At 69.3% G+C, this 40,984-nt stretch carries 40 protein-coding genes and 1 other RNA gene; 28 read left to right on the top strand and 13 right to left on the bottom strand.

The genetic code is table 11. The features are described from left to right. Nucleotides 1–197 precede the first annotated feature (197 nt). The gene (locus tag VGR06_RS35980) at nucleotides 198–674 is read right to left on the bottom strand and encodes a GbsR/MarR family transcriptional regulator (RefSeq protein WP_327563676.1); all 477 of its coding nucleotides are present in this window, start codon (nucleotides 672–674) and stop codon (nucleotides 198–200) included. A gap of 92 nt (nucleotides 675–766) precedes the next feature. Between VGR06_RS35980 and VGR06_RS35975 the strand changes: the two genes are divergently transcribed. Both VGR06_RS35975 and VGR06_RS35970 read left to right on the top strand, forming a co-directional pair. Continuing rightward, nucleotides 767–1,690 (top strand): ABC transporter ATP-binding protein, encoded by a 924-nt coding sequence (locus VGR06_RS35975; RefSeq protein WP_327563675.1) that lies wholly within the window; start codon nucleotides 767–769, stop codon nucleotides 1,688–1,690. Continuing rightward, nucleotides 1,687–3,282, top strand: a complete 1,596-nt coding sequence (locus tag VGR06_RS35970; RefSeq protein ID WP_327563674.1) for an ABC transporter permease — start codon at nucleotides 1,687–1,689, stop codon at nucleotides 3,280–3,282. Before VGR06_RS35975 ends, VGR06_RS35970 begins: the two co-directional genes overlap by 4 nt. 63 nt (nucleotides 3,283–3,345) lie before the next feature. On the opposite strand, the gene VGR06_RS35965 is transcribed toward VGR06_RS35970, so the two are convergent. Together VGR06_RS35965 and VGR06_RS35960 are read right to left on the bottom strand one after the other, a co-directional pair. Then, nucleotides 3,346–3,912: a hypothetical protein gene (locus VGR06_RS35965; protein WP_327563673.1), complete on the bottom strand. Its 567-nt coding sequence runs from the start codon at nucleotides 3,910–3,912 to the stop codon at nucleotides 3,346–3,348. Nucleotides 3,913–4,056: 144 nt separating this feature from the next. Then, on the bottom strand, nucleotides 4,057–4,539 hold the full coding sequence (locus VGR06_RS35960) for a hypothetical protein (RefSeq protein ID WP_327563672.1): 483 nt from the start codon (nucleotides 4,537–4,539) through the stop codon (nucleotides 4,057–4,059). Between the two features lie 43 nt (nucleotides 4,540–4,582). On the opposite strand from VGR06_RS35960, the gene VGR06_RS35955 reads away from it, so the two are divergent. The 8 genes from VGR06_RS35955 to VGR06_RS35920 all read left to right on the top strand — a co-directional run bounded on the left by VGR06_RS35955 (nucleotide 4,583) and on the right by VGR06_RS35920 (nucleotide 14,223). After that, nucleotides 4,583–5,797: an MFS transporter gene (locus VGR06_RS35955; RefSeq protein WP_327563671.1), complete on the top strand. Its 1,215-nt coding sequence runs from the start codon at nucleotides 4,583–4,585 to the stop codon at nucleotides 5,795–5,797. 138 nt (nucleotides 5,798–5,935) lie between these two features. After that, the gene (locus tag VGR06_RS35950; protein ID WP_327563670.1) at nucleotides 5,936–6,097 is read left to right on the top strand and encodes a hypothetical protein; all 162 of its coding nucleotides are present in this window, start codon (nucleotides 5,936–5,938) and stop codon (nucleotides 6,095–6,097) included. Nucleotides 6,098–6,175: 78 nt separating this feature from the next. Then, nucleotides 6,176–7,375 carry an SMP-30/gluconolactonase/LRE family protein gene (locus tag VGR06_RS35945; protein ID WP_327563669.1) on the top strand — a complete coding sequence of 400 codons (1,200 nt, stop codon included), beginning with the start codon at nucleotides 6,176–6,178 and terminating at the stop codon, nucleotides 7,373–7,375. A 95-nt stretch (nucleotides 7,376–7,470) separates the two neighbouring features. Continuing rightward, nucleotides 7,471–10,431 (top strand): tetratricopeptide repeat protein, encoded by a 2,961-nt coding sequence (locus tag VGR06_RS35940; protein ID WP_327563668.1) that lies wholly within the window; start codon nucleotides 7,471–7,473, stop codon nucleotides 10,429–10,431. A 43-nt stretch (nucleotides 10,432–10,474) separates the two neighbouring features. Beyond that, a complete protein-coding gene (locus VGR06_RS35935; RefSeq protein WP_327563667.1) occupies nucleotides 10,475–10,960 on the top strand; it encodes a methylated-DNA--[protein]-cysteine S-methyltransferase in 486 nt (161 codons plus the stop codon). Beyond that, the gene (locus tag VGR06_RS35930; protein ID WP_327563666.1) at nucleotides 10,957–11,661 is read left to right on the top strand and encodes a 2OG-Fe(II) oxygenase; all 705 of its coding nucleotides are present in this window, start codon (nucleotides 10,957–10,959) and stop codon (nucleotides 11,659–11,661) included. Before VGR06_RS35935 ends, VGR06_RS35930 begins: the two co-directional genes overlap by 4 nt. 323 nt (nucleotides 11,662–11,984) lie before the next feature. Beyond that, nucleotides 11,985–12,671, top strand: coding sequence for a Crp/Fnr family transcriptional regulator (locus VGR06_RS35925; RefSeq protein ID WP_327563665.1), 687 nt, complete (start codon nucleotides 11,985–11,987; stop codon nucleotides 12,669–12,671). Nucleotides 12,672–13,239: 568 nt separating this feature from the next. Further along, nucleotides 13,240–14,223, top strand: a complete 984-nt coding sequence (locus VGR06_RS35920) for a hypothetical protein (RefSeq protein ID WP_327563664.1) — start codon at nucleotides 13,240–13,242, stop codon at nucleotides 14,221–14,223. Here the strand turns inward: VGR06_RS35920 and VGR06_RS35915 are convergent. Next, nucleotides 14,220–14,843, bottom strand: a complete 624-nt coding sequence (locus tag VGR06_RS35915; protein WP_327563663.1) for a hypothetical protein — start codon at nucleotides 14,841–14,843, stop codon at nucleotides 14,220–14,222. The genes VGR06_RS35920 and VGR06_RS35915 overlap by 4 nt on opposite strands. 554 nt (nucleotides 14,844–15,397) lie before the next feature. Here VGR06_RS35915 and VGR06_RS35910 point away from each other — a divergent pair. Continuing rightward, nucleotides 15,398–16,369 carry an XRE family transcriptional regulator gene (locus VGR06_RS35910; protein WP_327563662.1) on the top strand — a complete coding sequence of 324 codons (972 nt, stop codon included), beginning with the start codon at nucleotides 15,398–15,400 and terminating at the stop codon, nucleotides 16,367–16,369. A gap of 392 nt (nucleotides 16,370–16,761) precedes the next feature. On the opposite strand, the gene VGR06_RS44155 is transcribed toward VGR06_RS35910, so the two are convergent. From VGR06_RS44155 to VGR06_RS35900, 3 genes are all read right to left on the bottom strand, one after another. Beyond that, complete coding sequence (locus tag VGR06_RS44155) at nucleotides 16,762–17,352, bottom strand: hypothetical protein (RefSeq protein WP_414637398.1); 591 nt, start codon at nucleotides 17,350–17,352, stop codon at nucleotides 16,762–16,764. Between the two features lie 126 nt (nucleotides 17,353–17,478). Then, nucleotides 17,479–17,982 (bottom strand): GNAT family N-acetyltransferase, encoded by a 504-nt coding sequence (locus VGR06_RS44150; protein WP_414637397.1) that lies wholly within the window; start codon nucleotides 17,980–17,982, stop codon nucleotides 17,479–17,481. Nucleotides 17,983–17,992: 10 nt separating this feature from the next. After that, on the bottom strand, nucleotides 17,993–19,255 hold the full coding sequence (locus VGR06_RS35900) for an RNA polymerase sigma factor (protein ID WP_327563679.1): 1,263 nt from the start codon (nucleotides 19,253–19,255) through the stop codon (nucleotides 17,993–17,995). Between the two features lie 311 nt (nucleotides 19,256–19,566). Between VGR06_RS35900 and VGR06_RS35895 the strand changes: the two genes are divergently transcribed. Further along, a complete protein-coding gene (locus tag VGR06_RS35895) occupies nucleotides 19,567–20,052 on the top strand; it encodes a hypothetical protein (RefSeq protein WP_327563660.1) in 486 nt (161 codons plus the stop codon). Here VGR06_RS35895 and VGR06_RS35890 read toward each other — a convergent pair. From VGR06_RS35890 to VGR06_RS35880, 3 genes are all read right to left on the bottom strand, one after another. Further along, complete coding sequence (locus VGR06_RS35890) at nucleotides 20,015–20,347, bottom strand: hypothetical protein (protein WP_327563659.1); 333 nt, start codon at nucleotides 20,345–20,347, stop codon at nucleotides 20,015–20,017. The two genes, VGR06_RS35895 and VGR06_RS35890, sit on opposite strands and share 38 nt — an antisense overlap. Nucleotides 20,348–20,604: 257 nt before the next feature. Next, nucleotides 20,605–21,675 (bottom strand): hypothetical protein, encoded by a 1,071-nt coding sequence (locus tag VGR06_RS35885; protein ID WP_327563658.1) that lies wholly within the window; start codon nucleotides 21,673–21,675, stop codon nucleotides 20,605–20,607. A 44-nt stretch (nucleotides 21,676–21,719) separates the two neighbouring features. After that, nucleotides 21,720–22,004 (bottom strand): response regulator transcription factor, encoded by a 285-nt coding sequence (locus tag VGR06_RS35880; RefSeq protein WP_327563657.1) that lies wholly within the window; start codon nucleotides 22,002–22,004, stop codon nucleotides 21,720–21,722. A 259-nt stretch (nucleotides 22,005–22,263) separates the two neighbouring features. Between VGR06_RS35880 and VGR06_RS35875 the strand changes: the two genes are divergently transcribed. The 4 genes from VGR06_RS35875 to VGR06_RS35860 all read left to right on the top strand — a co-directional run bounded on the left by VGR06_RS35875 (nucleotide 22,264) and on the right by VGR06_RS35860 (nucleotide 24,782). Then, entirely contained in the window at nucleotides 22,264–23,052 is a 789-nt protein-coding gene (locus VGR06_RS35875) for a class I SAM-dependent methyltransferase (RefSeq protein WP_327563656.1), read from the top strand. A gap of 10 nt (nucleotides 23,053–23,062) precedes the next feature. Then, nucleotides 23,063–23,488 (top strand): hypothetical protein, encoded by a 426-nt coding sequence (locus VGR06_RS35870; protein ID WP_327563655.1) that lies wholly within the window; start codon nucleotides 23,063–23,065, stop codon nucleotides 23,486–23,488. Continuing rightward, nucleotides 23,460–23,999: an RNA polymerase sigma factor gene (locus VGR06_RS35865; RefSeq protein WP_327563654.1), complete on the top strand. Its 540-nt coding sequence runs from the start codon at nucleotides 23,460–23,462 to the stop codon at nucleotides 23,997–23,999. Before VGR06_RS35870 ends, VGR06_RS35865 begins: the two co-directional genes overlap by 29 nt. Nucleotides 24,000–24,074: 75 nt before the next feature. Continuing rightward, nucleotides 24,075–24,782, top strand: a complete 708-nt coding sequence (locus tag VGR06_RS35860) for a haloacid dehalogenase type II (RefSeq protein ID WP_327563653.1) — start codon at nucleotides 24,075–24,077, stop codon at nucleotides 24,780–24,782. 11 nt (nucleotides 24,783–24,793) lie between these two features. Here the strand turns inward: VGR06_RS35860 and VGR06_RS35855 are convergent, their stop codons facing one another. Beyond that, nucleotides 24,794–25,294 (bottom strand): hypothetical protein, encoded by a 501-nt coding sequence (locus VGR06_RS35855; protein WP_327563652.1) that lies wholly within the window; start codon nucleotides 25,292–25,294, stop codon nucleotides 24,794–24,796. Between the two features lie 176 nt (nucleotides 25,295–25,470). Between VGR06_RS35855 and ffs the strand changes: the two genes are divergently transcribed. Together ffs and VGR06_RS35845 are read left to right on the top strand one after the other, a co-directional pair. Next, nucleotides 25,471–25,565: signal recognition particle sRNA small type (gene ffs, locus VGR06_RS35850), an RNA gene on the top strand. 90 nt (nucleotides 25,566–25,655) lie between these two features. After that, nucleotides 25,656–27,590 carry a DNA polymerase III subunit gamma and tau gene (locus VGR06_RS35845; RefSeq protein ID WP_327563651.1) on the top strand — a complete coding sequence of 645 codons (1,935 nt, stop codon included), beginning with the start codon at nucleotides 25,656–25,658 and terminating at the stop codon, nucleotides 27,588–27,590. A 277-nt stretch (nucleotides 27,591–27,867) separates the two neighbouring features. Here the strand turns inward: VGR06_RS35845 and VGR06_RS35840 are convergent, their stop codons facing one another. Continuing rightward, complete coding sequence (locus VGR06_RS35840; RefSeq protein ID WP_327563678.1) at nucleotides 27,868–28,695, bottom strand: N-acetylmuramoyl-L-alanine amidase; 828 nt, start codon at nucleotides 28,693–28,695, stop codon at nucleotides 27,868–27,870. 156 nt (nucleotides 28,696–28,851) lie between these two features. Here VGR06_RS35840 and VGR06_RS35835 point away from each other — a divergent pair, with 156 nt between their 5' ends. The 10 genes from VGR06_RS35835 (at nucleotide 28,852) to VGR06_RS35790 (ending at nucleotide 39,866) form a co-directional block, all read left to right on the top strand. After that, nucleotides 28,852–29,178 carry a YbaB/EbfC family nucleoid-associated protein gene (locus tag VGR06_RS35835; protein WP_327563677.1) on the top strand — a complete coding sequence of 109 codons (327 nt, stop codon included), beginning with the start codon at nucleotides 28,852–28,854 and terminating at the stop codon, nucleotides 29,176–29,178. A gap of 11 nt (nucleotides 29,179–29,189) precedes the next feature. After that, nucleotides 29,190–29,786: a recombination mediator RecR gene (recR, locus tag VGR06_RS35830; RefSeq protein ID WP_327563650.1), complete on the top strand. Its 597-nt coding sequence runs from the start codon at nucleotides 29,190–29,192 to the stop codon at nucleotides 29,784–29,786. A 150-nt stretch (nucleotides 29,787–29,936) separates the two neighbouring features. Next, nucleotides 29,937–30,488: a uridine kinase gene (locus VGR06_RS35825; RefSeq protein WP_327563649.1), complete on the top strand. Its 552-nt coding sequence runs from the start codon at nucleotides 29,937–29,939 to the stop codon at nucleotides 30,486–30,488. Between the two features lie 208 nt (nucleotides 30,489–30,696). Beyond that, on the top strand, nucleotides 30,697–31,689 hold the full coding sequence (locus VGR06_RS35820; protein ID WP_327563648.1) for an ABC transporter permease: 993 nt from the start codon (nucleotides 30,697–30,699) through the stop codon (nucleotides 31,687–31,689). 61 nt (nucleotides 31,690–31,750) lie between these two features. Then, the gene (locus VGR06_RS35815) at nucleotides 31,751–33,526 is read left to right on the top strand and encodes an ABC transporter substrate-binding protein (protein ID WP_327563647.1); all 1,776 of its coding nucleotides are present in this window, start codon (nucleotides 31,751–31,753) and stop codon (nucleotides 33,524–33,526) included. Between the two features lie 118 nt (nucleotides 33,527–33,644). Beyond that, nucleotides 33,645–34,658, top strand: coding sequence for an ABC transporter permease (locus VGR06_RS35810; RefSeq protein ID WP_327563646.1), 1,014 nt, complete (start codon nucleotides 33,645–33,647; stop codon nucleotides 34,656–34,658). Between the two features lie 216 nt (nucleotides 34,659–34,874). Continuing rightward, on the top strand, nucleotides 34,875–35,972 hold the full coding sequence (locus VGR06_RS35805) for an ABC transporter ATP-binding protein (protein ID WP_327563645.1): 1,098 nt from the start codon (nucleotides 34,875–34,877) through the stop codon (nucleotides 35,970–35,972). 121 nt (nucleotides 35,973–36,093) lie between these two features. Next, entirely contained in the window at nucleotides 36,094–37,149 is a 1,056-nt protein-coding gene (locus VGR06_RS35800) for a dipeptide ABC transporter ATP-binding protein (RefSeq protein ID WP_327563644.1), read from the top strand. A gap of 249 nt (nucleotides 37,150–37,398) precedes the next feature. Beyond that, nucleotides 37,399–38,040, top strand: a complete 642-nt coding sequence (locus VGR06_RS35795) for an SDR family oxidoreductase (RefSeq protein ID WP_327563643.1) — start codon at nucleotides 37,399–37,401, stop codon at nucleotides 38,038–38,040. 80 nt (nucleotides 38,041–38,120) lie between these two features. After that, entirely contained in the window at nucleotides 38,121–39,866 is a 1,746-nt protein-coding gene (locus VGR06_RS35790; RefSeq protein WP_327563642.1) for a hypothetical protein, read from the top strand. A gap of 170 nt (nucleotides 39,867–40,036) precedes the next feature. Here VGR06_RS35790 and VGR06_RS35785 read toward each other — a convergent pair. Continuing rightward, nucleotides 40,037–40,984: alpha-isopropylmalate synthase regulatory domain-containing protein (locus VGR06_RS35785; RefSeq protein ID WP_327563641.1), on the bottom strand; the 948-nt coding region annotated here is incomplete at its 5' end.

Below are 40,984 nucleotides of genomic sequence, written 5' to 3'. Positions count from 1 at the left end.
GCGAGGCTCGCCACAGACGCGTAACACGCCTACGCCAAGCCGGGACACGACTACCTGAAGCCGGGACACGGCTTCATGAACGCGGGACACGCCCGGGGTCCGGGGTTGGCTCGGCGTGTCCCGGCTTTGCGTAGCTGTGTCCCGCCCTCGCGTAGTCATGTTCGGTGTTCGCGGAGGCGTGATACGCGTTGGCGGAGTTAGCGGTGGCCTTCCTGCTCGCGCCAGCGTTCCATCATGCCGGTCATCTCCTTGAGCAGGAACTCCACGAAACGGCGGGTCTGGGCGAGCCGTTCGCCGGACCGGGTGTGCTCGCCGACGGCTTTGACACCGTCGCTGAGGACGTCGATCCAGCCCCGCATCAGCTTGTCGCGGTTGCCGTAGACCTCGTACCAGAGGTCGTCGGCCACCTCGTAGTGGTCGCGGCGCTCACCGGGGTCGCGGGCGCGCAGGATCAGGCCCACCTGGTCGAGGTAGCGCACCGCGCCGGAGATCGCGGCCGGGCTGACGTTGAGGCCCTCGGCCAGCTCCGCGGCGGTGGCCTTGCCGGCGTCGATGGCCAGGATGTGGGTGAAGACCCGGCCGGCCATCCGCGGCATCCCCGCGTCGGACAGCACGATCCCCATCCGCTCGACGAACCTGGCCACCGCCTGCTCGTCCCGGCCTGCTCTGCTCACCCGCCCATCCTCTCCACCGATGGTGTGGTGTGTGCTGGTTCATAAGCTTTTCTAACTTCACAACTTCGTGAAGCAAGTGTAGCTTCTGAACCATGACAACTGCAATCTCGGTGTCTGGCCTCGTCAAGGCGTTCGGCCAGACCCGCGCGCTGGACGGTCTCGACCTGACGGTGCAAACGGGGGAGGTCCACGGGTTCCTCGGCCCGAACGGGGCCGGGAAGTCGACCACCATCCGTGTTCTCCTGGGGCTCCTTCGCGCCGACGCCGGGACGGCCACGCTGCTCGGCGGCGACCCGTGGCGCGACGCCGTCACACTGCACCGCCGGCTTGCCTACGTGCCCGGCGACGTGTCCCTCTGGCCCAACCTCTCCGGCGGCGAGGTGATCGACCTGCTCGGCCGGCTGCGCGGCGGCCTCGACGAGAAGCGCCGTGCCGACCTGCTCGAGCGCTTCGACCTGGACCCGAAGAAGAAGGGCCGCAGCTACTCCAAGGGCAACCGGCAGAAGGTGGCCCTGGTCGCCGCGCTCGCCTCCGACGTCGAGCTGCTCATCCTCGACGAGCCGACGTCCGGCCTCGACCCGCTGATGGAGTCGGTGTTCCAGGACTGCATCAACGAGGAGCGCCAGCGCGGCCGTACCGTGCTGCTGTCCAGCCACATCCTGGCCGAGGTGGAGGCGCTGTGTGACCGGGTGAGCATCATCCGGCTCGGCCGCACCGTGGAGACCGGCACGCTCGCCGAGCTGCGCCACCTCACCCGCACCGCGATCACCGCGGAGCTGGCGGGGACCCCGAACGGCCTCACCGCGCTGGCCGGCGTGCACGACCTCAAGGTGGACGGCACCCGGGTCAGCTTCGACGTGGACACGAAGGACCTCGACCAGGTGCTGCGCCAGCTCACCCAGGTCGGCGTCCGCTCGCTCACCAGCCAGCCGCCGACGCTGGAGGAGCTCTTCCTCCGGCACTACGCCGACGACCTGGCGGGGGAGACCGCCCGGCACGCGGCGGTGGCGCGATGACCGCGTTCACCGGAACCAGGGCGCTGGTCCGCCTGGCCCTGCGCCGGGACCGGATCATCCTGCCGGTCTGGATCGTGCTGCTGGCGGCGCTGCCGGCCAGCGGAGCCGGCGCCTACGAGGAGTTCTACCCGACGGCCGCCGACCGGGCCGCGCTCGCCGCCGGTACCGCGAGCAACCCGTCGGTGAGCCTGATGTACGGCCGGGCCTTCGACGTGACCACCCTCGGCGGTTTCATCGCCTGGCGCTATGGCGTGATCATCGCGCTGTTCACCGCGCTGCTGGCCATCTTCATGGTCACCCGGCACACCCGGGCGGAGGAGGACACCGGCCGGCTCGAGCTGATCGGTTCGACGGTGGCCGGCCGCTACGCCGCGCTGACCGCGGCCGCGATCGTGTCCGCCGGCACCGGTCTGGCCATCGGGCTGCTGATCACGCTGACCCTGATCGGCAACAAGGCGCCGGCCGGCGGCGCGGTCGCCCTCGGGCTCGGCATCGCCGCGGCCGCGCTGGTGTTCACCGGGGTCGCCGTGGTCACCGCGCAGCTCACCGAGTACTCGCGCACGGCCAACGGCCTGGCCAGCGCCGTGCTCGGGGCCGCGTTCCTGCTCCGCGCCGTCGGCGACTCCACCACCGGGGCGACGTGGCTGTCCTGGCTGTCGCCGCTCGGCTGGACCTCGCAGGTGCGGGCGTTCGCCGGCGAGCGGTGGTGGGTGCCCGGCATGGCGCTCGCCGTGGCGGTGATCCTCGGCGTGGTCGGCTACCGGCTGGTGCCGCTCCGCGATGTCGGCGCGGGCCTGCTGCCGCCCCGGCCGGGTCCGGCCCGGGCCGCCGCGAGCCTGCGCAGCCCGCTGGGTTTGGCCGCCCGGCTGCAGCGTGGCTCGCTCGTCGCCTGGGTGGCCGGCGCTGCGGTGATCGGCGGCGTGTTCGGCTCGATCGCCAGCGGCGTCGGCGATCTGGTCGGGGACAACGAGCAGGTGCGCAAGACGCTCGAAGGGATCGGTGGGGCCAGCGGGCTGGTCAACGCGTTCCTGGCGACCATGGCCGGGCTCTACGGCCTGATGGCGGCGGCCTACGGGGTGCAGGCCACGCTGCGGATGCGCACCGAGGAAATCGCGTTCCGGGCGGAGCCGGTGCTGGCCACCGGGGTGAGCCGGTGGCGCTACACCTTCAGCCACCTGACGTTCGCCCTGCTCGGCGGGGCGCTGATCCTGGCCGCCGCGGGCGTGGCCACCGGCCTGTCCCACGGGCTGCGCTCCGGCGACATCGGCCAGTTCTGGCCGGTGCTCGGCGGCGCGCTCGCCCAGCTGCCGGCGGCGTGGGTGGTGGCCGGCATCGCCACCGTCCTCTTCGGACTCGTCCCGCGGGTCACCACGGCCGCTTGGGCGGCGCTCACCGTGTTCCTGCTGCTGAGCTGGTTCGGCGCGCTGCTCAAGCTCCCGCAGGCGGTGCTGGACGTCTCGCCGTTCACCCACGTCCCGAGGCTTCCCGGCACGGCGTTCACGGCCACCCCGATCCTGTGGCTGACCGCCATCGCGGTGGTCGCGCTGGCCGCCGGACTGGTCGGGTTCCGCCGCCGCGACGTCGTGGCCTGACCGGAGTGCGATGAAGGGGGCCTTCCTCACCGGGGGTGTGAGGAAGGCCCCCTTCATCGCTTTCTAACCGGGCTCGACGGGGGAGATGGCGCTGATCTTCCAGCCGGCCGCGGTCTGGATCACGCCGAGCTTCTCGCGGACCTGTTTCGTGGTGGTGCCCTTTGAGTCGGTCACGGTGACCTCGACGAGGGCGAGCACCTCGGCGGAGGAGGCGTCCGGGGAGATCTTGGAGACGGCGGCGACCAGGACCTTGGCCGTGCTGGCGGACTTCGCCTTCTCCGCCGTGGACGCCGCGTCCGGCCGCCGGGCCTTGAGCTGATCGAGCAGGGGCCCGGCGGCCACCGCTTCCCAGCGATCCAGGCCGGGCTGGACGTTCTTGTAGTCCAACGTGTTCAGCGTGACGGCCGCTTCCTCGGCGGCGCGCAGCGAGTCGTCCCGGCTGGTGCCGAACGGGACGCCGGACTGTGCGCCGCCGGTCGAGCTGCCGGCCGTGGTCGGCCGGGCCGGCGGGCTGCCGCCGCGGCTCCCGGACACGATGAGCAGCGCGACGATCACCCCGGCCACGATCACCCCGGCCAGCGCGCCGGCGATGAGCCAGACCTGCTCCCGGCGCCCGTCCCCGTCACTCACAGCTCCCCCTCGCAAGCTCGGTCGAGCCGCTCGCGGTCGCCCTGTGACATTGATTCGCTCGCAAGCTCGCTCACAGCTCCCCCTCGCAGGCTCGGTCGAGCCGCTCGCGGTCGCCCTGTGACATTGATTCGCTCGCAAGCTCGCTCATGAGCCGAAGCTGTTCATGTTGTCGAGCTTCCACAGCTCGCCGACCAGCCGCAGGTCCACCACGGCGGTCAGGCCCACCTTGGCCGTCCTGTTCGTGTCGCCGCGGGTCACCGTCTGGTCGTAGAAGATCACCAGTTTCGCGGTGTCGGCCCGTAACTCCCGGACCCCGGTGCCGACCACCTTCGTAGTGGCCGACTGCTTCTGCTTCGTGGCAACGGGTCGCAGCGTGTTGATCAGCTCTGTGTGCTGCCCCACGTACGCGTCCGTGCCCTTTTCCTTGGCCAGTTGGATACTTTCGTCTAGCTTGCGGTAGTCGTAGGAGAGCACCGCCGCCAGCGCTGCGCTCCCCTGGTCGACCGCGGTCTGGGTCTTCGCCGGGTCGACGAAGGCCAGGTTGTCGGTCTGCCGTGCCGCGCTCGCCGTTCCTCCGGCGAACAGTGCCAGCACGGCCAGCACACCTGCCCAGGTCCGTGGCCACATGCGGGTCTGTATACACGGGGAAGGCCGGGAAGGGCAGGGTCCCTTGTCCATTGCTGACCGGGTGCGGCGCCGCACTCCGGAGGAGCGGTTGCCGCGTGCTGTCTGGGTGATCGTGGTGGCGAACTTCGCCATCGCGCTCGGCTACGCGCTGGTGGCGCCCGCGCTGACCACGTTTGCGCGTGGCTTCGGGGTGAGCGTCACGGCGGCGTCCGTGGTGGTCAGCGCGTTCGCGGTGGCGCGCCTGACGTTCGCGCCGGCCAGCGGGCGGTTGGTGACGGCTCTCGGCGAGCGCCGGGTGTACCTGACCGGCGTCACGATCGTCGCGGTCACCACCGGCGCGTGCGCGTTCGCCGCGTTCTACTGGCAGTTGCTGGTGTTGCGTACGCTCGCCGGCATCGGGTCGACGATGTTCACGGTGTCCGCGTTCGGGCTGCTCATCCGGCTCACCCCGGCGGCGCTGCGGGGCCGCTCGACCGGGTTGTGGAGCACCAGCTTCCTGCTCGGCAACCTGTCCGGGCCGCTCATCGGCGGTGGGCTGATCACCATCTCGCTGCGCGCGCCGTTCCTGGTGTACGCCGCGTTCCTGCTGTTGGCGGTCGGGATCGTGTGGGCGTTCCTGCGGCACGCACCGCTGTCCGACGGGCCCGACGGCGACAGCGTCCCGGCCTCGCTCCGGAGCGCGCTGCGGCACCCGACCTACCTCGCGGCGCTGGCGTCGGGGTTCGCCAACGGCTGGACGGCGTTCGGGGTCCGGATCGCGCTCACCCCGCTGCTCGTCACCGAGGTGCTGCACCGCGAGGACGCGTTCGCCGGGACGGCGTTCGCCGTGTTCGCCGCCGGGAACGTGGTGATGCTGCTGGTGTCCGGCCGGCTCGCGGACACCCTTGGGCGCAAGCCGCCGGTGCTGGCCGGGCTGGTGCTGGCCGCGTTCGGCACGATCTGGGTCGGGTTCACCACCTCGGTGCCGGCATTCCTGATGGCCACCGTTGTCGCCGGGCTCGGCACCGGGTTGCTGACCCCGCCGCAGCAGGCCGTGGTGGCCGACATCATCGGACGCCATGCCCGCGCCGGGTCCGTGCTCGCCGCGTTCCAGATGGCACTGGACGTGGGGGCCGTGCTCGGCCCGGTGCTCGGCGGTGTGCTGGCGGACCGGATCTCGTACACCGCGGCGTTCGGCCTGACCGGTGCGCTGTACCTCGCGGCCGCCGTGGTGTGGCTGCCGGCCAAGGAAACCCTTCCGCGTATTGCGGACAGATAGTGGACAATTGTGGCGTGAATGCAACTTTCAGGGGTACTGGTTCGGCTGGATGGGTGTTCATCCGCGTACCCTGAAAGCGTTACGGTGCAAGGGGCGAGAGATCATTGGACCGAGCCGGGCGAGTGCACAATGAGTGCGTTGTGGATCATTCTCGCGGGGGCCGCTTTGTTGCTGCTCGTTTGGCGTCTGCGCAAGGCGAGCGGCACGCTCGATCGCATCCTGCGGGAGGAGCGGGAGCGTACCGAGCAGGAGATCACCACGGAGAGTGACGTCTCCAGCGTGGAGCGTGGGCGACGCTGAACCGTTACCCAACCCGGCGCGTATCCGGTATGCGAGTTTCCTGACAAGTCAGATCGCGCGCATACGAGGAGAAACCGGATGAAACTCCTTGCCACGCTGTCGCTTGCGGTCGTCACCGGCACGGTGCTCGTCGCCGGTGATGCTGCCGGCTCCGCCGAGCCCGAGACCAGCACGGATGTCTCGTCGGTGGGCCGTGGCGCAACATTCACCACGACGTTTCCGGCTCCGCTCGGCATCGAGGGGTTGACCGGTGACCAGCACGGCAACCTGTACACGGCCGGCCGCGGCGGTGATCCGTTCTGCCCGGTCTGGCGTGTCGCGGCCGGTGGCGGCGCACCGGTCGTGATCGGCAACATCCCGGCTCCGTGCAGCCCCGCGGGCCTGGCGTTCGACACGTCCGGCCGGCTGTTCGTGGCCAACGGCGGCGAGGTGCACGTGCTCGCGCCGTCCGCGGACAGCCCGCCGACGTCCACGGTGTTCGCCTCGGGCGTGCCGGGTGCGAACGGCCTGGCATTCGACCGCACCGGCGCGCTGTGGGTGTCCGACGGCGGCACCGGCCAGGGCCGCGTCTGGCGGGTCGGTTCGGACGGCGTACCGGCGGAGATGTTCCGGGTCCAGCCCATGGTCAACGACGTGAACGTGGTCGGTGGCGTGGGCGGCGTCGGCCGGGACGTGCGCGGCCTGCCGCCCGGCACGATCACGATCACGCCCAACGGACGCACGGCTGCGGACACGGCCGGCTCCCAGCACCTGGTGGCCAACGGCCTGGCGTTCACGCCCGACGGCACGCTGCTGGTGGCGGACACGGCCCGCGGCGCGATCTGGCGGGTGCGGTTGAACCGGGACGGCTCGGTGCGCAGCGCCACCGGGTGCGACACGACATTCCCGGCCAACACGTTGTGTCTGAGCAACATCCTGGTCCAGCACCCCTACCTGGACGGCGCCGACGGCATCGCGCTCGACCGCGCCGGCAACATCTGGGTGGCCCCCAACGAGCGCAACGCCGTCGTGGTGGTCACGTCGCGTGGTGACGCGGTCGAGGTGTTCCGCAACCCGCCGGACGCGACCACCCGGCTGCGCAACGTCGGCCCGCTCGAGTTCCCCACCAGCCCGTTCCTGGTCGGCCGCCACCTGTGCCTGACCCAGTCCGACGGCAACCGCCGCGACAACGCGCCCAACACGGCCGGCGAGTCCGCGCCCACGGCCCCGGTCCGCGCCAAGATCAACTGCCTGGACCAGCCGCTCCCAGTCGCCGGTCTGCCGCTGCCCGTGCGCTGATTCGCAGCCACCCCACGCCCGGATCGCCATATGCTGATTGGCACAGAGCAACCCTGTCCGGGCGTGGGGTCGTTATGGCGAATTCACGATCGGCGGTGCACCGAACAATCCTTGCTGTCGATGTCGAGGGGTTCGGGGACCGCAGTAGAACGAGTCTGCACCAGGTCGCGGTACGCAACGGCTTGTACCGGGCATTGAGAAAGGCGTTCCGCGAGGCCGATATTTCGTGGGCCGACTGCCATCGTGAAGACCGTGGTGACGGGGTGTTCATCCTCGCTCGTCCGGAGGTGCCCAAGGCCCGGTTCGTGGACCCGCTGCCGCAGGCCATGGTTGACGCACTGCGCGAGCACAACCGTGATCGCTGCGCCGAAGAGCGGATCCGCCTACGGATGGCTTTGCATGCAGGCGAAATCTATGTGGACGACCACGGCGTCACCGCCACGGCGATCAACCACACGTTCCGGCTTCTAGACGCACTGCCCCTGAAGGCCGCTCTTGCCGACTCCCCCGGAGTGCTGGCCCTGGTGGTCTCGTCCTGGTTCTATGACGAGGTCGTTCGGCACAGCTCGGGCGCCAGTGCCGACAGCTATCGTTCGGTCACGGTCAAGGTCAAAGAAACCGTCACCACATGCTGGATTCGCCTGCCCGACCACACTGCGGACACGACCCACCGAAACGAGATTGGCCACGGCATGACCCGGACCCTTCCACGGGACACCGCGGCGTTCATCGGTCGGGTCCAAGAGTTGGCCAAACTGCTCGCGGCCGTGACGAAGGCAACCGATGCGGGCCGCATCGTGGCCGTTCACGCCATAGACGGAATGGCCGGAATCGGGAAGACCGCGTTCGCGGTGCACGCTGCGCATCTCCTGGCCGACCGTTTCCCGGACGGTCAACTTTTCGCCCGGCTGCACGCCCACACACCGGGGCAACGTCCGGTCGCGCCTGCTGAAGCGCTCGCGTCCCTGCTAACCGCCCTCGGAGTCGCCGCCCGGAATGTGCCGCCGGACCTCGACGCCCGCGCGGCGATGTGGCGTGATCGCCTGACAGGTAAGAAGATCCTGCTGATTCTGGACGACGCGCAAGGTCGGCAGCAAGTGGAGCCCTTGCTGCCGGCCACGCCCGGATGCCTGGTGATCGTCACGAGCCGGCGCCGGCTCACCGCCCTTGACAACGCGATGCCGCTTGCGTTGGGCACCCTTCCACCACACGAGGCGGTCGCCCTGTTCATTCGGCTGAGTGCCCGTGACGACATCGAGAAGCACAGCGACTCGGACGCAGAACTGGTCCGGATGTGCGGCTACTTGCCGCTGGGGATCTCACTGCTGGCCGCCCGTCTGCGTCACCACCCTTCGTGGAGCGTCGCCGACCTGGTCCACGACCTGAGCACGGCACGTGACCGGCTCGGCAAGCTGCGCGCCGAGGACATCGCAGTGGCGGCGGCATTCGACCTGTCTTACCGGGACTTGCCCGCCGACCGGCAGCGCGTGTTCCGGTACCTGGGACTGCATCCCGGCACCGAACTGGACGCCTACAGCGTGGCGGCGCTGACGGACATCTCGGTTTCCGCTGTCCGCGCACATCTCGACGAGCTCTACAATGACCACCTTCTCGACGAACCCGCACGTGGCCGCTTCCGCATGCATGACCTGGTTCGTGAGTATTCCCGTCGGCTCACCGAGAACGACGCGGCCACGGACCGCGAGCAAGCCCTCGAACGCCTGCTCAACCACTACCTGGACACCATTGCTGTCGCGGACGGCCACATTACCGCCGGGGCGTCTCACTACGCCGAGGCTGCGCGCTCTTCGGACACTGGAACATCACATCCATCCACCCGGCACGAGGCCTGGGCATGGATGCGCACCGAGTACCCGAACATCTTCGCCTGCGTGATGTATGCGCTCCACCATGAGAAGCACGAGCACGTTATTCAGCTGGCCGCCGGCATGTCGACCTTCCAGTACGCGGTCGGTCCTTGGGAGCAGGCCATTCAGGTTAATCGGGCCGCCGCGGCTGCGGCCCTCCACATTGGTGACCAGCGACGCAGAGGTGACGCGCTCAACCGGCTTGGGATCATCCAGCGACGCCTCGGCGATTTTTCGTCAGCAACCAAGTCGCACGCCCTTGCGCTGGGAATTTATCGCGAGCTCGGCCATCAACGCGGCGAGTTGGCCGCACTCAACCGGCTCGGCATACTACTCCGGCTTAAGGATGACTATCCGGGGGCGGCTGCCGCACACACTCGTGCGCTGGCGATCGCCCGCGAGATCCCTGAGCCCCTCGATGAGGCTTACACCCTGAATGAGCTGGGCATAGTGAGGTTCGTAGCTGGCGGGTACCCGGAGGCAATTGAGGTGCACACGCGGGCCTTGAGCATTTATCGGGAACTGAATGATCAGCTCGGTCAAGCCTTCGCCCTCAACGAGCTGGGCGTGGCGCGCCGGGCAACCGGTGACTACATGGCCGCGTTTGAGGCGCATGCGTTGGCGTTGAGCACCTATCACGATCTTGGTCTAACCGTGTCCCTGGCTTTTACACTCAACAGTTTGGGTTCAGTGTATCGGGCTGTCGGAAACTTCGGAAAATCGATCGAGGTGCACCGGGAGGCCTTGGACATAGCCTGCACTCTTGGTGACCGTCTGGATCAAGCCAACGCGCTCAGTGGGCTGGGCGCCGCGCAGCGGCTGACGGGGCGCTACTCGGAGGCTGACAGGGCGCTTGCCCAAGCTCTGCGCATATACCGTGACATCGGGCACCGCTTGGGGGAGGCGGAGGCGTTGACTGAGGGCGGGGCGTTGCTGCGTGCGACGGCCGGACCAAACGAAGCGCTGGACCGGTACGCGCAGGCGCTACGGATCGCGCGCGACGTGCACAGTCCCATTGAGGAGGCCCGGGCGCTTGAGGGCATGGGTCGTTGTGCGGCCGACAGGCTAGACGTCGGCGCTGCCCTGGACACGCTCCGCAATGCGCTGGTGATCTACCAGCACGTTGGCGCCGTGGAAGCGGGCGCGACCGCGGAACTCATCGAGGCGCTGAGCCAGCGCAATGTCTGATTTCCGCCAGCAGAGTGGCTGGAACCCGCGAAGACTGGACGGCATGACAAAGAGCAACGGCAACATCCATGCCACGATGGACAGTCCGGCCGGGCGGCTGCTTCTGGTCGGACGGGAGTCGGCCACCGGCGTCGAGCTCGACTCGGTGTCGTTCACCACGGAACATGATCCCCGCGGATCGGCCGCGTTCGGACACGTGCAGCGGCAGCTTGCCGCGTACTTCGTCGGCGAGCTGACCCGGTTCGACGTGCCGCATACGGAGCGCGGCACGGAGTTCCAGCGGCGCGTGTGGGCCGCGGTGGACGCGATTCCTTACGGCACAACGATTTCCTACGGGGAGTTGGCCCGGCGGGTCGGCGCGCCGCGCGAGCGGGTGCGGGCCGTGGCGGCGGCGGTGGGTGCGAACCCGCTGCTGGTGGTGCGGCCGTGCCACCGGGTGATCGGCGCGGACGGCTCGCTGACCGGCTACGCGGGTGGCGTGCCGCGCAAGGAGTTCCTGCTGGCGCTCGAAGGTGTTCTGGTCTCGTGACTGCCAGGCACGTGCACGAGCTGAACTGGCCGGCGCTGGCGGCCGAGCTGGATGACGTCGGCTGCGCGCTCACGCCCCGCCTGCTCACGCCGACGCAGTGCCGCGCGATCTCCGCACTGTACGAAGACGCCGGCCGGTTCCGGGCCACGATCGACATGGCCCGGTACCGGTTCGGCGCCGGGCAGTACCGCTACTTCCAGCCACCGCTGCCGGACGTGGTGGCGGAACTGCGCGCCGCGTTCTACCCGCACCTGCTGCCGGTCGCACGCGACTGGGCGCAGCGGCTGGGCACGCCGTCGCCGTGGCCGGACACACTGGACGGGTGGCTGGACCGGTGCCACGCGGCCGGCCAGCGCAAGTCCACGCCGATCCTGCTGCGGTACCGGGCGGGTGACTGGAACGCGCTGCACCGTGACCTGTACGGCGACCTGGTGTTCCCGCTGCAGGTCGTGATCGGGCTGGACGAGCCCGGGGTTGATCACGCCGGCGGGGAGTTCCTGCTGGTGGAGCAGCGCCCGCGCGCGCAGTCCCGGGGCACCGTCACGACGCTGCCGCAGGGTCACGGGCTGATCTTCACGACGCGCGACCGGCCGGTCCGCTCCGCGCGCGGCTGGTCGGCGGCACCGGTCCGGCACGGCGTCAGCACGGTGCGATCGGGCATTCGGCACACGCTGGGGCTGGTGTTCCACGACGCCGCATAGCTGTGCGCGTCGATACCGATCTGTCCGGAAGCAGGTCGTAACCGCACGTATATCGGTCGTGCCTGGTCGCCACGCTTCCGTACTGCTTAGTAATCTGTCGAGATTCTGTCCAGTAGTTGACCTTGTGTCGCCGTAATAATGCGGAGAGGCTCGCGCTTAGCAAAAGTATCGGGGTCAACACCACAGCCTGCCGGACTCGGGCACCGTTGGATCATCCCGAGTGCGGGGAGGTGCTGGGGATGTCGCCGGGGAGTCCGTCTGTGGTCGGCAAACGGACTCCTCTGCGCATGTGCTGGCGCCGGACCTGAGACGTTGGGGTCGAGGTGGCGAACGACCGCGAGGCCGTTGCCGGATCTCTGCTTGCCCATCTGGAGCCGGCCGACCGCGCCGTGCTGCTCTCCCTCGGCGTCCGCCGCTCCTTCCCGGCCGGTGAAACGCTGCTGCGCCAAGGAGATCCGACCGATCACGTGCTGCTGATCGTGTCCGGATGGGTCCGGGTGCATGCCAGCACGCCCAACGGGCACGAGGTGCTGATCGCACTGCGCGGACCCGGGGACGTGGTCGGCGACCAGGCCGCGCTGCACGGCTGGGTGCGCACGGCGAGCGTGCGAACGCTGGAGACGGTGACCGCGATGCAGCTGCGCAGCGAGCAACTGGCGGGTTGTCTGCGGAGCCGCCCGAGCATTGCGATGGGGATGCTGCGCCAGATGTCCGAGCGGCTGCGGGAGGCCGAAGCGGCGCGCATGGATTTCGTCGCGCTGGACGTGACGAAACGGGTCGCCACATATCTGGTGCGGCTGGCGGGTCAGCACGGAATACCGGACCGGGCCGGTGTCACGCTACGAATGCCGTTAACCCAGCAGGACATCGCCAACCATCTCGGGGCCTCCCGGCGAACGGTCGCGCGAGCGCTGGCCGTGCTGCGTGAGCGACAGATCGTTACCACGTTCCGGCGCAGGATCGTTATCCTTCAACCCGATGTCCTCAGCCTTTTTGCGCGATCCGAATAACGTCGCGGCAGCCGCCGAGCCGGCCGGGCGGTGTTCTCGCACCGGCCGGCAAGGGAGGCGTCAACACCCGCTCTCCGCGGCCGGGGCCACCCGTACCGCGGGTCCGAGGGCGTTGACCGATGCCGTCCCGGGATCGGGTAGTGGCGCACCGGCTGCCGGGAGCCGAAGCGCCAGTCCCAACGCAATTCCGAGGACGAACAACCAGAACGCCAGCCGGAGGGCTGCCGAGAGCGTGCAGAGCACCTTCATCGATTTCTCTCCCTCGGATCTCGCGGGCATCGCGCGTATTCGAGAATTGCTGGAAATGACCGGATTCGCGATGCCACGTGGCGCCCTTGCTGCGTGCCGTTTGGCATACTCGACAGCGGCTGAGACCCACCATGGAGGCGAGCACGATGCGGTGGCTTGATGGACACTCCGTAGCAGTGGACAACTACGGGACAAGTTGACAAAGACTGGACAAAAGTAAGAACCATCGACTGGACGGGCGGCAGTCGAACAGGCATCTGTCGTACCTCGTTACACTCGGCGCGTGCTCGGTCAAACGGTCTCAACTCGGAGGACCCCAATGGAGGGACTATTTGGCAAACTTGTCAGCGAATTGAGGACTCTCCGTAAAGGCCGTGGGCTGTTCGTCGGCCAGATCAGTGATCGCGTGGGACCTGCCCTACGCGAAGTCTGCGGGGTCGTCGAAGGCGACGGACCAGCAGAGATTCGCCGCAAGGTGGCCGAGCGTCTGGAGGGTCTGGCGAGTGGTCTTCCGGAGGACCTTCGCGTTGCGCTGATGGCCGCGTTCGGTATTGACCGGGACGCCCGGCTTCCGTTCTACCAGGACCGTGTCCGGTGGGCGGCGGACCGGATTCACCGGGATGATCGCACCGCCCGCCGACGGATCGATGAGGGAATAGACCGGATAGCCGAGCTGGCGGCCAGCTCGAGCGGCGGTACGGACTCGTTGGTATCAGAGGCTTCCGTGGCCGGCTGGCACACCGACGAGCTGAAGATCACGCTCGTGCTCGACCAGGTCGTGCCGGAAGCGCTTGAGTTTCGCCGGGTGGTGGCTGAACGCGACCATGTTTCCGAACTGGACCTCGCGATGACGCTCACCGCCAGTCCGGAACGCGAGCAGCCGACGAGCATCGACGAGCTCGGCGTGGATGTGTTCTACGGCGGCACGCTCATCAAAAAGACGCTCGAGTCGACGGATCGATTCGGCCTCGTGCTCGCTCTTCCGGAGGAACTGCGGCGCGACGACCGGCACGACTTCGCACTCCGTTACCGCGCGACCAACGGGGCGATCCAACCCCACTTCGTCTGCGTCCCGAAACACCGCACGGATCTGTTCGAACTTCGCATCCGCTTCGACCTCGACCGCTTACCCTCGCACATCTGGCGATTGTCCGAAGCATTCCAGCGCGACGTCGACGACCCCACCCCCACCGGCGAAACGCTCTGGTCCAACGCCGCCGGCGAGGTCTACACCACGTTCCGCCAGCTGACCCCCGGCCGCGCCTACGGCATCCGCTGGACCACCGACACCGACGATAACTAGGCCGGCCGCTCGTCGTCGAAGGCGAACTCCTCGCCGGGTACGCACACCCAGCCGGGCTGGGGGTTGCCGCCGACCTCCAGATGCACCAGCGGCGCAAAGGCGCGCCCGTCGATGCCGTCATATCCGTGCCAGATCACCGACCGGTAGATGTACTCCGACACCACGAGCACCAGCGGCGCCAAGGTTTGCTTCAACCGCGCCTTCAGCTCGGGTGCGTCCAGCAGCCGGCAGGTCACATCCACGGCCTCACCGAACGGCCCGCGCTGGTCGTAGTGCACCTCCCCGGCATTCACCGCCGCCCGCAACCGGAAACAAGAATCCGGTTCGCGTACGTTGTATCTGGCGAGCAACTCATTCAGCACCGGAATGAACGTGTTCAGCAGCAACGTCTTCGGCACCTGATCGACCGGCCTGATCAGCACCAGGACACCGTCTCCCCGGTCGATCAACGGATGCCGGTGCTCCTCGAGGATCCCGCTCGCCACGAACGCATCCTCAAGCAGGTCGTACATCACCTGCCTGAGCTGACCCCGTGCCGGGTTGGTCCGCGTCGTGGAACCCTCGATGTCCACCGCCACCATGGACCGATGCAGTGGCGGGAAGACTGACAGGGTACCCATGGCAGCCCTGCCCAGCCCTCAACGGTCGCCCACCGCCCCAGCGCAGCACCCCCACCTGCACCGGGACATGACCGCGGACTCTGCACGTGCACGAATGACAGGTTCCATGGCGGCTACCTCACTTCACGCGTGACGACTCCAGGGGGTGCTCGTGGCCGGCGCGGTCCCGGGGTCGCAGGCCAGGCCGCGCGCTCGAAGCTCTTGGTAAACTTCAGAAAGTTCAGTTAAGCTCTGCTGAGATTTGCACTAAGTTCAGGGTAAGTCTCAAGTCCCGGTACAGCAAGCCACGTAACTCGCTTGGACGTTGCCAGATTGTGGTCAGATCGTGGCCCTTGGTGGGCGCGCGGACGTGAGTGTAACCCTCCAGCGTGTTCGTACGACGGAACGTCGGGGGGAGATGTACACTCCCTGGTTCAGCGGCCAACCTGAAGTTAACTGAAGGAGATGACGCTGTGACGGCGTCAGACGATCCGCACGTCACCCTCGCCCGCCGGCTCCGGGACCTCCGAGACGAGTCCTGGCCGGGCAAGCGGATCACCCAGAGCGATCTGGCGGTGGCACTGAGCGTCAGCGTGCCCCTGATCTCCTCGTGGGAGAGCCAGACCAACCCGAAGGTTCCGCCGGAGAACCGGCTTCGTGCCTACGCGACGTTCTTCTGCACGGAGCGGTCCGTGGCGCGGTCCCCGTTCAAGCTCATCTCGCTGACCCACCTGACCGAGCCGGAGAAGGCCCGGCGGCAGGAACTCGTGGATGAGTTGACAGCGCTGCGCCGCCAGGCGCTCGGCGATACCGCCTCGACCGACTCGGCTCCCAACGGGCTCTGGCGCTTCCCGCCCGAGCACACCATCACGATCGTGTGTTCTGAGCTGCCCGATCGGCTCAAGCAGCTGATGCCGTACACGGCTCCCGACAGTCCTGATCATTGTGAGGTGTATCGTTACGCCGACCTGGACGCCCTCCTCGAGTTGTACGGGCATATCCGGGCGGTCAACCCGACCAGCCAGGTCAACATCCGGACCTCGTCGGAGCTGGAACCCGACGACTACACGACGCATCTGGTGATGCTGGGTGGCGTCGACTGGAACACGGTGACCGCGGACCTGTTGACCCGGGTCGAGCTCCCCGTGCGGCAGAAGACTCGCGTGCTGGAGTCCGACATCAGCGGTTTTGAAGTCGTCTCACAAAGTGAGAACCGGACGTACGAGCCCGTACTGCGAAAAGAAGAAACACGCGAGGTCGTCGTCGAGGACGTCGCGCATTTCTACCGCGGACCGAGCCCGTTCAACGTCAAACGCACGGTGACGATCTGCAATGGGATGTACGGGCGCGGCGTTCTTGGGGCCGTCCGAGCTTTGACCGATGTCAGGTTTCGCGACCGCAACGAGGCTTACGTTCGCCAGCGGTTCTCTGAGCGGGGTCCTTTCAGTATTCTCTTCCGGGTCCTTGTCCTCAACGGCAAGGTGATGACACCGGACTGGACTCAGCAGCGCATCCGCCTGCATGAGTGGCCATCGGAGGCGGATTGAAAACTAAGTCGACCGGGGGGAACCCGCCAGATGTTGCCGGATCCCCTCGCCACCACGGCTCGCACCGCCAGCTACTGGATGAGCCGGCTGCGGTTCCCGAGGACGGGTCTCGCCTCGATGCGATCGTGGTACCCACGGCCCGCAGGCCTGGGAACATGCTCCATGCGATCGGCCTTGCGGCCGAGTTGAAGTGCCCGATCCTCGCTCTCTGTAGCAAGTGGTCGTCCGCCAGTCGAGTGCGGGAAATGGCCACCAGGCTAGGCGTTGAGGTCATCGCCATCGGCATCGATCAGTTCCCGGGCAGGCTCCAGCCCCGATTGGCGACCGATGAACTGCTCGTGGGCACCCCGTTCGAGCGGCGAACGGATCTCAGCCAGAAAAGGAACTTCGGTTTACTGTTCGCGCACCTGCGCGGCTGGCACCGGGTTGTCTTTCTCGACGACGATATCAAGGTTCCCGAGCCCATTCATCTCGCCCAGGCCGCGCAACTGCTCGGTTCGTACTCTGGTGTTGGGCTTTCCGTTGAGGGAATGCCGGACAACTCCGTTGTCTGCCACGCTTACCGGGAGTCGGGTTGTAAGCAGGACACGTTCATCGGTGGTGGCGCCCTCGCGGTCCGAACCAACGCCGTGGAGTCCTTCTTTCCCAATATCTACAACGACGACTGGTTCTACCTTCTGGACGACGCTGGTCTCCGACCGGTGGCGAAGTGGGGCCGAGCGATCCAACGTCCGTATGATCCGTTCAGGGAGGTGCGGGCCAGGTCGGAGGAACTGGGCGACTGTCTCGCCGAGGGCATCTTCGCACTCCTCGACGAGGACCATAAGGTTCTGGATGCCGACGAAAGCTATTGGGCGGGGTTCCTTGAGGACCGGCGCCAACTCATCGAGGAGACCATCGGTCGAGTCCGGGGGCTCGACCGGAATCCGGTTGAGAAACGATACATGATCAATGCGCTGACGGCGGCGCGAGGTCGGAGCCACACAATCACCCCCGTGCTGTGTGTGACCTATCTGAAGGCCTGGCAGGACGACCGGATCCGGTGGGCCGAGCACGTCAGCCAGGCGCACTGTTCCGACCTGAATGCACTGTTCGAACCCAGCCCCCGGTCAGCTTCCCGGCGCGGTCAGTGGTTTGACAAGGACGTGGCAGAGCTCCGCCCGACGCTCGCCGTCGCCGAAGTCGAGGGAGTAACAGAAGATCGGTTCGCGGCTCCAGTTGAGGTAGCCGAGCCGGTCGTAGAGTTTGGCCGCCTTGTCGTTGTCCACGGCGACAGCCAGGGCGATGTGCCTGTGCTTCCGAGCGCGGGCGAGGTTCTCGGCTTCGTCGATCAGCATGGTGCCGACGCCGTGGTTGCGGTGGCCGAGGACGACCTCGAGGTGGGTGAGCAGCGGGACGTCGGGTAGGTACTCCCGGATCTCCGGTTCTTCCGCTTTGTCGAGCCAGAGGTAGACGTCGCCGATCGGGGCGCCGTCGGCCCATGCGGTGAGCAGCACGCCGAGAGCGTTGTCCTGCCGGGTCAGGCGGTCGGCGAAGAATGGCTTCTGTCCCAACGTTCTTGCCAGTGTTGCCAGGTCTTCCCACTGTGCCTGTCGGATCTCCACCTCACTCATGCGCCTCACGCTACGTCAGGCCGTCGCCACAGGCTGCTGCTCTGTTGAGGAGAAGTGTTCGTTCGCGTTCGTTTCTGGTGAGAGCGGCGGCGCGTTCGAACTCGGTGCGGGCCTCGGCGAAGCGGCCGAGCTTGGCGAGCAGGTCGCCGCGGACGCTCGGCAGCAGGTGGTACGTCTTCAGGGTGGGCTCGTCGAGGAGGGCGTCGACGAGGGTCAGGCCGGCGGCCGGGCCGTGGGCCATGCCGAGGGCGACGGCCCGGTTGAGGTCGATGACCGGGGACGGGGTGAGCGTGGCGAGCGCGGTGTACAGGTCGGCGATGCGGGTCCAGTCGGTGTCCTCGGCACGGAGCGCGCGGGCGTGGCAGGCGGCGATGGCGGCCTGCAGGGTGTAGGGGCCGGAGGTGTCGGTGAGGGACTCGGCGCGGTCGAGGGCGGCGAGGCCGCGGTTGATCAGCAGCCGGTCCCAGCGGGTGCGGTCCTGGTCGAGGAGCAGGACCGGCTCGCCGCCGGGGCCGGTGCGGGCGGCCGAGCGGGAGGCCTGGATCTCCATCAGCGCGAGCAGGCCGTGCACCTCGGGTTCCATCGGCACCAGCCCGGCGAGGACGCGGCCGAGCCGGATCGCGTCCTCGCAGAGCGCCGGCCGCAGCCAGTCGTCGCCGGCGGTGGCCGAGTAGCCCTCGTTGAAGACCAGGTAGACGACCTCGAGCACGGATGACAGCCGGGCCTCGCGCTCGGCCTCCTCCGGCACCTCGAACGGGACGCCGGCCTTGGCGATGGTCTTCTTGGCGCGGACGATGCGCTGCGCCACGGTCGGCTCGGGGACCAGGAACGCCCGGGCGATCTCGTCGGTGGTCAGGCCGCCGAGCAGGCGCAGGGTGAGCGCCACCCGCGCCTCGGTGGACAGGATCGGGTGGCAGGCCACGAAGATCAGCCGGAGCAGGTCGTCGCCGATGGTGTCGTCGAGCGCGGCGTCGAGGTCCGGCTCGACCTCGGTCGACAGGTCGTGGCCCAGCTCGGTGAGCTTGCGGTCGTAGGTCTCCCGGCGGCGGAACTGGTCGATCGCGCGGCGTTTGGCGGTGGCCATCAGCCAGGCGCCCGGATTGCGCGGGATGCCCGTGTCCGGCCACTGTTCCAACGCGGCGACCAGCGCGTCCTGGGCGAGCTCCTCGGCCAGGCCGATGTCGCGGACCATCCGGACCAGGCCGGCGATGACCCGGGCCGACTCGATCCGCCAGACCGCGTCGATCGTGCGATGGGTGTCCGATGCCGTCACGGCATCCAACCAAGCACCTCGGTGTGTGATCGTGCAATGAGGTAGCTCACCCGATCGAGCGAGGGTGAATATCGGCGGCTCCATTCGGCCCAGCGTGACGACGCATCGCAATTCCGGCGGACCGGTGGTTCACCCGGCTGACCTCCGTTTACCCGCTGCCGCGTTGTCTCCACAGCAATTTCGAGCACCATCCGTGGCGTCCACGATTCGGGGAGACGATCAGTTGGGGGACAGCGCCCTAACGTGGTTCGACGTCGTGTCCGCTCCCCGGAAGGGTGATCACAATGGGTCCGCTTTCCCGAAGGTCGGCCATGCTGGCGGTACCGGTGACCGGTGCGTCCCTGGTCGCGACGGCCGCCGCCGTGCCCGCGGCGGCCGAGCCGAACCTCATGACGTTCACCGGGCGCCGCACCAAGTCCACGCTGCCGAATATTCCGCCGGTGGTCCCCGCGCTCGGCACCACGTTCATCTCTTATCTTGACCTTTTCGACAAGGATGGCAAGAATATCGGAGATGGCTCGGTGAATGGCGCAATCGTGGATATCATCGCCGGAATTCCGCCGAAACTCGTGTGTCAGGCCTCGGTAATCTTCCGGCTCAAAGACGGAGAGATCCACGCCACCAACATGCATATCCGGCTCATTCCGAACCCTGGCGTCAAACACCTCATCGCCATTACCGGCGGCACCGGCGAGTTCCGGACAGCACGCGGGAGCGGGACGTTTGAACATATCAACGACACCGACACCGTGATGGTGCTCAACGTGATGGTCGACCCGCCACCGGCCACACCATGATGCCGAGCAGCGCGCCGAGGGCCACCCCGCCGAAGCCGAACAGCAGGCCGATCAGCACCACGAACCCGGCGATCGCGGCCAGCATGAGGAACGCGGCGTGCAGGGTGGTCGCCCAGTCGCCGAGCGTGCGTTCGGCCAGGCATAACCACCCGTCGCGGGTGTGCGGCAGGCTGCGGGACCGGGTGACCGGCCGCCCGGTCCGGGCGCGCGGCGGGCCACCGGCGCGGTCCGCACCGGCGATGACCTCGAGGTGCACGACGCGGCGCTCGGGCTGGTCTGGGACCTGGCTTGCCAACGTTTCTAGCTCTTTCCGTCAGTGGAAGATCATCGTTTGCGGGCGAGGTGGTCATCATTGCGGATGGATCTTCGTGATTCGCCCGTAACACGTCCTTCCCGCGGTGAACGGAGCGTATCCATCGACGAGCGGCACCATGCCTTCGAGCCGATTAACTCGGTGGGGTGACCCGCACCCGGACATACGTGAAGTTGATTCAAACCGCTTGGCATTACGCCAATAGAGTGACGCAGGGAGAATGGTCTGGACCTTTGTGGTTATTCCCAGGAGTCCAGCCAGGCGGGCGGGTCGTCCAGTGCGACGTTCAGCGAGGACGCCACGGACCTGGCCCGGTGCACCGCGTTGACCCGGCGGAACTTCAGCTCCGCGGCCGGATCCTCGGCGGCCATTATCTGCCGGATGACACCGGCCAGCGCGAGCTCGTCGTGCTCGCGTACCTCGTCCACCGGCGAGTCCTCCGGTGGGGTGTCGAACCGAAGCAGGTCCCGGCCCGAGCCGGTGCACACCGGGCAGTCACAGTGCGTCACACCGGCGCCGTCCCATGGGGCGAGGTTGCCGAGGACGTTGGCCCGTTGCCAGTGCAGCAGCCGCGGCACGAACACCAGGGGGCTCCGCCGGCGCCGGTTGAACGCGTCCCGCTGGCGCGCCGCGAACGGGACCCCGACATGGCGGGTCGACGTGCTGAACCCGATGGCCGCCACCGCCGCACCCTCGAACACCGCCGGTAACCCGGTCAGGTCGGTACGCAGCAACTCCAACGTGCGACCCGCGTCGCTCGCCCAGCGCAGCACCCGGCGCAGTGCCTCGATCTTCCGCTGCGAGTCGACCGGATTGAACGGCGCCGCCAGCAGCACCGAGACGTCCCGATCCGCCGCGCGCAGCTCCTCCTCCAGCGAGTCGATGTGCCGCCGCCCCAACCAGCCGGTGTCCAACGCCAGCACCACGGTCACGTCGACCGGATAGTCCTGGCTCAACTCGGCCTTCAGCTCGTCGATCCGCCCGGCCCGGATCCGCGTGCCCGCCGTCCGGATCACCGGCAGCCCCAGCTCGGCCTGCGCCATGATCCAGTCGAACGGTGCGCAGTCCATCCCCGGCAACGTCAACTGGTTCGACACCTTCGCCGGCCGGCTGCGGTACACCGCCGGATCCAGGTCCACCCCGTCGAGGTCGCCCGCCCGCTCCAGATACCGCGCGATCTTCAACCCACCCAGCCCCTGCAGCGTCACCCCACCAAACCGCTCCCGGCACCGCCGCACGTCAGCAACCCGGCACTGCCCCAGATAAGCCCGCGTCCGCCCCACGGAAACGCCGGCATCACCCGCCACCATGCCGGCTCCTTCCGCCGCGACCATCACCCGTCCATCATCCCCTTTCAACGCGATTGTTTGACGGCGTAGGCGGCGGCTTCGGCGCGGGTGGTGAGGCCCAGCTTGGCGAGGATGTTGGAGACGTGGTGCTCGGCGGTGCGGCGGCTGACGTAGCGGCGGGCGGCGATGTCGGGGTTGGAGAGGCCTTCGCCGAGCAGGGTGAGGACTTCCTGCTCGCGGGTGGTGAGGGTGCCGGTGCCGCGGGGGCCGTGTGGCCGCGGACGCCGAGTTGGCGCAGGAGGCTGATGGCGGCGTCGGCGTCGCGGGTGGCCGAGAGGCGTTGAAAGCACTCGAGGGCGGCGCGGGTTTCGACGACGGCCAGGGCGGGGTGCGGGGCGGTGAGGGTGCGCGCGAGGTCCAGGCGGGTCCGGGCTTCTTCGAGTGGGAGGGCGAGGGCGGCGAACGCGCTGAGGGCGGACTCGAGGTGCCCGGGGGCGTCGGGTTCGGCGCGAGCGGCGGCGAGGAGGCCGCGCGCGCGGGCGGTGAACGCGGCGTGCAGGAGGTTGGGGCGGCGAGGCGGGTCACGGCGGACGCGGCGGCGGGAAGGTCGTGGCGGGCCAACTCGGCGTGGACGAGAAGCATCAGGACGGAGGCGGCGAGCTCGCCCGGATCACCACCGGCGACCGGGTCCTCGACCTGGCCAGCGGCGTCGGCGACCCGGCCATCGCCGCGGCCCACCGCGTCGGCCCGACCGGCCGGGTGATCGCCACCGACCTCGCGCCCGACATGGTGGCCTTCGCCGCGCAGCGCGCCGCGGCCGCCGGGCTCGCCAACGTCGAGACCCACGAGATGGACGCCGCGGCCATCGACCTGCCCGAAGCCGGCGTGGACGCCGTGCTCTGCCGGCTGGGCCTCATGTTCGTGCCCGACCTGGACCGGGTCCTGGCCGGCGTGCGCACGGTGCTGGTGCCGGGCGGCCGGTTCGCCACCGCGATCCCGTGGCGGCCCACCGACCAGGCCATGCCACGCCTGGTCGGGGCCATCCTGGCCGCGCTCGACCTGCCCCCGCTGCCGCCGGTCGCGCCGGGCGTCGCCGGGATCTTCAGCCTGGCCGACGCGTCCTACGTGTGCGCCGCGCTGGAGCGGGCCGGCCTCACCGAGATCCTCGTCCAGCCGTTCACCCTGGCCTACGACTACCACTCGCCCGACGAGTGGCTGGACTTCCTGCTCGCCCTCAACGTCCCGCTGCGGCAGCACCTCGCCGGTGTCTCCGACGCCGCGCTCCGGGACGCGCGCCACGTCGCGATCGCCGCGACCACGCCGTGGCTGCGGGACGACGGCCACATCCGGTTCACCGGCCACGGCTACTACGCCACCGCCGTCCGTCCGGTCGGCTGAGGAGGCTTCCATGAGACGGTTCCTCGCCATCACCGCCGCCGGCACGGTGCTCGCGGTGCTGATCGGCCCGCACGGCCCGCTCGGCGGCTTCTGGTCGCCCGCACCCGAGGCTCCGCACGTCCACGGCGGCCTGCGCGCCGCGTTCCTGGCCGAGAGCATGCTGGAGAACCTCGCGTTCGGCGCCGGCCTCGCGGTCCTGGTCCTGGGCCGGTCGTGGTTCGCCGCCCGCACGGACCGGGTCACCGTGGCGTGGCTGTCCGCGGTGTGGCTGCTCGCGTCCTGGATGCCGCATGCCGCGCTGCACCAGCACATCGGCCTGCGGCCGGCGGCACTCCTGCCCATTGAATGGATCTTCCACGGCGGCGCCATCGTCGCTACCGCGGCGCTGCTCTGGGCATACTTGGCGGGTGCCGGACCCGCAGCACAGCGATCTTGACCGGCCGCCGTTCGCGGAGGTCTACCGCGAGCACGCGGCTCGGGTGTACCGGTACTGCCTGTCGCAGGTCGGGAACGCCGGCGACGCGGAGGATCTGGCCACGGACGTGTTCGCCTCGGCGTTCGCCGCATACGGGCGGGAACGGTCCGGCCCGGTGCTGCCGTGGTTGCTCACGACCGCCCGCAACGCGATCGTGGATCACTACCGGCGGCGGTCCCGGCGTTCGGCGCTGGCGGCCCGCTTCCTCGGTGCGGAGTCGGAGGCGGACCCCGCGGCGGACGTGGAGGGCGAGGTGGTGGTGCGGGACGAGCTGCGCCGGGTGCTCCGCGCCATGCGGGGGATGCCGGAGCGCGATCGCACCCTCCTCGGTCTGCGGATCGCGGCCGACCTGCCGTATGCCGAGATCGGCACGGTGCTGGGCGTGTCCGAGCACGCGGCGACGGTGAGGACTCGCCGCAGATCCGGGGCGTCTCCCGTTCGGGGCTGTCCCCGGGCACCCGGCGCATTGTGATCACCGTGGTCATCGCGCTGTTCGTGATCGTCGCGTTCGTGCTGGCGATCCTGGCCAACAGGTAGGGAGAGCGCTGTGGACGTGAAGGTGCTGGCCTTCGACATCTTCGGTACCACGGTGGACTGGTGGAGCGGGGTGTCCGGCCAGGTGGACCGGATCGCCGCCGCGCGCGGGGTCGAGCTGGGCGGCGGCACGTTCGCCGACGACTGGCGGCGGCGCTACCCGCCGTCGATGAATCTGGTGCGGCGCGGTGAGCTGCCCTGGCAGAACCTGGACGCGCTGCACCGGCGCTCGCTGGACGAGATGCTGCACGAGCGCGGCGTCGGCCCGGCGTTCGACGAGGCGGCCAGGGTCGAGCTGGTGCGGACCTGGCACCGGCTCCCGGCCTGGCCGGACTCGGTCGCCGGGCTCACCCGGCTGGCCGGCCGCTACGTGCTGGCCGCGGTGTCCAACGGCGGGTTCGCGCTGCTCACCAACCTGATCAAGGCCGCGAAGCTGCCGTTCGACTGTGTCATCTCCGCCGAGCTCGCCCGGCACTACAAGCCGGACCCGGAGGTCTACCTGACCGTGGCCGAGCTGCTCGACGCCGCGCCGGGCGAGGTGCTGATGGTCGCCGCGCACGTCTGGGATCTGGCCGGAGCCCGTGACGCGGGGCTGCGTACCGCGTTCGTCGAGCGGCCGCTGGAGAAGGGCCCGCACGGCCGGGCGGACCGGGCCGGCGACTTCGACGCCGATCTCACGGCGTCCGATTTCGCCGAGTTGGCAACGAAACTGGGGCTATGAGCCGCGGGCCCTCAGAACACCGGGAGCCAGCGGGGCTCGTCGGTGGGGGAGCGCCGGAAGCACATCACCGGTTCGGATTCCTTGGTGATGGAGAACGTGCCGGGTTTCGCGCAGCGCTCGCCGATCACCGCGAACTCGAAGTCGGGCTGCCGGGGCGGTTTCTGCGTCCGCGTCGGCCGCGGCGACCGGCTCGTGGTCGTCGGCGCCGGCTGGCCGGCGATCTCCTGGGTGTCGCTCTGCAGTTCCGGCGGCTGGAGCTGGGTGGGCGTCGTCGTGGCCGCCGGCGCGTCGTCCCCCGGGCCGGGCACGATCTTGGGAACCGTGGGTGAGCGGTTCGCGGCCGGCGCCTCGACGCCCGCGCTGATCAGCAGGACGACCACGGTGAGCAGGCCGGCGGCGGCGATGCCGGTGGCGACCTTCAGTCCGATCAGGATCCGGTCGGGGCGTTCCGGCTTCCGGTGCCGGGACGACCGTGGCTGGCCTTGCAACTCCGGGAAGGCAGCGCGCTGCATGTCTGATCTCCGTACGGTTGCAGCACAGGGTGATGAAACCAGCCCTCAAAGTATCCGACCCTGTCAAACTCGCCGGAAACCGGGTGGCCCAACGGAAATACTGGCCACGTGGGCTGCGTTACGACGGCGACGACCTACGCGCGGCGTACAGCCTGGCCCGGGCTCGCTACACTGACCAAGGACCTCGTGCGGCGTCCATCTCGTGAACCTCCCCAGGGCCGGAAGGCAGCAAGGATAAGCAAGCTCTGACGGGTGCACGAGGTCCCTTTTTGCCCGACCAGGTGCCGAAGCTCGCCAGGGTCGTCGAGGACTGGTTGGCGTGGGTGCGGTTGGTGTCGTGAGGGACGGGTAGGGTCGCGGCGTGGCGCTCGCCCTTTATCGCAAGTACCGGCCGGCGACGTTCGCCGAGGTTGTTGGACAGGAACACGTTACGGAGCCGTTGCGGACCGCGTTGGCGGCCAGGCGGGTCAACCATGCGTACCTGTTCTCCGGGCCGCGCGGCTGCGGGAAGACGTCCAGCGCGCGGATTCTGGCCCGCTCGTTGAACTGTGCGCAGGGGCCGACCCCGGATCCCTGCGGGGTGTGCGACTCCTGCATCGCGCTCGCTCCGGAGGGGCCGGGCAGCGTGGACGTCGTGGAGCTGGACGCGGCCAGCCACGGCGGTGTCGACGACGCCCGCGAGCTGCGGGACCGGGCCTTCTACGCGCCGGCCGCCTCGCACTACCGCGTGTTCATCATCGACGAGGCGCACATGGTCACCACGCAGGGTTTCAACGCCCTGCTCAAGATCGTCGAGGAACCGCCGGAGCACCTGGTCTTCATCTTCGCCACCACCGAGCCGGACAAGGTGCTGCCCACCATCCGCTCGCGCACCCACCATTACCCGTTCCGGCTGATTCCGCCCGGCGCCATGCGGGAGCTGCTGGAGCGCAACTGCGCCGACGAGGGCGCCACCGTCGAGCCCGCCGTGTTCCCGCTGGTGATCAGGGCCGGTGGCGGATCCGCCCGGGACACCCAGTCGGTGCTGGACCAGCTGCTGGCCGGGGCCGGGCCGGAGGGCGTCACCTACGAGCGGGCCGTCGCGCTGCTCGGCGTCACCGATGTCGCGCTGATCGACGACCTGGTGGACGGGCTGGCCGCGGGCGATGCCGCCGCGGTGTTCGGGACCGTCGACCGGCTGGTCGAGGCCGGCCACGACCCGCGCCGGTTCGCCGCCGACCTGCTCGACCGGCTGCGTGACCTGGTGCTGCTGCGGGCCGTCCCGGACGCCGCCACCCGTGGGCTGGTCAACGCGCCGGCCGACGAGCTGGAGCGGATGTCCGCGCAGGCGCAACGCCTCGGGCCGGCCGCGCTCACCCGGTTCGCCGAGATCGTCCACAATGGACTCGTCGAGATGCGTGGCGCCACCGCGCCCCGGCTGCTGCTCGAGCTGCTGTGCGCCCGGATGCTGCTGCCCTCAGCGGTTTCCGCCGACGCCGCGGTGGATTCCGCTGTGCTGCAACGGCTTGAACGCATCGAGCGGCGGGTCACGGTCACCCAGGACGGCGCCGGGCCGGCTCCCGCGGCGCCGCAGCAGGTACCCGCGCCCGCGCCGAAACCCAACGTGGAACAGGAGCCCGCCCCCGCGGCCGCCCGGCAACCGGCAGCGTCCACCAGGGACACCGCGCCGGCCGCCCAGCCCGCCAGGCCGCCGGCCGCGTCCGGTAGGGACATGGCGTCACCCGCCGAGCCGCCGGCGGCTGCGGCCGACCCGGCGCCGGCTTCCGCGGCACCGTCCGCAATGGACGCCACGGCCATCCGCCGGGTCTGGCCGGCACTGCTCGACGCGGTACGCGCCACCAGCCGAAGCACCCAGGCCATGCTGACCAATGCGGCCGTGCACGCCGTCGAGGGCGACACCGTGATCATCTCGCACACCGCCGCCCCGCTGGCCAAGCGGCTCGGCGAGCCCCGCAACGTCGACGCCATCGCCCAGGCCCTGACCGACGTGGTCGGTGGCCATTGGCGCGTCAAGACCGTGCACGCCGCGGCCGACGCCGCCCCACCCGCCGCCGAGCCCACACCTCCTGCGGCGCCCCCACCTCCCACCGCGTCAGCGGAACCGCCCAGCCGCCCGGCCCCGGCACCCGCCCCACCGCCGCCCGCTCCCGCGGTCCGCGACGAGCCGCCGCCACCGGAGCCCGACGACGACTTCGACTACACCTACGACGAGCCGGATCCGGCGCCCCGCGCGGTGGATTCCGCCGCCGACAAGCTCAAGATGCTGGAGAGCCGGCTGAACGCCCGGCAGATCTAGTCCGTGTTTCGCAAGTAGCCGAGCCTGTTACTGGTGGGGCCTGTGTGACGCCAGGTGCTGCAGAGGTGACGAGTGGTGCGGTGAATGCGTCTTTGCTCGCGACCAGCGCGAGCAAAGACGCATTCACCGCACTTTTGAAACACGACCTAGTCCGCCTCTCCGGAACTTTTATGGTCGTTGCGTTCCAGCGAATGGTGCGATTGTCGGGTGGACCGTGGCTGGGTGCCGTCACGGTCCCCTGAGGTTGCGTTGGTCGGGGGAGGCAAAGGCCCCGCTTCTACGCCAGGTATGCGGCGATCGCGTCCGCGATGGCCGCGGCATAGCGCTGCCGGCCGGCCGGACTGGACAGCGTGGCCGCCTCCGCCGCGTCGCGCATGTTGCCGCACTCCACCAGCACCGCCGGGCGTTCGGAAAGGTTGAGCCCGGCCAGGTCGTCCCGCGGCGAGAGCCCGGCCGAGCCGATGTAGTTGGACGTGGCCAGGCCCGCCGACTTCAGGCCGTCGCGCAGCGCCCGGGCCAGCCGCAGCGACGGCTCGCCCTGCGCCGCGTTCAGCGCGGGCGAGGAGTAGGCGACGTGGAAACCGTGCGCCCCGGCGGTGGTCGAGCCGTCGGCGTGGATGGAGACCACGGCCGCGGCGTTCTCCCGGTTGCCGATCGCCGCGCGGTCGTTGACGCACGGCCCGACTCCGGTGTCGTTCGGCCGGGTCATGACGACCCGGACGCCCCGCGCGGTGAGCAGGTCGCGCACCCGCACCGCGACGTCCCAGGTGAACGCGTGCTCGGTGTAGCCGCTGTTGGTCGCCGTCCCGGTGGTGTTGCACGGTTTCGTCCGCCCGCGCCCGGCCGGAACCGGCTGGTTGATCACCTCGGGATGCGCCGCGTTGCCGCCGTTGTGCCCGGGATCCAGCACGACGACCATGCCCGGCGGCGGCGCGGGCTTCCCGTTGGGGGCGGGGGTGGACGGCCGGGCGCTCGGCGGCACGCTCGTGGTGGTCGCCGGCGGCGCGCTCGTCCCCGAAGACGGCGGCGGTTCCGACGACGCGCTGGTGGCTGGGGTCGACGGCGCGGACGCCTCGCCGGAGACCGGACCACCGCAGGAGGACATCAGCGCGACCAGTGCTCCCGCCGCCGCCATGGTCGCCCGGTACGCCATGCCTCGCCTCAGCACGGCGTTCACCCTGCCACACACGCGACCCGACTAGGCTGGGCGGTAGCGATAACGACGAGAGGAAACGCCGTGCAGCCCGGTGGCCTACCCGACATGCAGCAGATCCTGGAGCAGGCGCAGCGGATGCAGGAACAGCTGATGTCCGCCCAGCAGGAGCTGGCCGACGCCGAGGTGACCGGCACCGCGGGTGGCGGCCTGGTGACCGCGACCGTCTCCGGAGCGGGCGAGCTCAAGGCACTGGACATCAACCCGAAGGTGGTCGATCCCGACGACGTCGAGACGCTGGCCGACCTGATCGTCGCCGCGGTGCGGGACGGCGGCAACAAGGCACACGAGCTGGCCCAGTCGAAGATGGGGCCGCTCGCCGGCGGCCTCGGCGACGCCACCGGGCTCGGCGGCCTGGGCCTCCCCGGTCTGTAGGCCAGGTCGCGTTGTACGAGGGACCGGTCCAGGACCTGATCGACGAGCTGGGGCGGCTGCCCGGGGTCGGCCCGAAGAGCGCCCAGCGCATCGCGTTCCACCTGCTCGGCACCGAGCCGGCGGACCTTCAGCGGCTGATCCAGGTGTTGCAGCGGGTGAAGGAGGGCGTGGTCTTCTGCGACCTCTGCGGCAACGTCTCCGAGGAGCCCCGGTGCCGGATCTGCCGCGACGCCCGGCGCGACCCGAGCACGCTGTGCGTGGTCGAGGAGCCCAAGGACGTCCTCGCCGTCGAGCGCACCCGCGAGTTCAAGGGCCGCTACCACGTCCTCGGCGGCGCCCTGGATCCGCTCTCCGGCATCGGCCCCGACCAGCTCCGCGTCCGCGAGCTGCTGGCCCGGATCTCCGGCGAGGAGGTCACCGAGGTCATCCTCGCCACCGACCCGAACACCGAGGGCGAGGCCACCGCCACCTACCTCGCCCGCATGCTCCGCGACTTCCCGAACCTCACGGTGACCCGCCTCGCCTCCGGCCTGCCCATGGGCGGTGACCTCGAGTTCGCCGACGAGCTCACCCTGGGCCGCGCCCTGTCCGGCCGGCGTGCGGTTTAACTCCCCCGCCTCCGACCCGCCTCTCCGGAATTCTTATGGTTGTTGCGTTCCAGCGAACAGTGCGGTTGTCGGGTGGACCGTGGCTGAGTGCCGTCACGGTCCCCTGAGGTGCGGTGGGTCGGGGCGAGTTTTTCGGCGATGATCCATCAGATGGCCCTTGACGGGCTACTAGATCGGCCGGCGCGGCTGGGTGGCGTGCGCCTGGTGGCGATCGACGGGCCGTCCGGGTCCGGGAAGTCGGTGCTGGCCGACGCCGTGGCCGCCGAGCTCCGCGCGGCCGGCACCCGGACCGGGCTGGTCCGCACCGATCACTTCGCCACCTGGGACGACCCGGTCGCCTGGTGGCCGCGCCTGGCCGCCGGCGTGCTCGACCCGCTTCGCAACGGCCGGCCCGGCACCTATCTATGTGTGGAATGGCGCGACGGAAAGCCGCACCCCGGTCCTTATCTCGCCGTAGAGGTCCCGGAAGTGCTCGTGCTCGAGGGTGTTTCCGCCGGCCGGCGGTCGGTGCGCGCTGACCTCTCATTGCTGATCTGGTGCGAGCACCGGGACCCGGCCGAGCGTCTCGAGCGGGCGGTGGCGCGCGACGGCGAGGCCTGCCGGGCACCCCTGCGGGCCTGGCAGCGGTTCGAGGAGGGCTGGTTCGCGGTGGACCAGACGGGTGACGCGGCGGATGTCCGCTTGGCGGACGAACTCCATTAACAGTGAACGGTTTCCGGCAAACGGGTGAACGGCCGTTACGTCGCGTGGCGAGAGCGCTGCTGACCGGACACAATACGCGATCTTTGGCCGGATCGTGACCTCCCGTGGTTAAGGGATGCAGAACAGAGGGGTTAAGGTCGGCCACCGTACGGCGATCCCGTGGCGACCCGAGGAGTGCGCGAATGACCGACCGTGGACGGTTCGCGGGATGACCGCGCCGCTCGAAGTCACCGAGTCAAGCGCGTCCGCGGTGCCGGATGCCGCGATCCAAGGAGTGAGCCGCAAGGCGATCCAGGGCCGGTCGCTGGGCCAGATCGCCTGGATGCGGCTCAAGCGCGACAAGGTGGCCATCACCGGCGGCGTCGTGATCATCGTGCTCATCCTCATCGCGGTGAGCGCGGTGCTGATGGACCGGGTGTTCGGGGTGATCCACCCCAACGAGTTCCACCAGGAGCTGATCGACGGCACCACGCTCGCGCCGAAGGGCACGTTCGGCGGCATGAGCGCCAGCCATCCGCTCGGGGTCGAGCCGCTCAACGGCCGGGACCTCCTGCAGCGGGTCTACGCCGGATCCTGGATCTCCCTGCTGATCGCGTTCCTGTCCACCATGCTGTCCGTGGTGATCGGCACGGTCATGGGGGTCGTCGCCGGCTACTTCGGCGGCTGGGTCGACGCGGTGATCAGCCGCGCGATGGACGTGTTCCTGGCTTTCCCGCTGCTGGTGTTCGCGATCGCGCTGGCCGGCCTGCTGAACACGTTCAACGTCACCGGCGAGGGACCGCGCATCGCGGTCCTGGTGTTCATCATCGGCTTCTTCAACTGGCCCTACATCGGCCGGATCATCCGCGGGCAGACGCTTTCCCTGCGCAACCGGGAGTTCGTCGACGCCGCCCGCAGCCTCGGCGCGCGCGGCCCGTACATCCTGTTCAGGGAGCTGCTGCCGAACCTGATGGCGCCGATCCTGGTCTACTCCACGCTGCTGATCCCGACGAACATCCTGTTCGAGGCCGCGCTGTCGTTCCTCGGCGTCGGCATCCAGCCGCCGACCGCGACCTGGGGCGGCATGATCTCCGACGCCGTCTCGTACTACACCCTGCCCCACTTCATGCTCTGGCCCGGTTTGGCGATCTTCGTCACCGTGCTCGCCTTCAACCTGTTCGGTGACGGGCTGCGCGACGCGCTCGATCCGAGGGCCCGATGAGTTTGGGCTGGCTAGTTTCTCATCCAACCGAACTCCCGAGAAGAAGGAGTGCAACAGCAAGATGATCAGCAAACGTGTGACCGCCGCGATTGCCGGTAGCGCGGCCGTCGCGTTGGCGCTCACCGCGTGTGGCGGCACCAAGAGTGGCGACTCGGGCGGGAGCGGAGGCGGCGGCGGTGGCAGCACCACCACGGCCGCGTTCAACGCGGCGCTCAACCAGGTGTTCAACCCGTCGGACAAAAAGGGCGGCATCATCAAGATGGCCCACTCCGACGACTGGGACTCCCTTGACCCGGCCGACACCTACTACGGCTACGCCTGGAACTTCGCGCGTCTCTACACCCGGGCGCTGGTCATGTTCAAGGTCGCGCCCGGCAAGGCGAGCGAGGAGCTGGTGCCGGACCTGGCCGAGAGCCTCGGCAAGCCGACCGACGACGGCAAGACCTGGACGTACAAGATCAGGAAGGGCATCAAGTACGAGGACGGCACCGAGGTCAAGGCCAAGGACGTCAAGTACAACGTGCTGCGCGCGCTGGACCGGGAGACCTTCCCGAACGGCCCGGACTACTTCAAGGGCTTCCTGAACCTGCCGCCCGACTACAAGGGCCCGTACAAGTCCAAGGGCGTGGACACCAGCTCCGGCATCGAGACGCCCGACGACTACACCATCGTCTTCCACCTCAAGGCGGCGTTCGGTGGCTTCGACTACCTGGCCATGCTGCCGCAGACGGCTCCGGTGCCGGAGGCCAAGGACACCGGCGCGAAGTACAAGGAGCACGTGGTCTCCACCGGCCCGTACATGTTCGACGTGAACGAGCTCGGCAAGCGCTTCACGCTCAAGCGCAACCCCAACTGGGACGCTTCGACCGACCAGAACCGCAAGGCGCTGCCGGACGGCTACGAGGTCACGCTGAAGCAGAACGCCGACGACATCGACAACCAGCTCCTGGCCGGCAGCCTCGACGTCGACGTGCAGGGCACCGGCATCCAGCCGGCGAAGCTGTCCACGGTGCTGAACACGCCGGACAACAAGGCGCGGGCGGACAACCCGACCATCGCCCGGCTCTGGTACACGTCGGTCATGCCGACGGTCAAGCCGCTGGACAACATCGAGTGCCGCAAGGCGGTCATGTACGCGATGGACCGCACCGGCTACCAGCTCGCCTACGGTGGCGAGTTCTCCGGCGGTGACCTGGCGTCGACCGTGCTGCCGCCGCTGATCCCGGGCCAAACGAAGTTCGACCTGTTCCCGCCCGGCTCGGACAACAAGGGCGACATCAACAAGGCCAAGGAGTCGCTGCAGAAGTGCGGCCAGCCCGACGGTTTCGCCACCAACATGGGCTACCGCGAGGGCCGTCCGCGCGAGAAGGCCACCGCCGAGGCGTTCCAGGCGGCGCTCGCCCGCGTCGGCATCAAGCTGACGCTGCGCGGCTTCCCGTCGGGTGACTACTTCGCCCAGTTCTGCGGCAACCCGCCGTTCGTCCGGTCCAACGGTCTCGGCCTGTGCACCAACGGGTGGGGCGCGGACTGGAACGACGGCTTCGGCTTCCTCTCGCAGATCGTGGACAGCCGGGTCATCCGGGAGACCGGTGGCTCGTCCAACATGAGCGTGCGGATCCCCGAGGTCGACAAGATGCTCGACGACGCCATCGCGGAGACCGACAAGGACAAGCGCGAGAAGCTGTGGGGCGAGATCGACAAGCGGGTCATGCAGGAGGCCGTGATCTACCCCGGTGTCTACGCCAAGAGCCTGCTGGTTCGCGGCAAGGGCCTGACGAACGTGTTCGTCAACGAGGCCTGGGGCATGTACGACTACTCGACCTTGGGCAAGGCCTGAGTTGAACGCGCGCCGCCGGTGACCTCACCGGCGGCGGCACCAGCACCAGCAGCGGGTGGCCGGTCCCGAGACCCGGGGCCGGCCACCGCGCACAGTCACCCAACGGGGATCGAGCGCAATGATCACTTACGTCGTCCGGCGACTGCTTGCCGCGGTGTTGCTGCTGTTCATCGTGAGCGCGGTCACCTTCTCCATCTTCTTCGTGGTGCCGCGGATCATCGGCTCGAGCCCGGAGACCATGGCCGTTCGGTACGTGGGGCGCACGGCAACCCCGGAGACGGTGCACCTGACGGCCGAGCGGCTCGGCTTCTACGACCCGATCGTGGTGCAGTACGGCAACTGGGTGAAGGGCGTTTTCGTCGGTGCCGACTACGACTACGGCGTGGGGGTCGAGCACTGCAACGCACCGTGCCTCGGATACTCCTTCATCACCCGCCAGCCGGTGTGGCCGGACCTGCTGGACCGTGCCCCGGTGACGCTGTCCCTCGCGGTCGGCGCGTCGGTCATCTGGCTGATCGGCGGGGTGTCCATCGGCGTGCTGTCCGCGCTGCGCAAGGGCAGCTTCTTCGACCGGCTGGCGATGGGGGTGGCGCTGGGTGGTGTGTCGCTGCCGATCTTCTACACCGGCCTGATGACGCTGGCCATCTTCAGCTACAGCCTGGACTGGACCGCGAAGGGCGGCAGCTTCACCCCGTTCCAGGAGAACCCGGCGGAATGGGCCTATGACCTGTTGCTGCCCTGGATAACCCTGGCGTTCCTGTTCTCCGCCGGCTACGCCCGGCTGACCAGAGCCGGCATGCTCGAGACCATGGGTGAGGACTTCATCCGAACAGCCAGAGCCAAGGGCCTGCCGCAGCGAACCGTGGTGGTGAAACACGGGCTGCGCAGCGCCCTGACCCCGATCGTCACGATCTTCGGCCTGGACGTCGGCCTGCTGCTCGGCGGCGCGGTGCTGACCGAGAGCGCGTTCGGCCTCAACGGGCTCGGAAAGTACGCGGTGGAGGCGATCCGGGCCAACGACCTGCCCAAGGTCATGGGCGTCACCATCCTGGCCGCGTTCTTCGTGGTGATCGCCAACCTGATCGTTGACCTCCTGTACGCGGTGATCGACCCGAGGGTGCGCACGGCATGAAGCTTGCGGAATCCATGCCCGAGCTGGAGGGCACGGCATGAAGCTTGCGGAATGCCGGGCGAGGGAGTTGGCCTACCGCGACGAGGTGGGCCCGAGGAACTGGGGTCTGGGGGCTTGCCCCCGGTGGAACACGGTCTGCCCGAGGAGTGGTCCGGTGACCAACCACTCGAGGCGACCCACGACCATGGCCAACATTCCCGAGTTGGAGAGCACGGCATGACCGGTTTCCCAGACGACTCGCTGGCCGAGATCGACACCTACGTCGAGCCCATGCCCGGTTCCGGACCGGTGGAACCGTCGACGTTCCTGCAGGTCCGGGACCTGCGGGTGCACTTCCCGACCGACGACGGCGTGGTGAAGTCCGTCGACGGGCTGTCGTTCACCCTCGAGCGCGGCAAGACGCTGGGCATCGTGGGCGAGTCCGGCTCGGGCAAGAGCGTGACCAGCCTGTCGATCATGGGGCTGCACCAGGAGGGCGCCGCGCACATCACCGGCGAGATCCTGCTCAACGGCCAGAACCTGGTGGCCATGAGCAGCGAGCACGTGCGCCGGCTGCGCGGCAAGAACATGGCGATGATCTTCCAGGACCCGCTGTCCGCCATGCATCCCTACTACACGGTCGGCCAGCAGATCATCGAGGCGTACCGGATCCACCACAACGTGAGCAAGGCGGTGGCCCGCAAGCACGCCATCGAGATGCTGGACCGGGTGGGCATCCCGCAGCCGGCGTCCCGGGTGGACGACTACCCGCACCAGTTCTCCGGCGGCATGCGGCAGCGCGCGATGATCGCGATGGCGCTGTCCTGCGACCCCGAGCTGCTGATCGCCGACGAGCCGACCACCGCGCTGGACGTCACCGTGCAGGCGCAGATCCTCGACCTGATCCGGGACCTGCAGCAGGAGTTCGACTCCGCGGTCATCATCATCACCCACGACCTCGGCGTGGTCGCCGAGCTCGCCGACGACATCCTCGTGATGTACGCCGGCCGCGGGGCCGAGTACGGGACCGCGGACGGCATCTTCGGCGCGCCGCAGCACCCGTACACCTGGGGCCTGCTCGGCTCGATGCCGCGGCTGGACCGGGAGCGCGCCGATCGCCTGCTGCCGATCAAGGGCCAGCCGCCGAGCCTGATCAACGTGCCGGACGGCTGCCCGTTCCACCCGCGGTGCAACTTCGCCGAGCTGAACGGCGGGGCGAGTGAGACCGTGGTGCCGGAGCTGCGCGACGTCGGCGACCGGCACTTCACCGCCTGCCACCTCAGCGCCGAGGACCGGGTGCGGATCTGGGAGAACGAGATCAAGCCGAAGTTGTGAGCGGGAGGTGAGGCCGCGGTGTCGGCTGGACGGAGGAGCAGCGCAGGTGCGAGGAACGAGCACCGTAGACAACAGTGGCCGAGCCGGAGCGAACCGACAAGGACTGTGAGGGGATGACACGTTGACAACCGCCGAAGACCAGGCGACGCCGGCCGAGCCCCGGCTCGGCGAGGAGCTGCTTTCGGTTTCCGGGCTGCAGAAGTACTTCCCGGTGCGCAAGGGGCTGCTGCAGCGCCAGGTCGGCGCGGTGCAGGCGGTCGACGGGCTGGACTTCTCGGTGGCCATGGGTGAGACGCTGTCCCTGGTCGGCGAGTCCGGCTGCGGCAAGACCACCACCGGGCGCCTGCTGACCAGGCTGCTCGAGCCCACCGCCGGAAAGATCGTCTTCGAGGGCCGGGACATCACCCACATGTCCACCGGCGCCATGCGGCCGCTGCGCCGGGACGTGCAGATGATCTTCCAGGACCCGTACTCGTCGCTGAACCCGCGGCACACCGTCGGCACGATCGTCGGCGCCCCGTTCAGGCTGCAGAACGTCAAGACCGACAACGGGATCAAGCGCTCGGTGCAGGACCTGCTCGAGCTGGTCGGCCTGAACCCCGAGCACTACAACCGCTACCCGCACGAGTTCTCCGGCGGGCAGCGCCAGCGCATCGGCATCGCGCGCACGCTTGCATTGCGTCCCAAGCTGATCGTCGCCGACGAGCCGGTGTCCGCATTGGACGTGTCCATCCAGGCCCAGGTGGTGAACCTGCTGGAGGACCTGCAGAACGAGCTCAACCTGACCTACGTGATGATCGCCCACGACCTCTCCGTGGTCCGGCACGTCTCCGACCGGGTCGCCGTGATGTACCTCGGCAAGATCGTCGAGCTGGCTGACCGGACCCCGCTCTACGAACGCCCGATGCACCCGTACACCGTCGCCCTGCTGTCCGCGGTACCGATCCCGGACACCACCCGGCGCACCAAGCGGGAGCGCATCCGCCTGCAGGGCGACGTGCCGAGCCCGCTCAACCCGCCGCCCGCCTGCCGCTTCCACACCCGCTGCTGGAAGGCCCAGGCCGTCTGCAAAACCGACGAGCCACCGCTGGTGGAGCTGGCCCCCGGCCACCGCGTGGCCTGCCACTTCCCGGAGAACCAGGGCACCGCGCCGGCGGGAGAGCCGGCGGCGACGTAGGACCTGCCTGGAGGGTTCTGCACAATCCCGGTTGGGAGTGGTGGGCCGTCGGGCGGTGTTCGACCCGACTAGCGAGGGTAGGCCGGAGGCCTGCCCGAGCGGTCGGACCAGCAACCAGCTCTGCCAACATGACCACAGACCTCGAACACCGCACGGCACGCTGGCCCACCGGGACCAACCGGGCCCGACGACCACAAAACCGAAACGCAACCACGGATCCTTGTGCAGAACCCTCCTTTCGATCGACACGTGATCACCGTGCTCGGCGCGTCCGGGCGCACCGGCCGGCACGTGGTGCGGTTGCTCGCCGCCCGCGGCCACACCGTGCGTGCCGGGGTCCGCAGCTACCAGCGGTTGCCCGTGGTGGCGGGGCTCGGCGGGTCTCCGGTGGTGGCCGACCTGGCGGCGGATCCGGCCGAGCTGGTGGACGTGCTCGTGGGCTGCGACGTGGTGGTGAACTGCGCCGGGGCGGCGGATCCGGCGCCGGAGGCGGTGAACCTGATCGACCGGGACGGCGCGATCGCGGCGATCCGTTCGGCCGAGGCCGCCAGCGTGCGGCGGTACCTCCAGCTTTCCGCGATGTTCGCCGACGCGCCCGACCAGGGTGACCGGACGGTGCGCTCCTTCCTGTACGCCAAGCAGGTTTCCGACACCGTGCTGCGGCGATCGAGTCTGGTGTGGACGGTGATAAGGCTGGCCACGCTCACCGACGACCCGGGGACCGGCCGGGTCTCCGCGGCGGCGCACCTGATCGGGCCCGGCCGGATCGCGCGCGAGGACGCCGCCGCCGTGGTGCTCGGCTGCCTCACCGAGCCGCGCACCGACAACCGCGGCTTCGACGTCCGCGCCGGCTCCACTGCCGTGGCAGCCGCCCTCGCCGCCCTCGATTGATCTGAGTTTCTCCGTCATGCCGGCGCAGCCGGGGGTGTCGTAGCTAGAGCAGAGTTGCGCCCTCGCAAGGAGATGGTGACATGGGCACCACGCGACTGTTGGCCGCCATGACAATTTCCGCACTGACCTGCGCGTACCTGGCCGCACTGCCGGTCGCCGCGCAGCCGGGCGCCGACGCGCGGGTGACCGCGGGCAGCCCGGCGACCGGGTTCTCCCAGAACAAGCAGAACGAGCCGCAGGTCGCGGTGAACTGGGTGAACCCCGACCTCGTCGTCGCCGGGGCGAACGACAACATCGACCTCGAGCTGTGTGCCGCCGGCGCACCGAACACCTGCCCGTTCACCGCCGGCGTCGGGGTCACCGGAGTGAGCTTCTCCTCCGACGGCGGCCGGAACTGGACCCAGCCGAACTACACGGGTCTGTCCGCCCGGCATTGCACCGGCCCGGCCGAGTGCGTGCCGCAGGTCGGCCCGATCGGCACGCTGCCCCGGTATCTCGAGCAGGGGCTGGCCTCCAGCGGTGACCCGGCGATGGTCTGGGGCCCGGCGCCGGCCGCCGGCGGCGGCTTCAGCTGGGCCCGGCAGCGGCTGTACTACGCCAACCTGGTCGACAACCTGCCCGGCGGCAGCGCCTTCCCCGGGCCGAGCGCCATCGGGGTGTCCCGGTTGGACTCCGACCGGTTCGCCGCGGCGGTCGCCGGGGACAACAATGCCTGGCAGGTCCCGGTGCTGATCAGCCGGCAGAGCCAGACCACGTTCTCCGACAAGGAGGAGGTCTGGGCGGACAACGTCGAGTCCAGCCCGTTCTTCGGCCGCGTCTACGTGTGCAACGTGGCGTTCCGCTCCAACGGGTCCGCGCCAGAGCCGGTCATGGTCGCGACCTCCACCGACGGCGGGGACACCTGGCGGCAGCGGCAGATCAGCGCCGCCACGAACACCGGGCAGACCGGCGGGCGGCAGGGCTGCACCGTGCGCACCGACAGCGCCGGCGTGGTGTACGTGTTCTGGGTCGGCACCGAGCTGCCCAGCCGGGCCACCGCGATGATCATGGCCCGGTCGTTCGACGGCGGCGGCAACTTCGAGCGCGGCCAGGTGGTGGCGCGGACCGTCGACGTCGGCCTGTTCGACCCGAACAACGGCGGCGCCAGCTTCGACGGCGTGGCCGGCGCCCGCACCTCGACGTTCCCCAGCATCGACGTCGCGAACGGCGCGCCGTTCGGCACCGCGCGCGGCGGCCCGCAGCCGCCCGACACGCTGGCGCTGGTGTTCCCGCGCGGCCCGACCCCGTCGGACACCGCGCCCGGCCCGAACGAGACGGTCCCGGTGCTGCTCTCCGGCGACCGCGGCGCCAGTTTCAGCACGCTGACCGCGAACGGTGCCGCCGCGGGTGACCGCCCGGACTTCCCGGCCGTCGCGATCTCCCCGGACGGCGCCGACGTGTACCTGGTCTACGACGCGTTCCTGCAGCCCTGGCGGTCGACCACGGCCGCGCCGCGGCTGTTCCAGGGCGTGCTGCGGCACATCTCGGTGGCCACCGGCGCCGCGGCCGACCTGCACCGGGGTGTCGCCGGCGACGCCCGCGGTTCCTCCGCCAACGGCCTGACCAGCGAGTTCCTCGGCGACTACAACTACGTGGTGGCCACCAACGCGGCCGCGGTCGCGGTCTGGAACGACGCCCGCAACGCCGCCTCCTGCCCGGCCATCAACACCTACCGCCAGGCGCTCATCGACGGCCAGGCCGCGACGGCACCTGCCCCGGGCAGCCAGTGCCCGCCGACGTTCGGCAACTCCGACATCTTCGGCGGGAGGTTCGCCGACCCCGACTGATCGGCCCAGAACTGGCGTCATGCCGGGCCCGGCCGCCGTGTCCTAAGAAACGCCGAGGTTGACACTGCCCAAGAGCCAACCGGCGAGGGATGTGGTCGACCCCTTCACCGATCTCGCCCCCGGTCCAGGTGAAGAGTCGACCACATCCCGTTGGGGAGATTGACGCGCTGCTAGCGGTGGGCGCGGTTGATTGCTGAGACGACCGCGCGCAGGGACGCGGTGACGATGGAGCTGTCGACGCCGACCCCCCAGAGCACCCGGTCACCGATCGCGCATTCCACGTAGGCGGCGGCGCGGGCGTCGTCGCCGGAGGTGAGCGCGTGCTCGGTGTAGTCCAGGACCCGGGTGTCGTAGCCGACGCTGGCCAGCGCGTCCACGAACGCGGCGATCGGGCCGTTGCCGGTGCCGGTGATCTCGTGCTCCTCGCCCTCAATACCAAGCCGAGCAACGATTGCGGTGTCCTGCAAATGACCGGCCGCTTCGTCCTCGGAGATCCGGTGGCCACGCAGGACGAGCGGGCTGCGCAGGCCGAGGTACTCGGAGGCGAAGCTGTCCCACATCTGCTTCGGGCTGACCTCGCCGCCCTCGGTGTCGGTGTAGCGCTGGATCGCCTGGGAGAACTCGATCTGCAGCCGGCGCGGCAGGTCGAGCTGGTGCTCGGTCTTCATGATGTAGGCGACGCCGCCCTTGCCGGACTGCGAGTTCACCCGGATCACGGCCTCGTAGGTGCGGCCCACGTCCTTCGGGTCGATCGGCAGGTACGGCACCTCCCAGTCGAACTCGTCGACCGGGACGCCGGCCCGCTCCGCGTCCTGGTGCAGCGCGTCGAAGCCCTTGTTGATCGCGTCCTGGTGGCTGCCGGAGAACGCGGTGTACACCAGGTCGCCGCCCCACGGGTGGCGCTCGCCGACCGGGAGCTGGTTGCAGTACTCCACGGTGCGGCGGATCTCGTCGATGTCGCTGAAGTCGATCATCGGGTCGATGCCCTGGCTGTACAGGTTCAGGCCCAGGGTGACCAGGTCCACGTTGCCGGACCGCTCGCCGTTGCCGAACAGGCAGCCCTCGATCCGGTCCGCCCCGGCCATCACCCCGAACTCGGCGGCCGCCACCGCGCACCC

This window comes from Actinophytocola sp. (genome assembly GCF_036002505.1).
Taxonomy (GTDB): Bacteria; Actinomycetota; Actinomycetes; order Mycobacteriales; family Pseudonocardiaceae; genus DASYTH01.
This window is presented reverse-complemented; position numbering and strand designations above follow the sequence as displayed.

What these genes read in the sequence shown, in the direction of transcription:
- VGR06_RS35975 (WP_327563675.1), top strand. Translation starts at nt 767, where the DNA reads ATGACAACTGCAATCTCGGTGTCTGGCCTCGTCAAGGCGTTCGGCCAG.
- VGR06_RS35970 (WP_327563674.1), top strand. Translation starts at nt 1,687, where the DNA reads ATGACCGCGTTCACCGGAACCAGGGCGCTGGTCCGCCTGGCCCTGCGC.
- VGR06_RS35960 (WP_327563672.1), bottom strand. Translation starts at nt 4,539, where the DNA reads ATGTGGCCACGGACCTGGGCAGGTGTGCTGGCCGTGCTGGCACTGTTC.
- VGR06_RS35945 (WP_327563669.1), top strand. Translation starts at nt 6,176, where the DNA reads ATGAAACTCCTTGCCACGCTGTCGCTTGCGGTCGTCACCGGCACGGTG.
- VGR06_RS35935 (WP_327563667.1), top strand. Translation starts at nt 10,475, where the DNA reads ATGACAAAGAGCAACGGCAACATCCATGCCACGATGGACAGTCCGGCC.
- VGR06_RS35920 (WP_327563664.1), top strand. Translation starts at nt 13,240, where the DNA reads ATGGAGGGACTATTTGGCAAACTTGTCAGCGAATTGAGGACTCTCCGT.
- VGR06_RS35915 (WP_327563663.1), bottom strand. Translation starts at nt 14,843, where the DNA reads ATGGGTACCCTGTCAGTCTTCCCGCCACTGCATCGGTCCATGGTGGCG.
- VGR06_RS44150 (WP_414637397.1), bottom strand. Translation starts at nt 17,982, where the DNA reads ATGAGTGAGGTGGAGATCCGACAGGCACAGTGGGAAGACCTGGCAACA.
- VGR06_RS35895 (WP_327563660.1), top strand. Translation starts at nt 19,567, where the DNA reads ATGCTGGCGGTACCGGTGACCGGTGCGTCCCTGGTCGCGACGGCCGCC.
- VGR06_RS35885 (WP_327563658.1), bottom strand. Translation starts at nt 21,675, where the DNA reads ATGGTGGCGGGTGATGCCGGCGTTTCCGTGGGGCGGACGCGGGCTTAT.
- VGR06_RS35870 (WP_327563655.1), top strand. Translation starts at nt 23,063, where the DNA reads ATGAGACGGTTCCTCGCCATCACCGCCGCCGGCACGGTGCTCGCGGTG.
- VGR06_RS35855 (WP_327563652.1), bottom strand. Translation starts at nt 25,294, where the DNA reads ATGCAGCGCGCTGCCTTCCCGGAGTTGCAAGGCCAGCCACGGTCGTCC.
- VGR06_RS35840 (WP_327563678.1), bottom strand. Translation starts at nt 28,695, where the DNA reads ATGTCCTCCTGCGGTGGTCCGGTCTCCGGCGAGGCGTCCGCGCCGTCG.
- VGR06_RS35835 (WP_327563677.1), top strand. Translation starts at nt 28,852, where the DNA reads ATGCAGCAGATCCTGGAGCAGGCGCAGCGGATGCAGGAACAGCTGATG.
- VGR06_RS35825 (WP_327563649.1), top strand. Translation starts at nt 29,937, where the DNA reads ATGGCCCTTGACGGGCTACTAGATCGGCCGGCGCGGCTGGGTGGCGTG.
- VGR06_RS35820 (WP_327563648.1), top strand. Translation starts at nt 30,697, where the DNA reads ATGACCGCGCCGCTCGAAGTCACCGAGTCAAGCGCGTCCGCGGTGCCG.
- VGR06_RS35815 (WP_327563647.1), top strand. Translation starts at nt 31,751, where the DNA reads ATGATCAGCAAACGTGTGACCGCCGCGATTGCCGGTAGCGCGGCCGTC.
- VGR06_RS35810 (WP_327563646.1), top strand. Translation starts at nt 33,645, where the DNA reads ATGATCACTTACGTCGTCCGGCGACTGCTTGCCGCGGTGTTGCTGCTG.
- VGR06_RS35805 (WP_327563645.1), top strand. Translation starts at nt 34,875, where the DNA reads ATGACCGGTTTCCCAGACGACTCGCTGGCCGAGATCGACACCTACGTC.
- VGR06_RS35790 (WP_327563642.1), top strand. Translation starts at nt 38,121, where the DNA reads ATGGGCACCACGCGACTGTTGGCCGCCATGACAATTTCCGCACTGACC.